This window comes from Klebsiella sp. 7-CIP_Kleb. (assembly GCF_050378655.1).
GTDB classification, from domain to species: Bacteria; Pseudomonadota; Gammaproteobacteria; order Enterobacterales; family Enterobacteriaceae; genus Klebsiella; species Klebsiella quasipneumoniae.
This window is the reverse complement of the sequence record NZ_JBNRLJ010000014.1, coordinates 1-42,121: the sequence shown is the minus strand read 5'-3', so window position 1 is coordinate 42,121 and position 42,121 is coordinate 1. Positions and strand designations below refer to the sequence as shown.

41 protein-coding genes, 1 tRNA gene and 2 pseudogenes are annotated in these 42,121 nt (G+C 60.6%); 21 read left to right on the top strand and 23 right to left on the bottom strand.

Annotation, left to right across the window (positions count from 1 at the left end; translation table 11 throughout):
- The 4 genes and pseudogenes from ACQUTI_RS25030 to ACQUTI_RS25015 all read right to left on the bottom strand — a co-directional run.
- Positions 1 to 174 (bottom strand): annotated as a pseudogene (locus ACQUTI_RS25030) (carbohydrate porin); the annotation flags it as partial.
- Positions 175 to 318: 144 nt separating this feature from the next.
- On the bottom strand, positions 319 to 621 hold the full coding sequence (locus tag ACQUTI_RS25025; RefSeq protein WP_004205145.1) for a PTS lactose/cellobiose transporter subunit IIA: 303 nt from the start codon (positions 619 to 621) through the stop codon (positions 319 to 321).
- 98 nt (positions 622 to 719) lie between these two features.
- A complete protein-coding gene (locus tag ACQUTI_RS25020) occupies positions 720 to 2,042 on the bottom strand; it encodes a PTS sugar transporter subunit IIC (protein ID WP_004205144.1) in 1,323 nt (440 codons plus the stop codon).
- An 11-nt stretch (positions 2,043 to 2,053) separates the two neighbouring features.
- Positions 2,054 to 2,368: a PTS sugar transporter subunit IIB gene (locus tag ACQUTI_RS25015; protein ID WP_023319372.1), complete on the bottom strand. Its 315-nt coding sequence runs from the start codon at positions 2,366 to 2,368 to the stop codon at positions 2,054 to 2,056.
- 94 nt (positions 2,369 to 2,462) lie between these two features.
- Here ACQUTI_RS25015 and ACQUTI_RS25010 point away from each other — a divergent pair, with 94 nt between their 5' ends.
- From ACQUTI_RS25010 to ACQUTI_RS24995, 4 genes are all read left to right on the top strand, one after another.
- Positions 2,463 to 2,678, top strand: coding sequence for a hypothetical protein (locus ACQUTI_RS25010; RefSeq protein WP_131080047.1), 216 nt, complete (start codon positions 2,463 to 2,465; stop codon positions 2,676 to 2,678).
- Positions 2,662 to 3,603 (top strand): LacI family DNA-binding transcriptional regulator, encoded by a 942-nt coding sequence (locus ACQUTI_RS25005; protein ID WP_004205142.1) that lies wholly within the window; start codon positions 2,662 to 2,664, stop codon positions 3,601 to 3,603. The genes ACQUTI_RS25010 and ACQUTI_RS25005 overlap by 17 nt, the downstream gene beginning before the upstream one ends.
- Before the next feature lie 213 nt (positions 3,604 to 3,816).
- Positions 3,817 to 5,187, top strand: coding sequence for an MFS transporter (locus ACQUTI_RS25000; protein WP_043522802.1), 1,371 nt, complete (start codon positions 3,817 to 3,819; stop codon positions 5,185 to 5,187).
- Between the two features lie 13 nt (positions 5,188 to 5,200).
- Entirely contained in the window at positions 5,201 to 6,463 is a 1,263-nt protein-coding gene (locus tag ACQUTI_RS24995; RefSeq protein WP_004205139.1) for a gallate dioxygenase, read from the top strand.
- On the opposite strand, the gene ACQUTI_RS24990 is transcribed toward ACQUTI_RS24995, so the two are convergent.
- The gene (locus tag ACQUTI_RS24990) at positions 6,460 to 7,686 is read right to left on the bottom strand and encodes a LysR family transcriptional regulator (protein WP_017900183.1); all 1,227 of its coding nucleotides are present in this window, start codon (positions 7,684 to 7,686) and stop codon (positions 6,460 to 6,462) included. The two genes, ACQUTI_RS24995 and ACQUTI_RS24990, sit on opposite strands and share 4 nt — an antisense overlap.
- A gap of 127 nt (positions 7,687 to 7,813) precedes the next feature.
- Here ACQUTI_RS24990 and galB point away from each other — a divergent pair, with 127 nt between their 5' ends.
- The 4 genes from galB to ACQUTI_RS24970 are packed head-to-tail and all read left to right on the top strand — an operon-like array spanning position 7,814 to position 11,220.
- Positions 7,814 to 8,554, top strand: a complete 741-nt coding sequence (gene galB / locus ACQUTI_RS24985; protein ID WP_004205133.1) for a 4-oxalmesaconate hydratase — start codon at positions 7,814 to 7,816, stop codon at positions 8,552 to 8,554.
- Positions 8,551 to 9,264: a 4-carboxy-4-hydroxy-2-oxoadipate aldolase/oxaloacetate decarboxylase gene (locus tag ACQUTI_RS24980; protein WP_032456757.1), complete on the top strand. Its 714-nt coding sequence runs from the start codon at positions 8,551 to 8,553 to the stop codon at positions 9,262 to 9,264. Before galB ends, ACQUTI_RS24980 begins: the two co-directional genes overlap by 4 nt.
- A 1-nt stretch (position 9,265) precedes the next feature.
- Positions 9,266 to 10,351 carry a 4-oxalomesaconate tautomerase gene (locus ACQUTI_RS24975; protein WP_004205131.1) on the top strand — a complete coding sequence of 362 codons (1,086 nt, stop codon included), beginning with the start codon at positions 9,266 to 9,268 and terminating at the stop codon, positions 10,349 to 10,351.
- A gap of 2 nt (positions 10,352 to 10,353) precedes the next feature.
- A complete protein-coding gene (locus ACQUTI_RS24970) occupies positions 10,354 to 11,220 on the top strand; it encodes an NAD(P)-dependent oxidoreductase (RefSeq protein WP_023319368.1) in 867 nt (288 codons plus the stop codon).
- A gap of 3 nt (positions 11,221 to 11,223) precedes the next feature.
- Here ACQUTI_RS24970 and ACQUTI_RS24965 read toward each other — a convergent pair whose 3' ends face one another.
- From ACQUTI_RS24965 to eefA, 8 genes are all read right to left on the bottom strand, one after another.
- Positions 11,224 to 11,514, bottom strand: coding sequence for a YicS family protein (locus tag ACQUTI_RS24965; protein ID WP_002923120.1), 291 nt, complete (start codon positions 11,512 to 11,514; stop codon positions 11,224 to 11,226).
- Between the two features lie 106 nt (positions 11,515 to 11,620).
- Complete coding sequence (locus ACQUTI_RS24960; protein WP_004205129.1) at positions 11,621 to 12,523, bottom strand: DMT family transporter; 903 nt, start codon at positions 12,521 to 12,523, stop codon at positions 11,621 to 11,623.
- Between the two features lie 151 nt (positions 12,524 to 12,674).
- Entirely contained in the window at positions 12,675 to 14,105 is a 1,431-nt protein-coding gene (gene murP / locus ACQUTI_RS24955) for a PTS N-acetylmuramic acid transporter subunit IIBC (protein ID WP_043522794.1), read from the bottom strand.
- A 24-nt stretch (positions 14,106 to 14,129) separates the two neighbouring features.
- Positions 14,130 to 15,032 (bottom strand): N-acetylmuramic acid 6-phosphate etherase, encoded by a 903-nt coding sequence (gene murQ / locus ACQUTI_RS24950; protein WP_017900180.1) that lies wholly within the window; start codon positions 15,030 to 15,032, stop codon positions 14,130 to 14,132.
- Positions 15,033 to 15,194: 162 nt separating this feature from the next.
- Positions 15,195 to 16,358, bottom strand: a complete 1,164-nt coding sequence (locus tag ACQUTI_RS24945) for a multidrug effflux MFS transporter (RefSeq protein WP_017900179.1) — start codon at positions 16,356 to 16,358, stop codon at positions 15,195 to 15,197.
- 45 nt (positions 16,359 to 16,403) lie between these two features.
- On the bottom strand, positions 16,404 to 17,768 hold the full coding sequence (gene eefC / locus ACQUTI_RS24940; RefSeq protein ID WP_004205125.1) for a multidrug efflux RND transporter outer membrane subunit EefC: 1,365 nt from the start codon (positions 17,766 to 17,768) through the stop codon (positions 16,404 to 16,406).
- A 3-nt stretch (positions 17,769 to 17,771) separates the two neighbouring features.
- Entirely contained in the window at positions 17,772 to 20,879 is a 3,108-nt protein-coding gene (gene eefB / locus ACQUTI_RS24935) for a multidrug efflux RND transporter permease subunit EefB (RefSeq protein WP_146411056.1), read from the bottom strand.
- Positions 20,879 to 22,003 carry a multidrug efflux RND transporter periplasmic adaptor subunit EefA gene (gene eefA / locus ACQUTI_RS24930; protein ID WP_032456753.1) on the bottom strand — a complete coding sequence of 375 codons (1,125 nt, stop codon included), beginning with the start codon at positions 22,001 to 22,003 and terminating at the stop codon, positions 20,879 to 20,881. Before eefA ends, eefB begins: the two co-directional genes overlap by 1 nt.
- Positions 22,004 to 22,209: 206 nt before the next feature.
- Here eefA and ACQUTI_RS24925 point away from each other — a divergent pair, with 206 nt between their 5' ends.
- Entirely contained in the window at positions 22,210 to 22,332 is a 123-nt protein-coding gene (locus ACQUTI_RS24925; RefSeq protein ID WP_032426094.1) for a hypothetical protein, read from the top strand.
- On the opposite strand, the pseudogene ACQUTI_RS24920 reads toward ACQUTI_RS24925, so the two are convergent.
- Positions 22,292 to 22,410: pseudogene (locus tag ACQUTI_RS24920) on the bottom strand (hypothetical protein). The gene ACQUTI_RS24925 and the pseudogene ACQUTI_RS24920 sit on opposite strands and share 41 nt — an antisense overlap.
- On the opposite strand from ACQUTI_RS24920, the gene ACQUTI_RS24915 reads away from it, so the two are divergent.
- Positions 22,385 to 22,801, top strand: a complete 417-nt coding sequence (locus tag ACQUTI_RS24915) for a GNAT family N-acetyltransferase (protein WP_004205120.1) — start codon at positions 22,385 to 22,387, stop codon at positions 22,799 to 22,801. The pseudogene ACQUTI_RS24920 and the gene ACQUTI_RS24915 overlap by 26 nt on opposite strands.
- 610 nt (positions 22,802 to 23,411) lie before the next feature.
- On the opposite strand, the gene ACQUTI_RS24910 is transcribed toward ACQUTI_RS24915, so the two are convergent.
- Positions 23,412 to 24,059, bottom strand: a complete 648-nt coding sequence (locus tag ACQUTI_RS24910; RefSeq protein WP_017900760.1) for a TetR/AcrR family transcriptional regulator — start codon at positions 24,057 to 24,059, stop codon at positions 23,412 to 23,414.
- An 80-nt stretch (positions 24,060 to 24,139) separates the two neighbouring features.
- Here ACQUTI_RS24910 and ACQUTI_RS24905 point away from each other — a divergent pair, with 80 nt between their 5' ends.
- Positions 24,140 to 25,633: an MDR family MFS transporter gene (locus ACQUTI_RS24905; RefSeq protein WP_080841287.1), complete on the top strand. Its 1,494-nt coding sequence runs from the start codon at positions 24,140 to 24,142 to the stop codon at positions 25,631 to 25,633.
- On the opposite strand, the gene ACQUTI_RS24900 is transcribed toward ACQUTI_RS24905, so the two are convergent.
- A complete protein-coding gene (locus ACQUTI_RS24900; RefSeq protein WP_004205115.1) occupies positions 25,630 to 26,544 on the bottom strand; it encodes a LysR substrate-binding domain-containing protein in 915 nt (304 codons plus the stop codon). The two genes, ACQUTI_RS24905 and ACQUTI_RS24900, sit on opposite strands and share 4 nt — an antisense overlap.
- A 95-nt stretch (positions 26,545 to 26,639) precedes the next feature.
- Here ACQUTI_RS24900 and ACQUTI_RS24895 point away from each other — a divergent pair, with 95 nt between their 5' ends.
- Both ACQUTI_RS24895 and ACQUTI_RS24890 read left to right on the top strand, forming a co-directional pair.
- Positions 26,640 to 27,272, top strand: coding sequence for a pyridoxamine 5'-phosphate oxidase family protein (locus ACQUTI_RS24895; RefSeq protein WP_023319359.1), 633 nt, complete (start codon positions 26,640 to 26,642; stop codon positions 27,270 to 27,272).
- Positions 27,269 to 27,739 carry a DUF1348 family protein gene (locus ACQUTI_RS24890; RefSeq protein WP_032456743.1) on the top strand — a complete coding sequence of 157 codons (471 nt, stop codon included), beginning with the start codon at positions 27,269 to 27,271 and terminating at the stop codon, positions 27,737 to 27,739. Before ACQUTI_RS24895 ends, ACQUTI_RS24890 begins: the two co-directional genes overlap by 4 nt.
- Positions 27,740 to 27,759: 20 nt before the next feature.
- Here ACQUTI_RS24890 and ACQUTI_RS24885 read toward each other — a convergent pair whose 3' ends face one another.
- A complete protein-coding gene (locus ACQUTI_RS24885; protein WP_004205112.1) occupies positions 27,760 to 28,296 on the bottom strand; it encodes a carboxymuconolactone decarboxylase family protein in 537 nt (178 codons plus the stop codon).
- A gap of 118 nt (positions 28,297 to 28,414) precedes the next feature.
- On the opposite strand from ACQUTI_RS24885, the gene ACQUTI_RS24880 reads away from it, so the two are divergent.
- The 3 genes from ACQUTI_RS24880 to ACQUTI_RS24870 all read left to right on the top strand — a co-directional run bounded on the left by ACQUTI_RS24880 (position 28,415) and on the right by ACQUTI_RS24870 (position 31,135).
- A complete protein-coding gene (locus tag ACQUTI_RS24880; RefSeq protein ID WP_017900756.1) occupies positions 28,415 to 29,320 on the top strand; it encodes an AraC family transcriptional regulator in 906 nt (301 codons plus the stop codon).
- A 126-nt stretch (positions 29,321 to 29,446) separates the two neighbouring features.
- Positions 29,447 to 30,256, top strand: coding sequence for a lipoprotein NlpA (gene nlpA / locus ACQUTI_RS24875; RefSeq protein ID WP_048293920.1), 810 nt, complete (start codon positions 29,447 to 29,449; stop codon positions 30,254 to 30,256).
- A 24-nt stretch (positions 30,257 to 30,280) separates the two neighbouring features.
- The gene (locus ACQUTI_RS24870) at positions 30,281 to 31,135 is read left to right on the top strand and encodes a DMT family transporter (protein WP_004205109.1); all 855 of its coding nucleotides are present in this window, start codon (positions 30,281 to 30,283) and stop codon (positions 31,133 to 31,135) included.
- Here the strand turns inward: ACQUTI_RS24870 and ACQUTI_RS24865 are convergent.
- Entirely contained in the window at positions 31,125 to 31,685 is a 561-nt protein-coding gene (locus ACQUTI_RS24865; RefSeq protein ID WP_048326072.1) for an NUDIX hydrolase, read from the bottom strand. The genes ACQUTI_RS24870 and ACQUTI_RS24865 overlap by 11 nt on opposite strands.
- Before the next feature lie 166 nt (positions 31,686 to 31,851).
- Here ACQUTI_RS24865 and ACQUTI_RS24860 point away from each other — a divergent pair, with 166 nt between their 5' ends.
- Together ACQUTI_RS24860 and ACQUTI_RS24855 are read left to right on the top strand one after the other, a co-directional pair.
- The gene (locus ACQUTI_RS24860; RefSeq protein WP_069135557.1) at positions 31,852 to 32,631 is read left to right on the top strand and encodes an MBL fold metallo-hydrolase; all 780 of its coding nucleotides are present in this window, start codon (positions 31,852 to 31,854) and stop codon (positions 32,629 to 32,631) included.
- Positions 32,632 to 32,652: 21 nt separating this feature from the next.
- Positions 32,653 to 33,606: a GlxA family transcriptional regulator gene (locus tag ACQUTI_RS24855; RefSeq protein WP_017900753.1), complete on the top strand. Its 954-nt coding sequence runs from the start codon at positions 32,653 to 32,655 to the stop codon at positions 33,604 to 33,606.
- Here ACQUTI_RS24855 and ACQUTI_RS24850 read toward each other — a convergent pair.
- From ACQUTI_RS24850 to ACQUTI_RS24830, 5 genes are all read right to left on the bottom strand, one after another.
- The gene (locus ACQUTI_RS24850; RefSeq protein WP_004205104.1) at positions 33,603 to 34,652 is read right to left on the bottom strand and encodes an NAD(P)-dependent alcohol dehydrogenase; all 1,050 of its coding nucleotides are present in this window, start codon (positions 34,650 to 34,652) and stop codon (positions 33,603 to 33,605) included. The two genes, ACQUTI_RS24855 and ACQUTI_RS24850, sit on opposite strands and share 4 nt — an antisense overlap.
- Positions 34,653 to 34,806: 154 nt before the next feature.
- Positions 34,807 to 35,097 (bottom strand): putative quinol monooxygenase, encoded by a 291-nt coding sequence (locus ACQUTI_RS24845; protein ID WP_428923407.1) that lies wholly within the window; start codon positions 35,095 to 35,097, stop codon positions 34,807 to 34,809.
- Between the two features lies 1 nt (position 35,098).
- Positions 35,099 to 36,106 (bottom strand): zinc-binding alcohol dehydrogenase family protein, encoded by a 1,008-nt coding sequence (locus ACQUTI_RS24840; protein ID WP_004205102.1) that lies wholly within the window; start codon positions 36,104 to 36,106, stop codon positions 35,099 to 35,101.
- A 112-nt stretch (positions 36,107 to 36,218) separates the two neighbouring features.
- Positions 36,219 to 36,686, bottom strand: coding sequence for a DUF3237 domain-containing protein (locus ACQUTI_RS24835; protein ID WP_004205101.1), 468 nt, complete (start codon positions 36,684 to 36,686; stop codon positions 36,219 to 36,221).
- Between the two features lie 165 nt (positions 36,687 to 36,851).
- Positions 36,852 to 36,946: transfer RNA gene (locus ACQUTI_RS24830), tRNA-Sec, on the bottom strand.
- Between the two features lie 292 nt (positions 36,947 to 37,238).
- Between ACQUTI_RS24830 and ACQUTI_RS24825 the strand changes: the two genes are divergently transcribed.
- The 3 genes from ACQUTI_RS24825 to ACQUTI_RS24815 all read left to right on the top strand — a co-directional run bounded on the left by ACQUTI_RS24825 (position 37,239) and on the right by ACQUTI_RS24815 (position 41,845).
- Entirely contained in the window at positions 37,239 to 38,633 is a 1,395-nt protein-coding gene (locus tag ACQUTI_RS24825; protein WP_048293916.1) for a glycoside-pentoside-hexuronide family transporter, read from the top strand.
- Positions 38,634 to 38,645: 12 nt separating this feature from the next.
- Positions 38,646 to 40,964, top strand: coding sequence for an alpha-xylosidase (gene yicI / locus ACQUTI_RS24820; RefSeq protein WP_032456738.1), 2,319 nt, complete (start codon positions 38,646 to 38,648; stop codon positions 40,962 to 40,964).
- 158 nt (positions 40,965 to 41,122) lie between these two features.
- Complete coding sequence (locus ACQUTI_RS24815) at positions 41,123 to 41,845, top strand: MurR/RpiR family transcriptional regulator (RefSeq protein WP_004205097.1); 723 nt, start codon at positions 41,123 to 41,125, stop codon at positions 41,843 to 41,845.
- Positions 41,846 to 42,121: the final 276 nt, after the last annotated feature.

The window sequence follows — 42,121 nt, the reverse complement described above, 5'->3', positions numbered from 1 at the left end:
CTTTTTGTCGGCCGCGGCGTCGATTTTCGCCTGGCGTTCGGCCAGCGCTTTATCAACGGCTTTGGCGACGATGGCGTCGATCTGTTCCTGAGTAAATTCTTGCGCCATTACGGAAATTGGGCACAGCGCGGCGACAACCGCCATGGCTAAAGGCAGTTTTTTCACAGTATTCATGGTTATCTCGCTTTAATAATTAATATATTTCAGATAATAACCATCCCATTCTGGCTAAAATATATAGCCAAAATAAGCTGATTTGTTTTTTAGGGTACAACGACGCCGGAGAATAATATTCTCGCAGGCGTTATTCCATATTAATTAACGCTGGTACAGATGGATTAATTCTTCTGAGAACTCGCGGGCCAGCAGCGAATTCATCAGATGATCCTGGGCATGTACCATAATCAGCGTCATAGGCTGACGCGCTTCACCGGCATCCTGCTCGATGAGCTGGGTCTGCATCTGATGCGCCCGACGGGCGTAACCGTCGGCTTCATTTAACAGTAAACGCGCTTCGTCGATATTTCCGGTTCGGGCCGCATGTAGCGCTTCAAAACATAATGAGCGTGACTGTCCCGCATTAACGATAATTTCCATTACCGCATCTTCTAATTCAATCATGTGTATTCCTGAGGTCTTTATTATTTAATAATGCAGTGAAAGTCCTTTTTCTGCATTATTACGCTGCCATCATATTATCTCTCCGGGGCGGAGAGGAATTAGCTAACGGTTTCTGCCACCGGAACGCTATTTTTGGTTTTCTCAACTTCGGTTTTCATTAAGGAACGTTCATAGGCGCGCAGGAACGGCAGGTAAATGACCGCCGACATCACCATGCAGATAAGGCACATCACTACCGGGCTCAGCGTCCAGTTGGCCGCCCACGAGGCGCCAATCGGTGCCGGCGTGGTCCACGGAGTGAGGGACACCACCTGGCTCAGCCAGCCAAGACGCGTCGCGCCGTAAGCTAGCACCGCGTTGACCATCGGTACGCAGACGAAGGGGATAAACATCATCGGGTTCATGATGATCGGCGCCCCGAACAGGATCGGCTCGTTGATATTAAAGAAGCTCGGCACGATACCCATCTTGCCGATGGTGCGCAGATGCGTGGCCCGACTACGCAGCAGCAGGAAGGCCAGCGGTAGGGTCGAACCGACGCCGCCAATCAGCAGATAGTGATCCCAGAAGCCCTGCAGATAGACGTGCGGCAACACCGTGCCGGCCGCCAGCGCAGCCTGGTTTGCCGAGAGGTTAGCCATCCAGAACGGGTTCATAATGCCGGTGACAATCAGCGAGCCGTGGATCCCAGCGAACCAGAAAATCTGGCACATCAGGACGGAGAGCAAAATCGCCGGCAGCGAGTCGGAGGCGGAAACCAGCGGCTCCAGCAGATGCATGATCGCCTGCGGCAGGATCATCCCGGTCTGCGCTTCGATAAACAGGTTCAGCGGATGCAAAGTACCAATCACCACCAGCACCGGGATAAGGATTTCAAACGAACGAGCGACGCCGGTCGGTACCTCTTTCGGCAGTCGAATGGTGATGTTGTTTTGCTTCAGCCACGCGTAGACGCGGGTGGAGTAGATGGCGGTGATCAGGGCGGTAAAAATGCCCTGGCCGGACAGATACTGAGTGGAAATTTTTCCATCGGCATAGGGCGCGGCGACCAGCAGGAAGGCCATAAACGCCAGCAGACCGGACATCACCGGATCCAGCTGAAACTGACGACCGAGGCTGGCGCCAATGCCGACCGAGATAAAGAAGGTCATTACGCCCATGCTGAGGTTAAACGGCAGCATCAGCTGTTCGCGGTAGTGCTGGGAGAAATCGAGCCAGCCGCGGGCAAAGCCGTTGGTGGTCTCGGGTGAAAACGGCGGAAAGATAAATACCAGCATGAAAGAGCCGATGATCATAAACGGCAATGCGGCAGTGAAGCCATCGCGGATAGCGATAACATATTTCTGCTGCCCAAGGCGTCCTGCCAGCGGAGTAATAGATTGCTCGATCACGGCAATCATGGACTGATACAGAGAACTCATTTCAACACCTCTCAGTGCGCCGCTGGGATCAGCGACAGAGCATAATTCAGGACGTTGTCTCCCCGCTGCATACCGTAGTCCATCGTATCGATGGGCTGAACGGGAATGTTCAGGGGAGCCGCTTTGTCAGACAGGGTTTTCAACATGTATTTTACCTGGGGGCCTAGCAACACCACCTGATACTGCGGAAACTGGATGTCAAATTCGGAAACGCCATAGGCGTCAATCTGCACCGGCAGATCACGTTCATTCGCCGCCTCCACCATCTTTCTGACCAGCAGACTAGTGGACATTCCGGCAGAGCAGCACAGCATAATCTTGTACATCGACGACCATCCTCAAAATGTAAAAAGTTATTGCGTGGATGATTTGATATCAGACGGAAACCGGTTTCCATTTATAAAAAGCAGAACTGTGATAGTGGTCAAGATCTCCTGCTTATGGGGCGGATTTATTGGATTTGGCTCACATTATTCTGTCGATTTGGCGATGTTTTGCGCTGAAATGGAAAATCGGTTTCCAAACAAATGGCGAAATGGATATACTGCGCTGGTCATAATTGAAGCGATTCAGGTTTACAGGATTTTGGCGGGACGCGGCGCCCGCGCAGGGGAAAATGATGTCGACAATCAATGATGTTTCACGACTTGCCGGGGTTTCCAAAGCCACGGTGTCGCGAGTGTTGAGCGGCTCACGTGGCGTGAAGGAAGCCAGTCGTCAGGCGGTGCTGCAGGCGGCGGAAGCGCTCAATTACCGGCCAAACATGATAGCCCAGTCGTTGCTTAGCCAGTCCACCGGCTGCATCGGCGTCATCTGCGCCCAGGACAATATCAATCAAACCACCAGCTATCTCTACGCCCTGGAAAAACAGCTCAGCCAGCACCAGAAGCACCTGCTGCTGCGCTTCGCCAACACCAGCAGCGGCGTGATGAACTCGCTGGAGGAGTTAACCTGCGGGCTGTGCGATAACGTGCTGATCATCGGCGCGCGTTTTCCTCTGAATATTAACCGCCCGGACGTGGTGTTGGTGGACTGCCTCGACAGCGAGGGCGAAAACAGCATTCAGTTCGATCACGCCTTCGCCGCCGAAACCGCCTGCCACTATCTGATAAGCCAGGGCAGAAGGCAGATTGCGCTGATCCATCCGCAGAGCAGCGGCTTTGCCGATCAGGTGCTGCTGGGCTACAAGCACGCGCTGGAAAAAAACTTTTTGCCGTTTAATCGCAATCTGGTGTTTCTGGATAACACCTCGCCGTCGGTGGCGGTGCAGGAGCTGGTCAATAACGCCACGACGCTGAACTTTAACGCGCTGCTGGTGAGCGATGAGCTGCAGGCGCAGCGCGTGGTGCCGCAGCTGCAGGCGTTTAACCGCGCCGTTCCGCAAAATGTGATGGTGTTTAGCCTCGCCGGATCGTTACAGCTGCCCGGAATCCCGACTATCCCGGCGATTGAATATTCCATGGACGCGATGGCGTCGCGGATCGTCAACTGGCTGACCGAGAAAACGGACAACCCGGGCGGCAGCCCGCTGCGCGGCGATTTAATTATTCCAAAGCACTGATCGTCGCTCTTGCCCTGACCCGCCGCCGTTGGCTGCGGGTTTTTTATTGGCTGTTTTTTGTCGTATCCCTCACATTATAAATAAAACTCATATCTGTCGCCGGGTTTTCGAACCGGACAGCCTGCGTGACCTGCCTTAAGTTGAGTACGAAAGTTCCACTCAAAAAAAACACTAACCAGAACATTCGTACCGCCTGCTTGAGGAAGTCACCCTATGAATCACATGAACGTTGTCGATGTGAAAGCGTGGATAGATGCCCGCCCGGTCTCGCGCTTTCAATGGAACGTGCTGCTGCTCTGTTTCATCATCATTATGCTGGATGGGTATGACGCTGCGGTGATGGGCTTTGTCGCCCCGGCGCTCATCGAGGACTGGGGCATCAGCCGGGCTGAAATGGGGCCGATTCTTGGGGCGGCTATGTTCGGCGTCGCCATTGGCGCGCTGGTGGCGGGCCCGCTTTCTGACCGCTACGGCCGAAAACGCATTTTACTCTGGTCGGTGGCGCTGTTTGCGCTGTTCAGCCTGGCCGGCGCCGTGGCGCAAAGCCCGTCGCAGCTGGCGCTGCTGCGCTTTCTCACCGGCCTCGGACTTGGCGCCGTGATGCCCAATTGCGTCACGCTGGTGGCGGAATATATGCCGGAGCGGCGTAAAGGGGTGATGATCACCCTGATGTACAGCGGATTCAACGTGGGTTCCGGCCTCGGCGGCTTTATCGCTGCCGGGTTGTTATCGCATTACAGCTGGCACTCGGCGCTGATTTTTGGCGGCGTGCTGCCGCTCGTGGTGCTTCCCTTTATGATCGTGATGTTGCCGGAGTCGGCGATGAGCATGGTGGCGCGCCGACTACCGGGCGAGCAGATCGCCAGGGCGCTTAACCGGCTTGGAGGCCAGTTTACGGCTGACACCGTCTTCCAGCTGAATGCGCCGCCCATCACGCGGAGCAGTAAAGTGGCGCAGCTGTTTCGGTATGGCTATGCCCGCGGCACGATAGCGCTGTGGCTGACCTATTTTATGGGGCTGTTCGTGATATATCTGCTGAACGGCTGGCTGCCAACCATTCTCCGCTCCGGCGGGCTGTCGCTGCAGCAGGCGGCGATGATGACCGGCTTGTTCCAGCTCGGCGGCCCGCTGGGCGGCATCCTTGTCGGTATGCTGATGGATCGTGCTTCGGCGAAAGCGGTGATTGCGGCAACCTATTTCCTCGGCTGCCTGTGCCTGTTGTCCCAGGGGTTGATGGACTTCGGATCGGCGGCGCTGTCGGTGCTGATTTTTATCAGCGGGATGTGCATTAACGGCGCGCAGAACGGTCTGCAGGCCTATTCGCCAGCCTATTATCAAACCGAGATCCGTGCTACCGGCGTCAGCTGGATGCATGGTATCGGCCGTACCGGGGCTATTCTCAGCTCCACGCTGGGCGGGATGCTGATGCTGGCCGTGCCGGGACACTCGTCGATCTTTTTGGTGCTTGCGCTGCCGGCCTGCCTGGCGGGGACCTGTATTTTGTTGCACCGTATGAATCACGCTAAGCCTCGACTCACAGAGGCAGAACTGGACGCTTTGTCATCCCCCCTGGAACACCGATAAGTGGAGTTATCTGATGGCTAACATTCTCGGCGGTATCGCCGTCTCTCATACCCCGACTATCGGCTTCGCGGTCGATCATCATAAACAGCAGGACCCGGCATGGTCGCCGATCTTCCAGAGCTTCGAACCGCTGCAGCGCTGGCTGGAGGAGAAAAAACCGGATGCGCTGGTGTACATCTTTAATGACCATGTGACCGCCTTTTTCTTCGATCACTATTCGACATTTACGCTGGGAATCGATAGTCAATATGACGTTGCCGATGAAGGCGGCGGACCACGCTGTCTGCCGCCGGTCCAGGGCAATGCGGCGCTCTCAAGGCACATTGGCGCCAGCCTGATGGCCGATGAGTTTGATATGTCGTTCTTTATGGATAAAAAGCTCGACCACGGCCTTTTCTCGCCGCTTTCGGCGCTGTTGCCCTGGGATGAAGCGCAGGGGTGGCCGACGGCGGTAATCCCGTTACAGATCGGCGTGCTGCAATTTCCGGTACCGAGCGCGCGCCGTTGTTACCGACTCGGCCAGGCGCTGCGCCGGGCAATTGAAAGCTTCCCGGAAGATATCAATGTGGCGATTGTCGCGACCGGCGGGCTCTCGCATCAGGTTCATGGCGAGCGCTGCGGATTTAATAATCCCGACTGGGATGCCCAGTTTGTTGACATGTTGGTTAATGACCCGGAAAAGCTTACCGAAATGACCCTTGGCGAATATGCCGAGCTGGGGGGAATGGAAGGGTCTGAGGTGATCATGTGGCTGGTGATGCGCGGCGCGCTATCAGCCAATGTCACCGAAACCTGGCGCGACTATTACCTGCCGTCGATGACCGGTATCGCTACGCTGATCCTTGAGAACAATGCGCGCCTGCCCCCCGTCGATACCCTGACGCGCCATCGCCAGCATATGGCGCAGCAGCTGGCCGGGGTGGAGAAACTGCCGGGAACCTATCCTTTTACCCACGAGCGCAGCCTGAATGGCTTGCGGCTTAACCGTTTCCTGCATCGGCTGATTGAGCCTGCCTGGCGCGAACGTTTTCTGCAGTCGCCTCAGTCGCTTTATGCCGAAGCCGGACTGAGTGAGGAGGAACAGCAGTTGCTCAACGCACGCGACTGGCGGGGATTGATTCAGTATGGCGCCAGTTTCTTCCTGCTGGAGAAAATGGGCGCGGTGGTCGGCGTATCCAACCTGCATATTTACGCCGCGATGCGCGGGCAGACGCTGGAGGCGTTTCAGCAAACGCGCAACCAACAGGTAACCTATTCGGTGGCGGGTAAACGTTAAACGGTCCCGTCCTGAACCTGCTGATAAATAAAACGCAACAGCGCCTGCGTCGCCGGGGAGGGCAGGCTGCCGGCGCGAAACGTCAGCCCGATACGCCGGGTGGTATCGGGCAGGGGGACCGGCAACACGCTGAGCAACCCATTGTCAGTTTCAAAACGCATCTGGCTGGCGGAAACCGCCGCCAGCATGTCGGAGTCCTGCAGCAATCCTCGCACCATCGCCGCATCCCCGGTCTCCACCGTCGGCTGGGGCAGCGGCAGCCCCAGGGTGACAAACGCCTTATCCAGCAAATGGCGCGCCGGCGCGTTGGCGCGCGGCAGCACCCATTGCGCTGTCGCCAGCTGGCTGCGCGGATCCGGATGGCGCAGCAGCGGGTGGTTATTACGCAGTAAAATCAGCATATCCTCTTCGAATAACGCCTCGCTACAGAGGTCCGGGAGATCTTCATCCTGACGCAGGGCGCCGATAATAAAATCGATATTACCTGCGCGCATATCGGCGACCAGCGACTCATACGGGCTTTCATTGGTCATGAGGGTAATGCCCGGGTGCTGGGCCAGAAAGGCGGCGATGGCGGAGGGCAGTAGCCGGGTGCGACTCAGCGGCAGGGCGCCAATGCGCACGGTGCCCTCCAGCACCCCGCGACGGGCGGCGAGATCGCTCCAGATGTTTTCCAGCTCGTTGAGCGCTCTGCTCACCGGGGGATAGAGCAGTTCTGCGGCAGGCGTGGGACGCACCCCTTCTGGCGTTCGGCGAAACAGCGCCGAATCCGCCCCTTTCTCCAGGACCTTCAGCGCGGCGCTGACCGCCGGCTGGGTGATCCCCAACTGTTGCGCGACGGTTTGGGTATGGTTGACGTGATAGAGCTGAATAAAAATGGCTAACCGGCGGGTATTGAACAGCCAACCGGCGTCCGCCAGCGGGCCGCTGGTGCGGGTATGGTGCTTCTGCAACAGCGCCGGGATGGCCTGCAGGTCGTCAATCGCCCGCCGGGCGCGCGGCAGGATGCACTTGCCATACTCGGTGGGCACCATGCCGCTGTAATGGCGTTCGAACAGCGTGACGTTCAACGCGGCTTCAAGGTCGCGGATAGCCCGGGTTATCGCTGACTGCGTGCGGAATAAGTCATCGGCAGCACGCGAGACGCTTCCGCGCAGCGCGACCTGACAAAAAAAGCGCAGCTGCATGATATTTATGATTTTATCGTGCTTTCTCTTCAGCATTATTCGTCAGGCCTGAAATAGTGAGTGAGTCGACAACATAAATAAAAATCATAGCCTTCGCAAGTTAACGAATTACCTTCCAACGGCGGGACATGACAAGCTGAAAAAAACAACAGAGGAAGCCATCATGTCTCATCCGGTTAGCGAAAAAAGTGCCCTTGTCGTCAGCGCCCACTCGGCCGATTTCGTCTGGCGCGCGGGCGGTGCGATAGCCCTGCATGCCCTGCAGGGCTATCAGGTCCATGTGGTCTGTTTGTCCTTTGGCGAGCGCGGCGAGTCCGCCAAACTGTGGCGTAAAGGCAACATGACCGAGGAGGCGGTGAAGCAAGTCCGTCGCGAAGAGGCGCAGGCCGCCGCCGAGATCCTGGGCGCCAGCGTCGAATTCTTTGATATCGGCGACTATCCGCTGCGCGCCGATAAAGAGACGCTGTTTCGTCTGGCGGATGTGTATCGCCGTATCCAGCCCCACTTTGTTCTGACGCACTCGCTGCAGGATCCCTATAACTACGATCACCCGCTGGCCTCCCACCTGGCTCAGGAGGCTCGGATTATCGCTCAGGCAGAAGGCTATCGCCCTGGCGAGAAAATTGTCGCTGCTCCCCCGGTTTACTGTTTCGAACCGCACCAGCCGGAGCAGTGCAACTGGAAGCCTGATGTGCTGCTGGACATCACCACTGTCTGGGAGAAAAAGTATCAGGCCATTCAGTGTATGCAGGGCCAGGAGCATTTGTGGGAGTACTACACCCGCGTGGCGCTGCAGCGCGGAGTGCAGGCCAAACGCAACATCGGCATCACGGCCGCGCGCGATATCGTTCACGGCGAAGCCTTCCAGAGCATCTTCCCCCGCGTAACGGAGAACCTGGCATGAACCTGTTAAATAAAAAAGGCCTTGTTATCCGCCATCTGCCGCGCCATGACGAGGCGGTTTTGCGCCGCTGTGAGGCGGCCGGGGTGGCGACGCTCCATGAAGCCTGGGCACGCCAGGGGCTGATGGGACCGGCAATCCGTCCGATTCAGCAGGGCGTCAGCCGGGCGGGCAACGCGGTCACGGTACTGGTGACGCCAGGCGACAACTGGATGTTTCATGTTGCGGTCGAGCAGTGCCGCGCCGGCGATATTCTGGTGGTGGCCCCGACGTCGCCGTGCGGCGATGGCTTCTTCGGCGATCTGCTGGCGACGTCTCTCCAATCGCGCGGTGTGGTCGGTCTGGTGGGCGATATCGGCATTCGCGATTCGCAAACGTTGCGGGAGATGGGATTCGCCGTCTGGTCCCGTCAGGTTTATGCCCAGGGAACGGTGAAAGAGAGCCTCGGCTCGGTTAACGTCCCGGTGATTTGCGCAGGCCAGCTTGTGCAGCCGGGCGATGTCGTGGTGGCCGACGACGATGGCGTCGTGGTGCTGCCTCACGCCCAGGTGCGTGATGTGCTCGATAAAGCGGAAGCACGCATGAGCAATGAGCTTGCGAAGCGTGAGCGGATGCGCCATGGCGAGCTGGGGCTGGATATTTACGCGATGCGCCAGCGTCTGGCGGAAAAGGGGCTGCGGTATTACGACAGCGCAGATGAGGTGGAGGAGTAAGATGGCGCAACGCGGAATTCCCTGTCTATGGATGCGCGGCGGCACCTCGAAGGCGGCCTGTTTTCTGGCTGACGATCTGCCTGCCGATCCGGTGCAACGTGATGCGGTGCTGCTGGCGGTGATGGGCTCGCCTGATCCCCGGCAAATTGACGGGATCGGCGGCGCCGATCCGCTGACCAGTAAAGTGGCGATTATCCGCCGCTCCGCACGGCCTGACGCCGATGTGGACTATCTGTTTGCCCAGGTGAACGTGACGGGGGCCTCTGTGGACTACGGCCAAAACTGCGGCAATATTCTTGCCGCCGTTGGCCCTTTCGCCATCGAGCGTGGGCTGATTCGCCACGATGCGCCGCTCACTCGGGTGCGTATTTATATGGAGAACACGGGGCAACTGGCGGTGGCAGAGATCCCCTGCGATGCCGACGGGGTCGACTACGTCGGCGAGAGTCGTATCGATGGCGTGCCGGGCAGCGCCAGCCCGATCCTGCTCCATTTTCTTGATGTCGCCGGCTCCAGCTGCGGGGCCCTGCTGCCGACCGGCCGGGTCCGTGACCGTTTTGACGGCGTCGAGGTGACCTGCATCGATAACGGAATGCCGGTGATCCTGCTGCGCGCGTGCGACCTCGGTTGCACCGGCTATGAGACGCGCGAACAGCTGGATAATGACGACGCGCTTAAACGTCGCCTGGAGTCGATTCGCCTGCAGGCCGGGCCGCTGATGCAGCTTGGCGACGTCAGCCAGCGCACGGTGCCCAAGATGACCCTGATCGCCGAGCCGCGACACGGCGGCGCCATCAGCAGCCGCACCTTTATCCCGCACCGCTGCCACGCGTCGATCGGCGTATTTGGCGCGGTGAGCGTGGCCAGCGCCTGTCTGCTTCCTGGATCCGTCGCGCAGGGCATGGCGCAGGTCGCGCCAGGCGCTACGCCGCTGCTCAGCGTCGAGCATCCGACAGGCGAATTTAGCGTGACGCTTCAGCTTGACGCAGACGGCGCCCTGACAGGCTGCGGCCTGTTACGCACGGCGCGACTGCTGTTTGCTGGCGAAGTTTTTATTCCGGCCCGCGTCTGGCCGCGTGAGGAGTAATGATGACGACAATCGCGTTTATTGGTTTTGGCGAGGCGGGTGGCATTCTGGCGGCAGATCTGGCCCGTGAGCATGCGGTGACCATATGGGATTGCAAGCTCAATGGCCCGGAGCGAGAGGCAATGGTCAGGAAAGCCGGTGATTCGCGCGTTCAGGCGGGGAGTTCGCTGGCGCAGGCGCTGGAGAGCGCCGCGCTGATTTTTTCTACTGTGACCGCCGGTGAGGCGTTAAAGGTCGCGCAGCAGGCCGCCGCGCTGCTGCAGCCGGGGCAATATTTCCTCGATCTCAACTCCGTGGCGCCGGAAACGAAACGGCAGGCAGCTGAACATTTTCTGCCCGGCGCCTACATTGATGTCGCGGTGATGGCGCCGGTGCCGCCGGCCCGATTGCAGACACCGTTATTGATCGGCGGGCCGCAGGCGGAGGCGATCGCGCCGCGTCTGCAGGGGCTGGGGCTGAATGCCCGCTATGGCGCCAGTACGGTGGGCCAGGTGTCGGCGATAAAAATGTGCCGTAGCGTGATGATCAAAGGTCTTGAAGCGCTCACCACAGAATGCCTGTTCGCGGCCCGTGAATATGGCGTCGAGGAGGAGGTGCTTAGCTCCTTGCATCATAGTTTCCCGTCTCTGGGCTGGACAGGCGCGTTTCCCGACTATCTGATCAGCCGGGTGGCGGAACATGGCGTTCGGCGCAGCGAAGAGATGGAAGAGGTGGTGAAAACCCTGCGTGATGTGGGGAGCGCCGGGATAATGAGCGAGGCGATCGCGAAAAGCCAGCGCCAGCTTCCGGAGCAGATGGCCGCCCGTAGCCTGAGCTACAGGCAGCTGACGCCGTTTGACTGGAAAACGCTGGTCGCCAGGCTGAAATAACCGCTATTTGGCCGGACAGACGATTTTGTCGATTGCGGCCTGGTAGCTTTTTTGGTTATTGCGCTCTTTCGCCAGCGTCGCTTCGCGGACCGCGTTCTTGTTGCCGTCGGTCGCCAGTACTTTATTGGCAAAATCGTTGTCGCTGAGGTGGCTTGCTGGCGCGCATTTTTCCTTCACCGCTTTGAGCACCTGCTGCTTTTGCTGCTCGAACTGCAGGCTTTGCAGCGGTGATTCGGCCCACGCCGACGTGGCGCTCAGGGCGGTGACCAGGCATACCATCCAACATGCTTTCATCAGGCTTCTCCTTCCGTAATCGCTTCCGTCAACTATATGCGCAGGCGGGAAAACACGCAAATAGCGGTTAATTTAACTTATTGAAAAGGCGTTTGTTATCATCGCCTCAGGCGGCTCTCACCCGCCGCCGTGAGTCGATGGCGATCAGCACCACCGACGCCAGGATCAGCAGAGTGCCCAGCCAGTCCGGCAGCGTGAAGGTGATCCCCAGAAGCAGGAGCGACAGCAGGGCGCTGCTCAGCGGTTCGGCGCAGCTGAGGATCCCGGCTTTGGCGCCGCCAATCTTCTGCGCGCCGTTAAGATAAAGGCTGAATGTCAGCGAAGTACCGATCACCACCAGGTAGAAAAAAGCTAACAGCAGGCTGCCGTTCACCACAAAATCGGTGCCCTGGCCGCCGTAAAACGGCAGCAGCATCGCACCGCCGAACAGCATGCTCCAGCCGACGATCGGCAGCGTCCCGTAGCGGGCAATTAGCGTCGAGGGATAGGTGGTATAAAACGCGGCGGCAAACGCCGAGGCGATCCCCCAGAACAGCGCCGCCGGCGAAATCGACAGCGTCGTCGGGTTGCCGTGGGTTACCAGCAGAAAGGTGCCCGCCAGCGAGGTGCAGATAGCCCCCAGCACCAACGGAGTGGGGCGCGCTTTGCGGGCGAGGGCGAACCAGGCGACGATGATCGTCGGGGACAGGAACTGCAGCACCGTGGCCGTGGCGGCATTCGATTTTTCAATGGTCATCAGAAAGGTGAACTGCACGGTTAACGCGCCAAACAGCGAGAAAAACAGCAGGCTGACGGCGTCGCGGCGGTTTTGCAGCACGCGGAAAATGCGGTCGCCGTGAACAAAGCCGAGCATCAGCAGGATCAGCCCGGCGAACAGCAGACGCGTCATGGTCAGAAACGGCGACGACATCTGGCTTTCCTGCATAATAAACTGCGCGCATACCCCGGAACTGCCCCACAGCACGGCGGCAATCAGTACGTTCAGCATCCCTTTTTTGCTGGAGCCCATCTTTTCCTCTGGTGAAATGTGACAAAGGGGAATCATAGCATGCGCCCGCCCGGGCGGCGGGGCAGGAAATGGTAGTTGGCCGCGGCGGGGTAACGATTTTGCAGGCCCGGGAAGTCGAAGTCGCCGCCGGGCATGACCCGACAATCGCGTTCTAGCTTAAATCGACATTTTTACTGCCGAACAGCCAGGTGAGCACAAAGCCGCACAGGTAGGAGACCGCCAGTCCGCCTGCGTAAACCGCCATCCCGGCGTAAATCCCGCTGCCGGAGGTCATCAGCGGCAGCGCCACCAGCCCGGACGGACCGAATACGGTGTTCAGGCCGACCGGCAGCCCCAGCCAGGCGATCAGCCCGACGAAGAAGCCGCCGCAGGCGCCGCCGAGGCAGGCGGTAACAAACGGCTTCATCCGCGGCAAGGTGACGCCGTAGATTAGCGGCTCGCCAATCCCGAGGAAGCCCGGAATAATCGCCCCCTTAATCTGGGTTCGCAGCAGCGAATCGCGCTTCGCCCGCCAGAACAGCGCCAGCGCCGCCCCCACCTGCCCGGCCCCGGCCATCGCCAGGATCGGGAACAGCGAGTTAAAGCCCTGGGCGTCCACCAGCGCAAAATAGACCGGGACAAACCCCTGATGGACGCCGAACATCACCGCCAGCAGGAACAGACCGGCCAGCACCGCCGAGCCAAACGGATTGCCGTTAAGATGCAGGAACAACCACGACATGCCGGTAAACAACCAGCCGCCAATCGGCATGATCACCGTAAAGGTCACCGCGCCCATGATCAGCAGCGTCACCGCCGAGGTGAGGATCATATCGAGGTTGGCCGGCATTACCCGCCGCACCTGGCGTTCAACCCACGCGCCAAGGATGGCGGCGATCAGTACGCCGATGATATTGCCGCGCGGATCGATGCTGTGGCCGAAGAAGGTGGAGATCCCGGCGTAGACGCCGCTGGTCGCCTCCGGGTTGTAGCCCAGCACGAACAGCGAGGCGATAATCGCGCCGTTCACCCCGGAGCCGCCGAACGCCTTCTGCGCGTTATAGCCAATCAGGATGCTCAGGAAGGTGAACATCCCTTTGCTGAAGACCTTCATATAGCCAATCAGCGCCACCAGGCTGGCGTTCGGATGGGCGTTCTCCAGCACGAAAACCTGCTCCGCCAGGGTGGCGAAGCCCAGCAGCAGCCCGACGGCGATAAAGCCGGGGATCAGCGGCGTAAAGATGGTGGCGAATTTGGCGAGAAACTTCTGCACCGCGCTGGTCTGCTTGCCCTTCAGCGCCTGTTTTCTCTCCGCCGCGACATCGGCCAGCGACGGCGCGGCAGGGGCCTCCTCCAGCAGGCCGTTCATCATCTCGGCGGCGGTTTGCGCTTTGCCGGGGCCGAGCACTACCTGGAACTGCTCGTCGCTGACGATCACCCCCATCACGCCGTCAATCTGGCGGATGGCGGTGGTGTCGGCCAGCCCTTCATCGCGCAGGGTCAAGCGCAGGCGCGTCATGCAGTTGCCCGCCTGCGCGACGTTTGCGGCGCCGCCCACGTGGCTGAGGATCCGCGCTATCATCTCTTTCGTTATTTTTGCCATTGCCCGTTACCTGTCTGTCGGCGCTCAGGCGTTGCTGAGCGCCTTGCGGATGTAGCCGTTGTTTTTCGCCAGCAGCGACTGCGCCTCTTCGGCGCTTAAGTCTGCCAGCACCATCACGATCGCGGTTTTACAGTGGCGGCCGCAGGCCTCCAGCGCATTCTGGGCGGTGGGGCGATCGCAGTCGGTCGCCTCCATCACGATGGAAACCTGGCGCTCAATCAGCTTGGCGTTGGTCGCTTCGACGTCGACCATCAGGTTGCTGTAGACCTTGCCGACGCGGATCATCGCCCCGGTGGAGATCATGTTCAGCACCAGCTTCTGCGCGGTGCCGGCTTTCAGGCGGGTAGAGCCAGTGACCACTTCCGGGCCGACAACCGGAGTAATGGCGACGTCCGCCAGCTGGGCCATTTCGCCATGCGGGTTACAGCTGACGATGGCGACAAAGGCATTCTGGCGATGGGCATACTCCATGGCGCCAATGACGTACGGCGTGCGTCCGCTGGCCGCCAGCCCCACCAGCACATCGCGGTGGCTGAAGTTCAGGTTCTGCAGATCCATCGCCCCCTGCGCTTTGTTGTCTTCCACGTTTTCCACGGCGCTGAGAATCGCTTTATGTCCGCCGGCGATGATCCCCACCACCTGCTCCGGGCGGGTGCCGAAGGTCGGTGGGCATTCGCTGGCATCGAGGATCCCCAGACGCCCTGAGGTGCCAGCGCCGATATAAATCAAGCGGCCACCGGCCTGCAGCGCCGTCGCGACCTTATCCACCACCTCGGCAATCTGCGGCAGATAGGGCGTAATCGCCTGGGCCACCTGCTGGTCTTCCTGGTTTATCACCGTCAGCATCTCAAGGGTGGAAAGGGTGTCAATGTTGGCGCTGTTGGCGTTGCGTCGCTCGGTCAGCAGTTTGCTCAGGTCGATACTCATAGAAACCTCGTTATTCTCAGTCGTGCGCAGTATAAGGAATTATTTATTCCTTGCATGTGAAGAGTATCACGATTAGTACGCGGAGAATAATACGAGAATGGTAGAGATGGCGGGAAATAGTGCGGTAATAAAGATGGAATATTTTATTACCGCACCTGGCGTTTAGCGCGCGCTTCGCGGCTGGCTGAGGCCCATTAGCAGCGCCAGCAGGTAGCAGATCGCCATCGCGAGGCTCATTTTCAGCATCGTTTCGCCACCGAGGCCCGCCAGCGGCGCGGCGATGCCGCCGAAGACAAACATCAGGGTGCCCATCAGCGCGGACGCGGTCCCGGACTGCGCGGCGTCAACGGCGCTCATCGCCTCCGCGCCGGCGACGGTGCTGATGCCGCTCATCAGCGACACGGTAAAGAACAGGCCGACCAGCGCCAGCACCGGCAGCTGCAGCCAGGCAAACAGCAGCATGATCGCCGCGCAGCTCACCGCCAGCGTCAGGCCGCCGCGCAGCAGGCTTTCGGCGCTGAAGCGGCGCGCCAGACGGGAAAAGATCATCGCCGCGATAATCAGCCCGATACCGTTCAGACCGAACAGCAGGCTGAACTGCATGGCGCTCATGCCGTATTCGCTCTGCATCACGAAGGAAGAGGAACCGATGTAGGAGAACAGTCCGGCCATCATAAAGGCCTGAATCAGGCAGAAGCGTAGAAAACGACGATTCTTCAGCACCGGCTGGCCGGGCCGCTGGCGGGTCGCATTGGTTGCCGCGGCCGGGCGCGTTTCCCGCAGGATAGTCAGGCTCATCACCAGCAGCGCGCCGCCAATGGCGGCCATCGTCCAGAAGAGAATTCGCCAGTCGAAGGCGGTGATCACGTAGCCGCCCAGCACCGGTGACAGAACCGGCGCAATGCCGTTCACCGTCATCAGCAGGGCGAAAAACTGGGTCAGCAGGGTGCCCTGGTATTTATCGCGGGCGATGGAGCGCGACAGCACCGAACCGCCGGCGCCGGCGAAGCCCTGTAAAAAACGCCAGACAATCAGCATGTTGATATCCCTTGTCAGGGCGCACATCGCCGAAGAGAAGATAAACAGCAGCAGGGACAGCGCCAGGGGTTTCAGGCGGCCAATGCGGTCGCTCAGCGGGCCGAAAAACAGCTGACCCAGGCCGAGGCCAATCAGCGCGGCGGTCAGCGACAGCTGGGTCTGGGTGCTGGTGGCCTGCAGTTGCTGAGTTATCTCCGGCAGCGCCGGCAGATAAAAATCCGTGCACAGCGGGCCGATGCCCGACAGCAGGCCGAGGATCAGCGCCCAGGAGAGGGAAACACGTGGCATAACGATTCCTTACAGAAGCCGGGCGCGGCCGCCCGGCGGGTGAAATTAACTGGCGCCGCCGCCCAGCGACTGCCAGAGGGTGATCCGGTTATTGAGGTCGGTCTGCTGCAGGGACAGCAGCGTCGTCTTCGCCGACCACAGCGTGCGCTGGGCCGTAAGCACCGACAGATAATCGCCGACCCCGGCCTGATAGCTCTTCATGGCGATATCCAGCGAGGTCTGCTCGGCGGCGACGTACTGCCGCTGGGCATCGAGCTCTTCGCTCAGCGTTTCCCGGCGGGCCAGCGCATCGGCAACGTCCTTAAAGGCGCTCTGAATCGATTTCTCGTAGGTGGCGATCAGCCCCTTTTTCTCCGCTTCCGCATAGCGCAACTGCGCCAGGTTGCTGCCGCCGGTGAACAGCGGCAGGCTGATGGAGGGGGCGAACGACCACACCTGCATCCCGTGGCTGAACAGCGACGACAGCGAGTCGCTGCCGACCCCGGCGCTGGCGGTCAGGGAAATCGACGGGAAGAAATTCGCCCGCGCCGCGCCGATATCGGCATTGGCGCTCTTCAGGTTGTGCTCCGCTTCCTGTATATCCGGCCGGCGCAGCAGCACCGACGACGACACCCCCGCCGGCACCAGGGCGATGCTGTTATCCCCCAGACTTTCGAGGGTGCCGGGCAGCAGGCTCTCCGGCACGGTCTCCCCCGCCAGCAGGTTAATGGCGTTTTTATCCTGCGCCACCAGCGTGCGGTAGCTGGCGACGCTGGCGCGCGCCTGCTGATAGACGCTTTCCGCCGAGCTTAAATCGCCGGCGGAGGCGGTGCCCACCGCCATCTGGCGGGCGACGATGTTGCGCGAGTTTGCTGCGCTGTCCATGGTCTGCTGCGCCAGCGCCAGATTGCTGTTATCCGTCGCCAGCGTCACCCAGGCGGTGGTCAAATCGGCAATCATCGTCAGTCGGGTATTCTGCGCGGTGAATTCGCTGGCAAGCCAGGTTTCGCGCGCCGCGCGCGACAGGCTCTGGTTCTTGCCAAACAGATCCAGCTCGAAGCTGGAGACCGCGCCGTCGGCCTGCGAAGTTGAGCTCAGGCCGCTGGCCACCGTTTTGCTGCGGGTATGGCTCAGCTCGGCATCGACAGTGGGAAACAGCGACGCCCGCGTCTCGCCGTACTGGGCGCGCGCGGCCTCGATATCGGCCAGCGCCTTTTGCACATCGCGGTTGCTGTTCAGCGCGATACTGACCACTTTTTTCAGCCGCGCGTCATTGACCACTTTCTGCCAGTCGCCCACCACCGCCGTCGATTCGCCGTGCGCCCCGGGCAGGGTGGCCGGCACCGGCGCGGCCGGGCGATCATAATGCGGGTCAAGCGAGACGCAGCCCGCGGTCAGGAGCGCGATAAACATAAAACTCAAACGAAACATACTTTACTCCTGAGAAGGACGTTGGCGGGTGAAGAAGCGTTTCACCAGCACGAAGAACAGCGGCACAAAGAACACCGCCAGCAGGGTGGCCGTCAGGGTGCCGCCGATGATGCCGGTGCCGATCGCCACGCGGCTGTTGGCCCCGGCGCCGGTGGCGACGGCCAGCGGCAGCACCCCGGCGATAAACGCCAGCGAGGTCATGACAATGGGGCGCAGACGGGTCTGCGCGGCGCGGATCGCCGCCCGGGAGAGCGAATAACCCTCATCCACGGCGGATTCAGCGAACTCGACGATCAGGATGGCGTTCTTCGACGACAGGCCGATGGTGGTCAGCAGCGCCACCTGGAAGTAAACGTCGTTGCTTAAGCCGCGCAGCGTCGCCGCCAGCGCCGCGCCGAGCAGGCCGAGCGGGATGACCATGATCACCGAGAACGGCACCGACCAGCTCTCATACAGCGCCGCCAGGCACAGGAACACCACCAGAATCGAAATGGCGTACAGGCTCATCGCCTGGCCGCTGGCCAGCTTTTCCTGCAGCGAAATGCCGCTCCACGCCCAGGTGGAGCCCGCCGGCAGGCTGTCGGCCAGCTTTTCCATCTTGTCCATCGCCGCGCCGGAGCTGAAGCCGGCGGCGTTTTCGCCCTGGATCTCAAAGGCGGCGGAGCCGTTGTAGCGCACCAGGCTTTCCGGGCCGTATTGCCAGTGGGTGGTGGCGAAGGCGGAGAACGGCGTCATGCTGTTATCGCTGCCGCGAACGAACCATTTGCCAAGGTCGGAGGGCACCGCGCGCGCGTCGCTCTCGCCCTGGATATAGACCTTCTTCACCCGGCCGCGATCGATAAAGTCATTCACGTAGGTGCCGCCCCAGGCGCTGGAGAGCGTATCGGTCACGTCGCTCAGCGACAGCCCCAGCGAGACCGCTTTGTTGTTATCGATATCCACCTGCAGCTGCGGCATCTGCGGCAGGTCGTTGGCGCGCACCGACTGCAGCTCGCCGCTCTGGTTGGCCGCCGCCAGTAGCTGACTGCGCAGCTTCATCAGGCTGTCGCGGTCGGTACCGCCGCTGGCCATCAGCTCGAAAGTGAAGCCGTTACTTTGCCCAAGGCCGTCCACCGATGGCGGCGTCATGGCGAACAGGGTGGCGTCGCGGATCGCCCCAAGTTCTTTGTTGGCGCGCAGGGCGATGGCCTGGGCGGTATTGTCGTCGCCTTTGCGCTGCGACCAGTTGTTCAGCGACACGAAGGCCATCCCGGCGTTCTGACCGCTGCCGCTAAAGCTGAAGCCGTCGACGGTGAAAATGACGTTGGTATTGGCTTTCTCTTTCGTCAGGAACCAGTTGGTTACCTGGCGGCGCACCTCGGCGGTGCGCACCGCAGTGGCCCCGGCGGGCAGGGTGTACTGGACCATGATCTCGCCCTGGTCCTCCACCGGCAGGAAGCTGCCCGGCAGTTTCCACATCGCCAGCGCCATCGCCCCGCAAATCAGGACGTAAGCGCCCATCATCACCGCGCCCCGGCGCAGGCCGCCGAGCACGCGGCGCTGGTAGCCCGCTTCCGTACGCCCCCACAGGCGGTTAAACGCGCCGAAGAACCCTTTGGTATGAGGCCTGGAGTGGCTGAGCAGCGCGCCGCACAGCGCCGGGGTGAGGGTCAGGGCCACCACCACCGACAGCATCATCGCTGAGATAATGGTCACCGAGAACTGGCGATAAATGACCCCGGTCGAGCCGCCGAAGAAGGCCATCGGCAGGAACACCGCCGACAGCACCAGGGCGATTGCCACCAGCGCGCCGGAGATTTCGCCCATCGATTTTTCGGTGGCTTCGCGGGCGGGCAGCCCTTCGTCGCGCATAATGCGCTCAACGTTCTCCACCACCACGATGGCGTCATCCACCAGCAGGCCGATCGCCAGCACCATAGCGAACAGCGTCAGGGTGTTAATCGAGTAGCCGAACAGCGCCAGCACCCCGAAGGTGCCGAGCAGCACCACCGGCACCGCCACCGCCGGAATGAGCGTCGCGCGGAAATTCTGCAGGAACAGATACATCACACAGACCACGAGAACGATCGCTTCGAACAGGGTCTGAATCACGTCCTCGACCGAAATTTTAATAAACTCGGTGCTGTCCTTCGGATAGGCGATATCGTATCCCTGCGGCATCTGACGCTGGAATTCGGCGATCTTGCTTTTCACCAGGGTCGCGGTATCCAGCGCGTTGGCGCCGGGGGCCATCATCACCGCGATCCCGGCGGCCGGATGGCCGTTCAGATTGGCGGTAGCGGTATAATCCTCGCTGCCCATCTCCACCCGCGCGACATCGCTCAGGCGCACCACCGAGCCGTCGGCCTGGCTTTTCACGATGATCGCTTTGAACTGATCGGGGGTTTGCAGCCGCGACTGCGCGCGTACGGTGGCGGTCAGCTGCTGGGCGCTGGACGACGGCAGGGCGCCGATTTTACCGGCGGAGACCTGCACGTTCTGCGCCTCAATCGCCGACTGGACGTCGGAAGGCATCAGCGAGTAGGAGGCGAGTTTGGTCGGGTCCATCCAGACGCGCATCGCGTATTCGGCGCCGAACACCTGCAGGCTGCCGACGCCCTCCACGCGCGCCAGCGGGTCCTGCAGGTTGCTGACCAGCCAGTCGGAGATATCGGAGCTGGTGGCGCGGTCGGTTTTGTCATACACCGCGAGGATCAGCAGGAAGCTGCTCTGCGATTTTTCCACCGTCACACCGGACTGCTGGACTTCGCTCGGCAGCCGCGATTCCGCCTGCTGGACTTTGTTCTGCACCTGCACCTGGGCGGTGTCCGGGTCGGTCCCCTGCTCAAAGGTGACGGTGATGCTGACCGAGCCGTCGGAGCTGCTGGTAGAGCTGAAGTAGAGCAGATGGTCGAGGCCGGTAAGCTGCTGCTCGATGACCTGGGTGACGCTGTTCTCCAGGGTTTCGGCAGAGGCGCCGGTATAGGTGGCGGAGATTTTCACCGCCGGCGGGGCGACGTCCGGATACTGGCCCACCGGTAGGGTGCGGATCGCCAGCACGCCGGCGAGCATAATCAGAATGGCGATCACCCAGGCAAAGACCGGGCGACGCACGAAGAAACGGGAGAACATCAGGCGTTGCCTCCGTTATTGTTGACGGCAACGGCCTTCACCGTCTGGCCAGGGGCCACTTTACCGGTGCCTTCGACGATCAGCTTGTCGCCCGCTTTCAGGCCGCTCAGCACCAGCCATTTATCGCCGTAGGTGTCGCCGGTTTCCACGGCGCGCTGCGCAACTTTGTTGTCGGCATCGACCACCAGCGCCGTGGCGTTGCCTTTGGCATCGCGGGTAATCCCCTGCTGCGGGGCGAGGATCGCGTCGTTCATGATGCCTTCATCGATGCGCGCGCGAACAAACATCCCCGGCAACAGGACGTGCTGCGGGTTGGGGAAGATAGCGCGCAGGGTTACCGAGCCGGTGGATTCATCGACGGCGACTTCGGTGAGCGCCAGACGCCCTTTTTCCTGATAGGTGCTGCCATCTTCCAGGGTTAACGTCACGCTGAGGGTGTCGCTGTTGCTGGCCAGGCTTTGTTTGCGTAAGCGCAGGAGATCGACGCTGGATCGCGTCAGATCGACATACATGGTGTCGAGCCCGCGGATCGTCGCCAGCGCGGTATCCTGATCGGCGGAGACCAGCGCCCCCGGCGTGACCGACGAGATGCCGATACGCCCGGCAATCGGCGCGGTGACGGTGGTCCAGTTCAGGTTGATGCGCGCGCTCTCCAGCGCCGCTTTCTTCGATTCCACGCTGGCCTTGTCCTGGGCGCAGGTGGAGGCGGCGTCGTCGGCATCCTGGCGGGAGACGCCGTTATCCCGGACCAGCGACGCGTAGCGCTGAGCCTTCTGGCAGTCGGAGACTACCAGCGCCTGGGCCTGTTTCAGCGCCGCCGCCGCTTCGTTCCAGGTCGCGCGATAGCTGGAGGGATCGATCTGGTAAAGGGCCTGCCCGGCCTTCACCATATCGCCTTCGGTAAACAGGCGCTTCTGGATGATGCCGCCCACCTGCGGGCGTACTTCGGCGCTGAGCGAGGCGGTGGTGCGGCCGGTGAGCTGGCTGACTACCGGAACCGGCTGGCTTTGCAGAGTGACCACGCCCACTTCCGGCGTGGGTTGCTGCGGGGCAGATGTCTGCGCATTATCGCATCCGCTAAGGAGAAATAATGCTGTCGCGATGGGAGCTATGATGTATTTCATTATATTTTCTCAAGATATAAGACGTCCGCCCCGTTTATTTAAAAACGAGGGAATAGGTTGGGCGCTGAGGCATTTTCGGCTAAGCGAAAATGACAAAAAAGGAACACAGATGTTCCTGAACGTGATTGTTATTGTGTCTCCGCTGAAGCCAACTTCTTCGGCCTTCAGGAGGTGAAAAGCGCATCTCCTCTGGTTTTTTGGTGAGAATGATCATTCTCATTTTTTGCCATTATACGATCCGCCGCGATAATGGAAAGGTTTTTTTGCTTACTTTTAGAACGCAAAAAATTAAGGCAAATAATCATGGAGAAAATAAGAATTTTTTGTGAAAGTGGAGAGGGAAAATAACCATTCGGCATCGCGATACTGGAGATATAGTTAATGGCGTTAATCATTACAAAAAGCATTAATCCCGACGATCAACAAGAATTATTCGCCGGTCTGCGGCACTATAATCAGCAGTATCTTGATGCGGCGCAGTTTGGCGATCTGGGGGTTTACTCCCGCGATGCACAAGGGGTGATGCAGGGCGGGCTGATTGCCAAACGCAAAGGCAACTGGCTGTGTATTGAGTATCTGTGGGTCAGCGAGGCGACCCGCGGACGCGGTCTGGGGAGCGAGCTGATGCAGGAGGCGGAGCGGCAGGCGCAGGCGCTGGGCTGCAGCCATCTGCTGGTGGATACCTTTAGCTTCCAGGCGCTGCCGTTTTATCAGAAATTAGGCTATCAGTTGCAGATGTCGCTGCCCGACTTCCCGCACGCGGGGATGCAGCGTCACTATTTGTCGAAAGCGCTGTAACGATCCTGATATCGCCGGGCGGTCAGGTACCGTACCTGTGATTGTGCCGGATGGCGGCATAAATGCCTTATCCGGCCTACCCAGTTCTCCCGTAGTTTCGCCCCACCCAGGACCGGCAAGCGCAGCGCCGCCGGGCAGGATATCAGGCACGTCACCTGTATTCTTGCCGGGTGGCGGCTGTCCCCTTACCCGTCCTGGGGTTCGTGCTGTGCCCGTCATGATGCCGAGCGGCCTGTTGTTGATATACCCACTTGCGCGACTGAAACTGCCGGTGCTGGCCGGAGCCCGGGAGTACAGGGGGCGGCGGCGACTGGCCGCCCCCTGTGCGCTCCCTGCTCCATAAGAGACATAACGCAGAAGATCAACCGGGAGCGCAATCTGCCCGGACATAACACGGGAGTGGTAGCCCTGCTAAACGTTGTGGCCCTGCCAAACATAGTGCTAAGAGGGACATTTCCGGTTGTGCCGTTATTTCGCCGGGTGGCGGCTGCGCCTGACCCGGCCTACGACTGTAGCCCTGCTAAGCGTAGCGCGAGCAGGGAAAATCCCGGATGGCGGCGCGTGGCGCCTTATCCGGGCTACAAAAGCTTTTGCCGGGCGGCGGCTGCGCTTAACCCCCGACGCCGTGGCCCATCAACGCCAGCGCGTGGCTGACGATGGTCTGGCGGTTGACCGCCTGTAAACGCGGATCGCTGTGGATGCGCGAAAACGGCACCAGCACCAGGCTAATCACCGTGGTAAACAGCAGCTCCGGCGACAGCGCCGGGTTAATCTTGCCCTCCAGCTGCCAGCGGCGCACTGCCTCCAGCATCACCTGAAAACGCTCCTCGCCGAAGCGGGCATCCATATGCTGACGCAGGATCGGCATCTCGCCGATGATCTCCTGCATCCACAGCGGCGCGAACCAGGCGTTCTTCTCCGCCATATGCGCCAGCGTTTCGACCATCATCGTCAGCGCCAGCACCGGGTCCTGCGGATGGTCGACAAAGATGCGGCTGATGTGGTTGCGCAGCGGCATAAAGCGCTCCTCAATCAGCTGCGTCACCAGCGCATCCCGCGAACTGAAATAGTAATGCAGCATCGCCGGCGTTACCCCGGCCTCTTTGGCGATGGCGTTCAACGACACGCGGGCCGCACCGTCGCGGGCAAACAGCGTCAGGGCGATGTCCATCAGCTGTTCGCGGTTGGCGGTACCCGATTTTTTTCCACGCGGTCGCCCCGGGCGGCGGGGGGCATTCTGATCCTTTTGTGCTGTCATGATATGGCGATCTCTTGACCCGACTCATTCTTTCACTAAATATTAATTATGCATTTAATTAATTTCAAGCGAGCGTTGTGATGACTTCTCAAGTCGCAAACCCACCGGTGCAGTCGATACGCCTGTTGTTTGGCGCCTTACTGCTGGTGATGCTGCTCTCCGCGCTGGATCAGACCATTGTCTCCACCGCGCTGCCGACGATTGTCGGCGAACTGGGGGGGCTGGACAAGCTTTCCTGGGTGGTCACCGCCTATATCCTCAGCTCCACCATCGCGGTGCCGCTGTACGGTAAATTCGGCGATCTGTTCGGTCGCAAAATCGTGCTGCAGGTGGCGATTGGGCTGTTTCTCGTCGGCTCCGCCCTCTGCGGGCTGGCGCAAAACATGACCCAGCTGGTGCTGATGCGCGGCCTGCAGGGGCTCGGCGGCGGCGGCCTGATGGTGATCAGCATGGCGGCGGTGGCCGACGTCATCCCGCCCGCCAACCGCGGCCGCTATCAGGGTCTGTTCGGCGGCGTTTTTGGCCTGGCGACGGTGATCGGCCCGCTGATCGGCGGCTTTCTGGTGCAACACGCCTCCTGGCGCTGGATCTTCTACATCAATCTGCCGCTGGGCCTCTTCGCGCTGCTGGTGATCGGCGCGGTATTCCACAGCAGCAATAAACGCAGCCAGCATCAGATTGACTGGCTGGGAGCGATTTACCTCAGCATGGCGCTGTTGTGCATCATCCTGTTTACCTCGGAAGGGGGCAGCGTCCATGCCTGGAATGACCCGCAGCTGTGGTGCATTCTGGCCTTCGGCATCGTGGGTGTCATCGGCTTTATCTACGAAGAGCGGATGGCCGCCGAGCCGATTATTCCGCTGTCGCTGTTCCGCAACCGCAGCTTCCTGCTGTGCAGCCTGATCGGCTTCGTCATCGGCATGTCGCTGTTCGGGTCGGTCACCTTCCTGCCGCTCTATCTGCAGGTGGTGAAGGAGGCAACCCCCACCGAGGCCGGGCTGCAGCTGATCCCCCTGATGGGCGGCCTGCTGCTGACCTCGGTTATCAGTGGGCGGATTATCAGCCGGACCGGTAAATATCGCCTGTTTCCGATCCTCGGCACCCTGCTTGGCGTGACCGGCATGGTGCTGCTGACCCGGATCACCATTCACTCGCCGCTGTGGCAGCTGTACCTGTTTACCGGCGTGCTGGGGGCGGGTCTGGGACTGGTGATGCAGGTGCTGGTCCTGGCGGTGCAGAACGCGATGCCGGCGAAGCTGTACGGCGTGGCCACTTCCGGCGTGACCCTGTTCCGCTCGATCGGCGGCTCCATCGGCGTGGCGCTGTTTGGCGCGGTGTTCACACACGTACTGCAGAGCAACCTGCAAAAGCTGTTGCCGGAAGGCGCGGTACTGCCGCCGGGAATGAATCCGGTGGCGGTGCAGCACCTGCCCGCGGATATCCGCCTCGACTATCTCGACGCCTTCGGCGCGGCGATCCATGCGGCGTTCCTGATGGCGGCCGGCATTATGGCGGTGGCGTTTGTCCTCTCCTGGCTGTTAAAGGAGGCGCCGCTGAAGACCGCGACGCACTAAGCGGCCCCGGCGATGCGCAGCAGCGCCTGACGCAGCGCTGGCGCGGCAAAATCGATAAATTTGCGCAGCTTAAGCGGCGCCAGGTCCCGCGCGGTATACAGCAAATGGACCGGCGCCGGTTCCGGCTCGACGCGTTCCAGCAGCAGACGGAGCTCACCCTGTCGCAGGCCGTCCAGCGCCTGATAGTGCAGTAAGCGAGCTACGCCCACCCCCAGCCGCGCGGCATCGGCAGCGCTCTCCGGCGTGGTGACCGATAGCGCCGGCGGCAGATTAATTAGCTGGTCCTCGCGCTCAGCGGCGCGAAAGCGCCAGCCGCGATAGGGCATCGGCGATTCAATACGGATGATCGGCAGCGCCGCCAGATCGCGCGGCCGCTGCGGCTCGCCGTATTTCGCCAGCAGCGCCGGATGGGCACAGGCCACAATGCGCATCCTGCCGAGGCGGGTGGCCACCATGCTGCTGTCCGCCAGGTCGCCAATCCGCACCGCCAGATCGATATGGTCGCCCACCAGGTCGGCGTTACGATCGCTGAGCAGCAAACGGACGCGAATTTGCGGGTAACGGGCGATAAATTCAGCGATCACCGGGAGAACGTGCTGGCGTCCAAACATCGTCGGCGCAGAGATCACCAGCTCGCCTTTCGGCTCCTGATACTCGCCCGTCGCCTGGCGTTCGGCGTTTTCCACCTCCTCGAGGATCCGCCGCGCGGCGGCGACATAATCGACCCCAGCGTCGGTGAGCGTCAGTTTGCGGGTGGTCCGCGCCAGCAGGCGCACTCCCAGCGCGTTCTCCAGCTCGCCGATATGGCGGCTGACGGTGGTCAACGGCATATTCAGCGCCCGCGCCGCCGCCGACATACTCCCCAGCTCGGTCACTTTCACCAGCAGCGCCATCGCGCTTAATCGATCCATTATTCTCCCGGTTTATGGAAAGATGATTGCCACTAAACCAGTATTATCATTTTTCGCAGTACAGTCCATGATGGCGCCAGACAACAGGAGGCGCTATGGCAGCAACCTTTCTCGATATCGCCATCACCCCGGACGTGATGGATGTGCAGCATGAAATGGGCAGCGACCAGCTGTGGCAAACGCCGCATAGCCGCCGCCAGGCCGACCGCTTCGGCGACAGCGAAGCGGGGATGATCGCCACCCGCGACAGCTTCTATCTGGCGACGGTGTCGCAGAGCGGCTGGCCCTATGTCCAGCACCGCGGCGGCCCGCCGGGGTTTCTGCATCTGCTGGATGACACCACCCTGGCGATGGCGGATTTCGGCGGTAACCGTCAGTACATCACCACCGGCAACCTGCGCGGCAGCGACCGGGCCTGCCTGTTTTTGATGGATTATCCACGCCGTGCCAGGCTGAAAATCTACGCCACCGTCGAGGTCGTGGCGGCAGAGGACCACCCGCAGCTGCTGGCGCAGGTGGCGCCGGCCAACTATCGCGCCCGCATCGAGCGCCTGTTTCTCTTTCATCTGCAGGCGTTTGACTGGAACTGCCCGCAGCACATTACGCCGCGCTACAGCGCGCAGCAGGTGGCGGAGTACAGCCAGAACCTGCAGCAACGTATTCATGACCTGGAGCAGGAGAATCAGCGCCTGCAGCAGCAATTAGCCCGCAGAGGAGAGTCAGCATGACCGAACAACGTCCCCCGTTACCGCCGTTTACCCGCGACAGCGCTATCCAGAAGGTTCGCGCCGCGGAAGATGGCTGGAACAGCCGCGATGCCGAAAAGGTCGCTCTGGCCTACACCGTGGACAGCGAATGGCGCAACCGCAGCGAGTTTGTTCATGGCAGGAGGGAAATTGTCGAATTCCTGCAGCGAAAATGGCGCAAAGAGCAGCAATATCGGCTGATTAAGGAGCTGTGGGCATGGCAGGAAAATCGTATCGCCGTGCGCTTCGCCTACGAGTGGTGCGACGACAGCGGCAACTGGTTTCGCTCGTACGGCAATGAAAACTGGGAGTTTGATCAGCACGGGCTGATGCAGACGCGCTACGCCTGCATCAACGATCTGCCGATCGCTGAAAGCGAGCGCCTGTTCCACTGGCCCCAGGGGCGTCGCCCGGACGATCATCCGGGGCTCAGCGATCTGGGGCTGTAAAACCGGCGCTGCGCGACGGATTAATCGGCTTTCGGGAAGTCGACCACCGTGTCGTTAACCCGGTTCACCATGTTGGTGAACAGGATCGCGCTGATGGCGCTGATAATCTCAATCACCTGCTGGTCGCTAAAACCGGCGTTGCGTAGCGCGGCGACGTCGGCTTCCGGCAGCGTACCGGTGGTGGTGACCAGAGTCTGCGCAAATTTCACCAGCGCATCAAGCTGTGTCTCTTCCGCATACGCCCCGCGGCGCAGGGCGTGGATCTGCTCGCTGCTGAAGCCGGCTTTTTTCGCCATCAGGGTGTGCGCGGCCAGGCAGTAGTCACAGCCGGTGGCTTCGCTGACTGACAGATTAATCGCCTCCAGCTGTTGGGCGCTGAGGCTGCCTTTATGGAGCATCGCATTGTGCGCCAGCGCCTGCTGCAACGCCGCCGGCGAGTGGCCGCCGATGGTCAGGTAGGCGTTTGGCACTTTGCCCATCGCTTTTTTGATCCCGGCGAAAATATCGGCGGCTTTGCCAGTGGCGTCTTGTTCACGAATATCAGCTAAACGGCTCATGGTTAACTCCTGTTGTTATCGAGGGTGTGTGTTGGCATTGGGGTCATCTTAGGCCGTTGCCGCATGCTAGACTGGCGGTCTTCGTCTCACCTTTTTGTCTTATCGTCTCAGGAGAAGCATGGACAGTCTCAGTCATCTGCTGGCGCTGCTGGCGCCGCGCTGCGAAGTGAACCTGCACTGTCGCTTCGGCGGCCGCTGGCAGGCCGGGCACCAGCAAATGCGCAGCGGCGTGGTGCCGTGGCACGTGGTGCTGCGCGGTGAGGGGCGGCTTAACGTCGGCGGCCAGACTCATCACCTGCGCGCGGGAGATGTGGTCCTCCTGCCGCACGGTTCGCCGCATCTGATGGAGAGCCTGGTGGAGTGGGGCCAGGTGCTGCCGGTAGCGCACCGGTTTAACGGCACGGTGACGGAAATGCGCGCCGGCCCGGCGGAGGGGGCGCTGGAGATGCTGTGCGGCGAATTTTATTTTGGTCCGCACGTTAGCTGGCTGTTCACTGAGGCATCGACGCTGATCCATCTCCATACCGATACGCGCGAAGACTGCCCGGAGCTGCAGCCGTTGCTTAACATACTGGTCCGCGAAAGCCTGGCGCAGCGTCCCGGCGGCAGCGCTATCGTGCGCAGCCTCGGCGATACGCTGCTGGTGCTGCTGCTGCGCATGCTGCTTGGCGAGCAGCAGCCGCCCGGCGGGCTGCTGCGTCTGATGAGCGATGAACGCCTGATGCCGGCGGTGCTGGCGGTGATGGCGACCCCGGAGCAGCCGTGGACGCTGGAAACCATGGCCGCCCGCGCCTTTCTGTCGCGGGCCACCTTTGCCCGTCATTTTGCCCGCGTTTATCACCTGACGCCGCAGGCGTGGCTGTCGCAGCTGCGAATGGCGCTGGCCGCCCGGCTGCTGCGCCTCGAGCGTCAGACCAACCTCGAGGTGATTGCCGAACGCTGCGGCTTTCAGTCGCTGGCGTCCTTCTCGAAGCGTTTCAAAATGCGCTATGGCGTGACGCCGGGCGAGTGGCGACGGGGCTAGTGCTTCGCTCTGGGGAAGATGATTTTATTTCCGGTTGCGTGGTTTGCTGTTTATTACCCCACCCGAAAGTCGCTATAGTTTTGCACGAAAAAAACAATGACAGTCAGGACGGACAGGGTGAAGAGGATGAGATTACGTTTACGTGCCGCCGCCGCGGTAATGCTGGCGGGTCTGGCGCTGGTCGGCTGCGACCAAAAGAGTAATGAAGCGAAGCACATTAAGGTCGGCGTGATTAATGGCGCTGAACAGGATGTGGCGGAAGTAGCGAAGAAGGTGGCCAAAGAGAAGTATGGTCTGGAGGTAGAGCTGGTGGGGTTCAGCGGCTCGCTGTTGCCTAACGAATCGACCAACGCCGGGGATCTGGACGCCAACGTCTTCCAGCATCGGCCTTTCCTTGAGCAGGACAACAAAGCGCATAACTACCATCTGGTGGCGGTCGGCAATACCTTCGTCTTCCCGATGGCCGGCTATTCGCGCAAGATCAAGTCAGTCGCCGAACTGAACGACGGCGCGACGATCGCCATCCCCAACGACCCGACCAATCTCGGGCGGGCGCTGCTGCTGTTGCAAAAAGAGAAGCTGATTACCCTCAAAGCCGGCACCGGCCTGCTGCCGACGGCGGTGGATATCACCGACAACCCGCATCACCTGAGAATTATGGAGCTGGAAGGGGCGCAGCTGCCGCGCGTACTCGACGATCCTAAAGTCGACGTGGCCATCATCAGCACCACCTACCTGCAGCAAACCGGGCTGTCGCCGGTTCGCGATGGCATCTTTATCGAAGATAAAAACTCGCCCTACGTGAACATCATCGTGACCCGTGAAGACAATAAAGACGCGGAAAACGTGAAGGAGTTTATGCAGTCGTACCAGTCGCCGGAGGTGGCGAAGGCGGCTGAGACTATCTTCAACGGCGGCGCGGTGCCGGGCTGGTAAGCCAACACACAGGGAGAGGCGCGTATGGTACGCCAACGGCAGGCTGACCTGCTGCTGATTGCCGCGACGGTGATTGCCGCCTGCGGCTGGATTTTTTCCCGCGAGGCGATCGCCGGCATGCCGGTATTCGCGTTCCTTGGGCTGCGCTTCTTCTTCGCCGCGCTGCTGCTGCTGCCGTTCTGCCGCGGGTTTCGCCCGCAAAAGCAGCACTGGCCAAAGCTCATCATCAGCGGGCTGTGGTTTGCGCTCAACCTCTGCCTGTGGATCTACTCGGTCTCCACGACGGCGTCGCTCGGCGAAGGGGCGTTTATTATGAGCCTGTCGATGATGTTCGTCCCGCTGACCGCGTGGGTGATGATGAAGGTGCGTCCGCCGCGGGCCTGGTGGGAGTGCCTGCCGATCGCGGTGGTGGGCCTGGGCCTGCTCAGCCTGCACATGCCGATAGCCTTCCACCCCAGCCAGGGCTGGTTTTTGCTGACGGCGCTGGTGCAGTCGATCTGGTTCTGTTACACCAGCCGCTGCGCGCGTGAAGTACCGCTGATCCCCCTGACCACCGTGCAGCTGGCGATCACTGGTATCGTCGGGTTGACCATCTCCGCTGCCGTTGAACGCTGGGACCAGCCGATGACCCTGCCGACCTTCGGCTGGCTGGTGGCCAGCATTGTCATCGCCACCAGCCTGCGCTTCGGTCTGCAGATGAAGGGGCAAAAGTACGCGGCGGTGGCCAGCGCGGCGATCATTATGGTGCTCGAACCGCTGCTGACGGTCATTGCCGCCGCGCTGTGGTACGGCGAACAGCTGCCGCTGCAGAAAATTATCGGCGGCGTGCTGATCCTCGTGGCCCAGCTGTGGTTCCGCTGGCGAATGCTTAAGCCGTAGCCTGCCCGGTGCGCGGCTGCGCCATCAATTGCAGCAGCGGCACCAGCGACAGCCCGTCCGGCATTTCGCCGCGGGCGATCAGCTGGTTTATCTCCTCAAAGGTAAACCAGCCGGTTTCCATTACCTCATCCTGATCCGCATCCATCCCCACCCAGCGTAAACCGGTAGCCAGCCAGGTGATAAACAGCTGATCGCTGCTGCCGTAGGAGGGGTTGAAGCGAATGATCTCCTCGACGCGTTGCGCCTGCCAGCCGGTCTCTTCCCGCAGCTCGCGCAGCGCGGCCACCGCCGGATCTTCCCCTTCGTCAACGCCGCCAGACGGAATGGCCCACACCACCTTGTCGATCAGGTAGCGGTAGTGGCGAATCAGCAGCACTTTGCCCTCCTGGATAGCCACAACCCCCACCGCCGGGCGGGGATAGTGAATGGCGTAAAAGTCGCGGCGCTCGCCGGGGGCGATATCAATACCCACCTTGCGCATGCTGAACCACGGCGTCTCGGCGATGACCTGCGGGTCGTGCATATCGGCGGCGGTCAGTTTTTTCTTCATCCTGCCACTCCTGTCAAAAATGGAGCCTTCAGAACAACATAGCCGGAGACGGATAGCAATCGCCGCAGGTTGGCCCGATTTCATCGATCCTTGCCCAAATGCCCCTATTGCGCCAGGCTGGTACTCATTACGATGTTCGTCAAATCACCCCCTGAGGAACGCCGACATGAACATCACCCATATCCGTAACGCGACCCAGATTATTGAATACGCCGGGAAAAAGTTTCTGATCGATCCGATGCTGGCGGACAAAGGCGCCTGGCCGGGATTTCCGGGCACCGCGCGCAGCGAGCTGCGCAACCCGCTGGTGGCCTTGCCTTTTTCCCGCGATAACATTATCGACGTTGACGCAGTGATCGTCACCCATACCCATGACGATCACTGGGACGAGGCGGCGATCGCCGCGATCCCGAAAACCCTGCCGGTGTTCGTCCAGCACGAGGCCGACGGTGCGCTGCTGCGCAGCCAGGGATTCGAGGATATCCGCCTGCTAACGGCAGACAGCGAATTTGCCGGCGTGCGCCTGCTGAAAACCACCTCCGGCCAGCACGGCAGCGATCGCACCTACGCGGTGCCGGCGATGGCCGAACGCCTGGGCGAGGCCTGCGGCGTGCTGTTTCGCCATCCGCAGGAGAAGACGCTGTGGCTGGTGGGGGATACCATCTGGCGTGATGAAATTGCGGCCGACCTGCTGAAGCTGCGCCCGGACGTGGTGGTCCTCAACGCCGGCTACGCCCACGTCATCGGCTTTGGCCCGATTATCATGGGCAAAGAGGATCTCCTGAACGTACACTTCACCCTGCCGGAAGCGAAAATCATGGCTATCCACCTGGAGGCGGTCAACCACTGCCTGGTGAGTCGGGAAGAGATGCGCCAGTATGCGCTGGATAATCAGATTGCCGAGGTCGTGTGTATCCCGCAGGATGGGGAAACCGTGGTTTATTAACGTGCGCAAGGGGAAGGAACGATGAAGCTCACCGACGTGGCGATTGTTGCCGTAGAGGGCTTTAGCCCGTTTCATTACGCCGTTCCCTGCATGCTGTTTGGCGATTCGGTCTCTGAAAACAAACGCTTTAATCTGCACATTTGCGCCGAGCGACCGGGGCTGCTGCGCGCCCGCGACGGCTTCGCGCTGTACGCCAGCGGCGATTACGCCGTGCTGGAACAGGCGGATATCGTGGTGGTGCCTTACTGGGGCGAGGTCGACCGGCGCCCGCCGCAGGCGCTGCTTGATAGCCTGGTGCGGGCCCGGAATAACGGCGCGGAAATCGTCGGTCTGTGCCTCGGCGCGTTCGTCCTTGGCTACGCCGGGCTGCTGGACGGGAAACGCGCGGCGACCCACTGGGAGTTTGAGCAGGATTTTCAGCGCCGGTTTCCGCAGGTGCGGCTGGATATCAACGCCCTGTACGTCGATGACCAGCGGATCATTACTTCAGCGGGCACCGCGGCGGCGCTCGACTGTTGCCTCTACATCATCCGCCAGCGTTACGGCAGCCTCGCGGCCAACCAGATCGCCCGGCGGCTGATTGTTTCGCCGCACCGCGAGGGCGGCCAGGCGCAGTTCATCGCTCAGCCGGTGCCGAAAAATACCCGCGATGCGCGAATCAACTGCCTGCTGGATTATCTGCAGCAGCATATTGCCGAGCCGCATAATCTCGATTCGCTGGCCCGGGTGGTGGCGATGAGCCGCCGCAGCCTGACCCGCCACTTCGCCCGGGCGACCGGGATGAGCATCACCGACTGGCTGACCGCCGAACGCCTGCGCCGCAGCCAGAGCCTGCTTGAGGCGGGGGATCTGCCGGTCGAGCAGGTGGCGGAGGCGGTGGGTTATCTCTCTGCCGTCACCTGGCGTCAGCAGTTTAAGGCGCGCTTTGGCGTCAGTCCGGCCGAATGGCGGCGTACCTTTCGCCGCGGCGCTTAGCCGCCGAGGGTCGCGCTGTCGATCACGAAGCGGTATTTCACGTCACCCTTGACCATTCTTTCCCAGGCTTCGTTGATCTCATCGCCGCGGATCAGTTCGATATCGGCGACGATGCCGTGTTCAGCGCAGAAGTCGAGCATCTCCTGGGTTTCCGCGATCCCGCCAATCATCGACCCGGCAATCGACCGGCGACGGATGATCAGATTGAACACTTCCGGCGACGGATGCGGTGTGGCCGGCGCGCCTACCAGCGTCATCGTGCCATCGCGCTTCAGCAGCGTGGTGAAGGCATCGAGATTATGCGGCGCCGCCACGGTGTTGAGGATGAAATCGAAGCTTTTGACGTGGGCCGCCATTTCCTCTTCGTTACGCGACACCACCACTTCATCAGCGCCTAGCGCTCTGGCCGCATTACGCTTGGATTCGGAGGTGGTAAAGGCCACCACGTGGGCCCCCATGGCGTGGGCCAACTTGATTCCCATATGCCCAAGGCCGCCGATGCCGACCACGCCGACTTTTTTACCCGGCCCGGCGTGCCAGTGGCGCAGCGGCGAGTAGGTTGTGATCCCGGCGCACAGCAGCGGCGCGACGGCGGCCAGCTGCGCTTCGGGATGGGTTATCCGCAGCACGTAGTGTTCTTTGACCACGATCTGCTGTGAATAGCCGCCCAGGGTGTGGCCCGGCGCGTCCTGGGTCGGTCCGTTGTAGGTCAGCACCATATGGTCGCAGTAGTTCTCCAGCCCTTCAGCGCACTCCTCGCACTGTTGACAGCTATCGACCATGCAGCCGACGCCCACCAGATCGCCGACGGCGTAGCGCGAGACGGCCTCGCCGACCGCGGTGACCCGGCCCACAATTTCATGCCCCGGCACGCAGGGGTAGAGCGTTCCGGCCCATTCCGATCGCGCCTGGTGGAGATCGGAGTGGCAGACGCCGCAGTAGGCGATGGCGATCTGCACATCCTGCGGCCCCGGTTCGCGGCGGGTGATGGCCATTGATTCCAGCGGTTGGCTGGCGGAGTAGGTACCTATAGCGTTGATCAGCATAGCGAAACCTCTTGATTATATCGGTGTTAAAACGGGCGGACGGAGGTGAGCGTTTTTTGCGCGGTAAGGATAAGCGTAGCCTGGAGCGCCCGGGATGCGAGACGGGTAGCTCAAAGCGTTAAAACCGCTCCTCACCGGGTGAGGAGCAGACTTTTCAGGGGGCGACTGGCGTCAGATAGTCCAGGCGCAGTGGCTCGGCGAGCAGGGAATCTATCTCGCCAATAAAGGCCTGAAAGTAGGGTTGGTCGATATGCTCATCCAGCGCCTGCTGGTCACGCCAGGACTCCCGCATGTAGAAGGTATCCGGCGCGTCGCGCAGCTGGAACAGCGCGTAGTCAAGATTGCCAGGCTCTTGTCTCGTCGGCAGGAGCAGACCCTGCAGGACCTTGCGCAGCGCGTCCGTTTGGCCTGGTTTCGCCTTGAGCACGGCGAGAAGGGTTATCATCTTAAAATCCCTCCAGCACAATCTTGCCCACTGCGCGTCCGGTTTCCAGCTGGCGATGCGCTTTCTGCAGATTGTCGGCGGTGATAGCGCCGTAGTGTTCGCCGAGTGTGGTTTTGATCGTGTGGTTGTCGATCAGGGCCGCCACGCGGGTTAGCAACTGATGCTGGGCGATCATGTCATCCGTCTCAAACATTGAGCGGGTGAACATAAATTCCCAGTGCAGGGACAGGCTTTTGGCTTTCAGCGGCACCACGTCCAGGGTCTCCGGGTCATCAATCAGCGCCAGCTTGCCCTGCGGGGCGAGGGCGTCGATCAGCGCGTTGAAGTGCTGGTCGGTGTTGGTCAGGCTGGCGACATGGGTCACCGCGTTGATGCCGATGCGCGCCAGCTCGTCGGAGAGCGGCTTGCTGTGATCGATAACATGGTGCGCGCCCGCCTCGCGGACCCAGCGTTGGCTCTCCGGACGCGAGGCGGTGCCGATCACCGTCATGGCGGTCAGTTTGCTGGCCAGCTGGGTCAGGATCGACCCCACGCCGCCCGCCGCGCCGACGATCAGCAGCGTGTCGCCCGCGTTGCCGCCTTCCGTGACGCCAAGACGGTGAAACAGCAGCTCCCAGGCGGTGATAGCCGTCAGCGGCAGCGCGGCGGCGGAGGCGTTATCGAGGGTGCGCGGTTTGTGGGCCACCAGGCGCTCATCCACCAGCTGATATTCACTGTTGCTGCCGGCCCGGCCCAGGGCGCCGGCGTACCAGACCTCATCGCCTGGTGCGAACAGCGTCACTTCCTCACCGACGGACTGCACCACGCCAACGGCGTCCCAGCCCAGCACCCGCGGCGTGTCGCCCTGGAAGCCGGCGCGCACTTTGGTGTCCACCGGATTGACCGAGACCGCCTTCACGGCAACCAGCAGATCACGCCCGTGGGCGGAAGGGACCGGCAGGTCGATCTCGGTTAAAAAAGGGATATTGTCGCCGTCAGCGGCGGCTTGAGTAATGGCGATAGCTTTCATAACTGCTCCGGTCTGTGAATCGGGTGAATAAAGCGATGACGCGATAGTAGACCGGCGCCGGGAGGGGAAAAACGGGTTAATGGCAATAACAGTTATATGCAGAAAGTGAAAATCAGCCCACCTGATAAAAATCGAGCATCACCCCATCCTGAGTACGTCCGCCCGCGCAGATAAACAGCGAGGTGGTTAGCCAGCTGAGCGCGGGGGTATCCACCTCGAAGGTGGGGACGGTGCGAAAATAGATTTCTTCCGGCGGAATAGTGCTAAAAAAGCGCATATCGTCGGCGAACAGCTGGTCATGATAGCGGGCCGGCACCCGGCGGATACCGTTGTTTTCCACGTACACCGTCCCTTCCTCCACCTGCAGGGCATAGCGGGCGGATAGCCTGCACGTGCCGTCGGGCTCGATAATCTGGCTGTCGACGCCGCCGGGCAGCACGTGGCCGCGAAGTTGACCCGAAACGCTGCCGCCGAGAATCGGGATCAGCTGACGCTTGCCGGTTTGCGGACTGCGGGAAACGATTATCGGTTTATCAACCTGGATGGTAATGGAAAAACAGTGTCTCAGTTCGGGGGTCATCATGGCTCTCCTGTTTCGGTTGGCAACGGCACGCGGCCTTTGCGCCAGTGTAACGGGTTCGCAGGAGACAAAATAACGCAGAGTTTGGATGAAAATGATTGACTGGGATGATGGGTTTTGCGGCTCAGTTTGGTATGGCGTGGCGGTGGAGGAGCAGAGGCAAACTGGCGGAAGATCACAGGAGTTGAACCTGCCCGGGACCGCTGGCGGCCCCAACTGGATTTGAAGTCCAGCCACCTCACCGGAGATGACGATCTTCCGCGCCTCGATTGCTACATGGAGGCGGGGCGCATTATAGCTACTTTCAGCCGTTTACCACATACCTGAACGCACTTTTTTACTGTTAAAACTGGACTTTGCAGAACAGTCTGAAACAAATCCGTTCAAAATCCATGGGTTACACTTTTTCATACGCTTTCAGGCTACCGCGATCACAGAAAACAAGAAACGTAATCTGATAACGAGATATCGCAATTCATCTTCCTGCGGCAAAGGTTTACAAGAAATGTAACCGGTACCAATCCGTGGCGCCGCTAAGGGAATTGTGCCCATATGAAAGATCATATTTTGTCCGTCAAAGAGAAAATTGGCTACGGCATGGGTGACGCCGCCAGCCACATCATTTTTGATAACGTTATGTTGTATATGATGTTTTTCTACACCGATATCTTCGGCATCCCCGCTGGTTTCGTCGGCACCATGTTCCTGCTGGCGCGCGCGCTGGATGCGATCTCCGACCCGTGCATGGGCCTGCTGGCCGACCGTACCCGCAGCCGCTGGGGTAAGTTCCGCCCGTGGATCCTCTTCGGCGCCATTCCGTTCGGCCTCGTCTGCGTACTGGCCTACAGCTCGCCGGACTTAAGCCACCACGGCAAGCTGATCTACGCTGCGGTAACCTACACGCTGCTGACCCTGCTCTACACCGTGGTGAATATCCCTTACTGCGCGCTCGGCGGCGTGATCACCGACAACCCGACACAGCGCATCTCCCTGCAGTCCTGGCGCTTTGTGCTGGCAACAGCAGGCGGCATGCTCTCCACCGTGCTGATGATGCCGCTGGTCAACGTTATCGGCGGCGAAGACAAAGCGCTTGGCTTCCAGGGCGGCATCGCGGTGCTGTCGGCGATCGCCTTCCTGATGCTGGCCTTCTGCTTTTTTACCACCAAAGAGCGTGTCGAAGCGCCGCCGAGCAGCACCTCGATGCGCGAAGATTTGCGCGATATCTGGCGCAATGACCAGTGGCGAGTGGTTGGCGTGCTCACCATCCTCAATATCCTCGCGGTCTGCGTTCGCGGCGGCGCGATGATGTACTACACCACCTGGATCATGGGCTCGGCGGCGCTGTTCACCGTCTTCCTCACCACCTACTGCGTCGGCAACCTGATTGGCTCGGCGCTGGCGAAACCGCTGACCGACTGGAAATGCAAAGTCAGCGTCTTCTGGTGGACCAACGCCCTCCTGGCGGTGCTCAGCGTGGCGATGTTTTTCGTACCGATGAATGCCGAAATCACCATGTTCGTCTTTATCTTCGCCATTGGCGTACTGCACCAGCTGGTGACGCCAATCCAGTGGGTGATGATGTCCGACACCGTCGACTACGGCGAATGGTGCAACGGCAAACGCCTGACCGGCATCAGCTTTGCCGGCACCCTGTTTGTGCTCAAGCTGGGCCTGGCGCTGGGCGGCGCGCTCATCGGCTGGATGCTGGCCGGCGGCGGTTACGACGCCGCAGCCAAAACTCAGAACGGCGCCACCCTCACCATTATTATCGCCTTGTTCACCCTCGTTCCAGCGGTGTGCTACCTGCTGAGCGCGGCGATCGCCAAACGCTACTACACGCTGAAAACGCCGTTCCTGAAAAAAATGATGGCCGAGCTGGCCGAGGGCGCGCGTCGTAATGAACAAGATTTCGCAACAGCCCCGATCGACAAAGAATGGCAAAACTAAGAGGACGTTTTAATGAAAATCAGTGATGGAAACTGGCTCATTCAACCAGGGCTCACCCTGATCCAACCCGTACAGGTTTATGAGGTGGAGCAGCAGGGGAATGAAATGGTGGTCTATGCCGCGCCGCGCGATGTCCGCGAACGCGCCTGGCAGCTGGATACGCCGTTATTCACCCTGCGCTTTTTCTCCCCGCTGGAAGGGGTGATCGGGGTGCGTATGGAGCACTTCCAGGGCGCGCTGGATAACGGTCCGCACTACCCGCTGAACGTGCAGAACGACGTCAATGTCACCATAGAGGATACGGCCGAATTCGCCGAGCTGAAAAGCGGTAGCCTTAGCGTGCGCGTCACTAAAGGCGAATTCTGGGCGCTGGATTTTCTGCGCGACGGCGTGCGTATCACCGGTAGTCAGCTGAAAAACAACGGCTACGTGCAGGATAGTCAGACCCAGCGCAATTATCTGTTTGAGCGCCTCGACCTCGGTGTCGGCGAAACCGTCTACGGTCTCGGCGAGCGCTTTACCGCCCTGGTGCGCAACGGCCAGACGGTAGAAACCTGGAACGAAGACGGCGGCACCAGCACCGAGCAATCCTATAAAAACATTCCGTTCTACCTGACCAACCGCGGCTACGGCGTACTGGTCAATCACCCGCAGCGCGTCTCCTTCGAGGTGGGCTCGGAGAAGGTCTCGAAAGTCCAGTTTAGCGTGGAAGGTGAATACCTTGAGTACTTCGTGATCGATGGCCCAACGCCGAAAGCGGTGCTCAACCGCTATACGCAGCTCACCGGTCGCCCGGCGCTGCCGCCGGCATGGTCGTTTGGTCTGTGGCTGACCACCTCGTTCACCACCAACTATGACGAAGCGACGGTGAACCGCTTTATCGACGGCATGGCCGAGCGCCAGCTGCCGCTGCACGTCTTCCATTTCGACTGTTTCTGGATGAAGGCCTTCCAGTGGTGCGATTTCGAATGGGATCCGCTGACTTTCCCGGACCCGGAAGGGATGATCAAGCGCCTGAAGGCGAAAGGGCTGAAGATCTGCGTGTGGATCAATCCGTATATCGGCCAGCGCTCGCCGGTGTTCAAGGAGCTGAGAGAGAAGGGCTATCTGCTGAAGCGCCCGGACGGTTCGCTGTGGCAGTGGGATAAGTGGCAGCCTGGGCTGGCGATATATGACTTCACCAACCCGGAAGCCTGTCAGTGGTACGCCGACAAACTCAAAGGTCTGGTGGCGATGGGCGTCGACTGCTTCAAGACCGACTTCGGCGAACGCATCCCGACCGATGTGCAGTGGTTTGATGGTTCTGACCCGCAGAAAATGCACAACCATTACGCCTTCATCTATAACGAACTGGTGTGGAACGTGCTGAAAGAGACCGTCGGCGAGAAAGAAGCGGTGCTGTTCGCTCGCTCCGCCTCGGTGGGCGCACAGCAGTTCCCGGTGCACTGGGGCGGCGACTGCTACGCCAATTACGAATCGATGGCGGAAAGCCTGCGCGGCGGGTTGTCGATCGGCATGTCTGGCTTCGGTTTCTGGAGCCACGATATCGGCGGTTTCGAGAATACCGCCCCGGCCCACGTCTACAAGCGCTGGTGCGCCTTCGGCCTGCTTTCCAGCCACAGCCGCCTGCACGGCAGTAAATCCTATCGTGTGCCATGGGCCTACGACGAAGAGTCCTGCGACGTGGTGCGCCACTTCACGCAGCTGAAATGCCGCATGATGCCCTATCTCTATCGTCAGGCGGCATTGGCCAATGAGTACGGCACCCCGATGCTGCGCGCGATGATGCTCGAGTTCCCGGACGATCCGACCTGCGACTATCTCGACCGCCAGTATATGCTGGGTGATTCAGTGCTGGTCGCGCCGGTGTTCTCCGAAGCGGGCGATGTGCAGTTTTATCTGCCGGAAGGGCGCTGGACGCATCTGTGGCATAACGATGAATTGCCGGGCAGCCGCTGGCATAAGCAGAATCATAATGCGCTGAGTCTGCCGGTCTACATTCGCGACAATACTCTGCTGGCGCTGGGCAACAATGACCAGAAACCCGATTATGCCTGGCATGAAGGCACCGCCTTCCAGCTGTTCCACCTCGAAGAGGGGCGCGAGGCGCGCTGTCAGGTTCCGGCGGCGGACGGTTCCACGATCTTCACCCTGAAGGCGAAGCGCCAGGGCAACACCATCGCCGTGAGCGGCGAAGGCGAAGCCCGCGGCTGGACGCTGTGCCTGCGCAATATCCAGCAGATAGCCGGCGTTCAGGGCGGCACGCAGACCGGCAGCGAATGGGGTGTGGTGGTGAGCGCCCAGGGCAATACGCTGACGATTACGTTGTAAAAGACTGCGTTAACGGCAGAGACCCTCTTCGCCTGGCGGAGAGGGTTTTTTATTCCATTTTTGTACAAAAAGTAATATTCATTTCAGTCTGGTGACTCAGGCCGCAGACGCCGTTGCTGAACGGTGATAGCGTATTCTGCCGCTGAGAGGAGCCCGCCATGGACGTAGAAAATATCTTTCGTGACGTGAAGCTAAGCAAAACGGAAATGACCGTGCTGCGCTTTATCCAGAACGACCCGGAGCAGTGTATCCGCCAGGGGGTCCGCGCCGTGGCGGAGCAGTGCTACAGTAATCCCTCCTCGTTGGTACGGCTGGCGAAAAAGCTTAAGTTCAGCGGCTGGCTGGAGCTGGTCTATTTCATCAAGTTCAATATCACCATGCCGAAGCTCGATGTCACCAACGATATCGACTATATGAGCATTCAGCCGGCGGAGGCGCTGACGCCACTGCTGGCAAGCCTCGCGCAGCAGCGCGTCCTGATCCACGGCAGCGGCTTTTCGCAGCTGATCGCCCAGTATATTTATAACAAGTTTCTCGTCACTGGGGTGAATGCCAGCCTGGCGCTGTGGCCGGATTACGAAATTCTTGAACAGAAAAACGCCGCTCGCTTCGACTCCATCTGGATCATTTCGAAATCCGGGCGCAGCAGCTCAGCGCTTAACTGGGTGAAGGCCCTGGAGGGGAAGGAGATTAATCTGGTCTGCTTTACCGGTGATTATCAGAGCCCGCTGGCGCAGGCTGCAGATACGGCGTTTATTATTCACGACCCGCAGAAGTTTGACGATGATATTTACTGGAGCAACCCGTTTTTCGGCTACTGCATCTTAGGCTTTGAGCGGCTACTGAAGATGTGGTTTACCCGCGTACGGAGCAATAGCTAGACCCGCTAAGCGCGGTGCGAGCGGGGGGAGTTCCCGGATGGCGGCTGGCGCCTTATCCGGGCTACCGGGTGATGCGGCTATTTGTCGGGTGGCGGCTTACGCCTGACCCGACCTACATAAAATAATAACCGCTCCGTTCGTAGCCCCGCTAAGCACGGTGCGAGCGGGGGAGTTCCCGGATGGCGGCTGGCGCCTTATCCGGGCTACCGGGTGATGCGGCTATTTGTCGGGTGGCGGCTTACGCCTGACCCGACCTACATAAAATAATAACCGCTC

What these genes read in the sequence shown, in the direction of transcription:
- ACQUTI_RS25025 (WP_004205145.1), bottom strand. Translation starts at nt 621, where the DNA reads ATGATTGAATTAGAAGATGCGGTAATGGAAATTATCGTTAATGCGGGA.
- ACQUTI_RS25020 (WP_004205144.1), bottom strand. Translation starts at nt 2,042, where the DNA reads ATGAGTTCTCTGTATCAGTCCATGATTGCCGTGATCGAGCAATCTATT.
- ACQUTI_RS25015 (WP_023319372.1), bottom strand. Translation starts at nt 2,368, where the DNA reads ATGTACAAGATTATGCTGTGCTGCTCTGCCGGAATGTCCACTAGTCTG.
- ACQUTI_RS25005 (WP_004205142.1), top strand. Translation starts at nt 2,662, where the DNA reads ATGTCGACAATCAATGATGTTTCACGACTTGCCGGGGTTTCCAAAGCC.
- ACQUTI_RS25000 (WP_043522802.1), top strand. Translation starts at nt 3,817, where the DNA reads ATGAATCACATGAACGTTGTCGATGTGAAAGCGTGGATAGATGCCCGC.
- ACQUTI_RS24995 (WP_004205139.1), top strand. Translation starts at nt 5,201, where the DNA reads ATGGCTAACATTCTCGGCGGTATCGCCGTCTCTCATACCCCGACTATC.
- ACQUTI_RS24990 (WP_017900183.1), bottom strand. Translation starts at nt 7,686, where the DNA reads ATGCTGAAGAGAAAGCACGATAAAATCATAAATATCATGCAGCTGCGC.
- galB (WP_004205133.1), top strand. Translation starts at nt 7,814, where the DNA reads ATGTCTCATCCGGTTAGCGAAAAAAGTGCCCTTGTCGTCAGCGCCCAC.
- ACQUTI_RS24980 (WP_032456757.1), top strand. Translation starts at nt 8,551, where the DNA reads ATGAACCTGTTAAATAAAAAAGGCCTTGTTATCCGCCATCTGCCGCGC.
- ACQUTI_RS24975 (WP_004205131.1), top strand. Translation starts at nt 9,266, where the DNA reads ATGGCGCAACGCGGAATTCCCTGTCTATGGATGCGCGGCGGCACCTCG.
- ACQUTI_RS24970 (WP_023319368.1), top strand. Translation starts at nt 10,354, where the DNA reads ATGACGACAATCGCGTTTATTGGTTTTGGCGAGGCGGGTGGCATTCTG.
- ACQUTI_RS24965 (WP_002923120.1), bottom strand. Translation starts at nt 11,514, where the DNA reads ATGAAAGCATGTTGGATGGTATGCCTGGTCACCGCCCTGAGCGCCACG.
- ACQUTI_RS24960 (WP_004205129.1), bottom strand. Translation starts at nt 12,523, where the DNA reads ATGGGCTCCAGCAAAAAAGGGATGCTGAACGTACTGATTGCCGCCGTG.
- murP (WP_043522794.1), bottom strand. Translation starts at nt 14,105, where the DNA reads ATGGCAAAAATAACGAAAGAGATGATAGCGCGGATCCTCAGCCACGTG.
- murQ (WP_017900180.1), bottom strand. Translation starts at nt 15,032, where the DNA reads ATGAGTATCGACCTGAGCAAACTGCTGACCGAGCGACGCAACGCCAAC.
- ACQUTI_RS24945 (WP_017900179.1), bottom strand. Translation starts at nt 16,358, where the DNA reads ATGCCACGTGTTTCCCTCTCCTGGGCGCTGATCCTCGGCCTGCTGTCG.
- eefC (WP_004205125.1), bottom strand. Translation starts at nt 17,768, where the DNA reads ATGTTTCGTTTGAGTTTTATGTTTATCGCGCTCCTGACCGCGGGCTGC.
- eefB (WP_146411056.1), bottom strand. Translation starts at nt 20,879, where the DNA reads ATGTTCTCCCGTTTCTTCGTGCGTCGCCCGGTCTTTGCCTGGGTGATC.
- eefA (WP_032456753.1), bottom strand. Translation starts at nt 22,003, where the DNA reads ATGAAATACATCATAGCTCCCATCGCGACAGCATTATTTCTCCTTAGC.
- ACQUTI_RS24925 (WP_032426094.1), top strand. Translation starts at nt 22,210, where the DNA reads ATGATCATTCTCATTTTTTGCCATTATACGATCCGCCGCGATAATGGA.
- ACQUTI_RS24915 (WP_004205120.1), top strand. Translation starts at nt 22,385, where the DNA reads ATGGCGTTAATCATTACAAAAAGCATTAATCCCGACGATCAACAAGAA.
- ACQUTI_RS24910 (WP_017900760.1), bottom strand. Translation starts at nt 24,059, where the DNA reads ATGACAGCACAAAAGGATCAGAATGCCCCCCGCCGCCCGGGGCGACCG.
- ACQUTI_RS24905 (WP_080841287.1), top strand. Translation starts at nt 24,140, where the DNA reads ATGACTTCTCAAGTCGCAAACCCACCGGTGCAGTCGATACGCCTGTTG.
- ACQUTI_RS24900 (WP_004205115.1), bottom strand. Translation starts at nt 26,544, where the DNA reads ATGGATCGATTAAGCGCGATGGCGCTGCTGGTGAAAGTGACCGAGCTG.
- ACQUTI_RS24895 (WP_023319359.1), top strand. Translation starts at nt 26,640, where the DNA reads ATGGCAGCAACCTTTCTCGATATCGCCATCACCCCGGACGTGATGGAT.
- ACQUTI_RS24890 (WP_032456743.1), top strand. Translation starts at nt 27,269, where the DNA reads ATGACCGAACAACGTCCCCCGTTACCGCCGTTTACCCGCGACAGCGCT.
- ACQUTI_RS24885 (WP_004205112.1), bottom strand. Translation starts at nt 28,296, where the DNA reads ATGAGCCGTTTAGCTGATATTCGTGAACAAGACGCCACTGGCAAAGCC.
- ACQUTI_RS24880 (WP_017900756.1), top strand. Translation starts at nt 28,415, where the DNA reads ATGGACAGTCTCAGTCATCTGCTGGCGCTGCTGGCGCCGCGCTGCGAA.
- nlpA (WP_048293920.1), top strand. Translation starts at nt 29,447, where the DNA reads ATGAGATTACGTTTACGTGCCGCCGCCGCGGTAATGCTGGCGGGTCTG.
- ACQUTI_RS24870 (WP_004205109.1), top strand. Translation starts at nt 30,281, where the DNA reads ATGGTACGCCAACGGCAGGCTGACCTGCTGCTGATTGCCGCGACGGTG.
- ACQUTI_RS24865 (WP_048326072.1), bottom strand. Translation starts at nt 31,685, where the DNA reads ATGAAGAAAAAACTGACCGCCGCCGATATGCACGACCCGCAGGTCATC.
- ACQUTI_RS24860 (WP_069135557.1), top strand. Translation starts at nt 31,852, where the DNA reads ATGAACATCACCCATATCCGTAACGCGACCCAGATTATTGAATACGCC.
- ACQUTI_RS24855 (WP_017900753.1), top strand. Translation starts at nt 32,653, where the DNA reads ATGAAGCTCACCGACGTGGCGATTGTTGCCGTAGAGGGCTTTAGCCCG.
- ACQUTI_RS24850 (WP_004205104.1), bottom strand. Translation starts at nt 34,652, where the DNA reads ATGCTGATCAACGCTATAGGTACCTACTCCGCCAGCCAACCGCTGGAA.
- ACQUTI_RS24845 (WP_428923407.1), bottom strand. Translation starts at nt 35,097, where the DNA reads ATGATAACCCTTCTCGCCGTGCTCAAGGCGAAACCAGGCCAAACGGAC.
- ACQUTI_RS24840 (WP_004205102.1), bottom strand. Translation starts at nt 36,106, where the DNA reads ATGAAAGCTATCGCCATTACTCAAGCCGCCGCTGACGGCGACAATATC.
- ACQUTI_RS24835 (WP_004205101.1), bottom strand. Translation starts at nt 36,686, where the DNA reads ATGACCCCCGAACTGAGACACTGTTTTTCCATTACCATCCAGGTTGAT.
- ACQUTI_RS24825 (WP_048293916.1), top strand. Translation starts at nt 37,239, where the DNA reads ATGAAAGATCATATTTTGTCCGTCAAAGAGAAAATTGGCTACGGCATG.
- yicI (WP_032456738.1), top strand. Translation starts at nt 38,646, where the DNA reads ATGAAAATCAGTGATGGAAACTGGCTCATTCAACCAGGGCTCACCCTG.
- ACQUTI_RS24815 (WP_004205097.1), top strand. Translation starts at nt 41,123, where the DNA reads ATGGACGTAGAAAATATCTTTCGTGACGTGAAGCTAAGCAAAACGGAA.